Consider the following 55,947-nt stretch of genomic DNA (forward strand, 5'->3'; position numbering starts at 1 on the left):
ACCCGGGCGGAGTTCTGGACACCGCACCTCCTGAACACACGTACGTCATCGGACGACATAGGACATGGGATGTCCTATGAATGGAGGAACCATATGGCGACGTCGGCGGCAGGTCAAGAGCCGGACTCACATCGTTGTCACACAACGGAAACCCGCGCGCCTCGTGTCGAGGAGGGTGCTCCCCTTCAGTACCCGGCTGCGGGCTCGACGACTCGAAGCGGTCGCCGACGGCTCACTCATGGACCCCGACCTGTCGCCGCCATTCAGTCGCGTACGCACCAGTCGCCGTCACGCTGCTCGACGATCATGGGTGCGACGGGCGCGCCGTCGATGGTCAGGCCGACGTAGTAGCGGGCGCGCACGGGAGCACGGTCGAGCCCGGTCATGGTCACCCGTCGGCCGTCGGCGACCATCTGGAGCAGTCCTGGCGCGGCCTTGGCGCAGTTGAGCCGCGCGACGGTCGCGTCATCGCGGGTGTTCACCGCGGCGAGATACCGCTCGGCCAGCTTGCGGACCGCCGTCTCGTCGGCCGGGTCGTTCATCGTGTGGCTGGTCCTGGTGCGGTCGGTGGTCGTGGGGGTGACACGGTCGAGGCGGGTGCTCTCGGGGCTGTACAGGGGAAGCAGCGCCAGCATTGCCGCTCCGGTGGTGATGACGCCGAGAGCCACGCGACGCGACGGTGGCATGCCCGGTTTCACGCACAGTCGCCGAGGTCGTTCGCGACCCGTTCGCGGAGCTGCCGTGCCCCGTCCGCGGCCACCGCCGCCAGCCGGTCCATGCTGTCGACGTCGGCGAAGTCCATGGTGAGGTCCGGGCCGTCGCCCCCGATGTGGATCTCCGCGCCGACTCCGCCGTGACGGTCCATGGTCAGTGTTATCTCCACGTCGGCGTGCATGCCGACGCTCGCGCACACGTGTGCTCGCTCGGTGGTTCGCATGTGTGTGTCCCTCTCGGCTTGGGGTCGCGCCAGAGGTGGCGCTCCTTGATTGGAGCACAAGAAATGGAAGCTTCCAATTAGCTTCACTCGATAAGGGGACGTGCGATACGGCAGGTTCGATGCCAGACTGGACGCTGCCGAACGAGGAGGGTGTGTGAGCAGGTCCAGGTCGATGCGGCGGCGCAGGCTGGCGCGGACGTTGCGGCAGTACCGTGCCGCGAGTGGGCTGTCCGGTGAGGACACGGCGAAGGCGTTGTTGTGCGGTTCCGGGACGATCTCGCGGATGGAGAACGGGGAAAGCTCCGATCCACTGCGCGTACGTGACGCGCTCCGCCTCTACGGCGCGCCGGAAGCGTTGGTCGATGACATGGTGGCCATCGCGCTGGAGACCCGCAAACGTGGCAAGCCCGGCGCGGTCCGCCGCCCCTACCAGGACGTGGTGCCCAAACGCCTCGCCGAGTACTACGAGCTGGAAGACGAGGCCGTGCAGGCGTCGATGCTGGAAGGCGAATGCGTCCCCGGCCTCATCCAGACTGCGGAGTACGCCCGTGCGCTCATCGGAGCTGGTGAGCCGAATGACGAGGTGGACCGTCTGGTGTCGATCCGGATGGATCGGCAGCAAAGGTTGCTCCATGATCACCCGCTGAACCTGCGGGTCGTTCTTGGCGAAGCGGCGCTGCTCACCGCGGTCGGTGGACCGGACGTGTTGCGCGCACAGCTCGACCAGTTGGTCGCCCTCGCCCACGACGCGCCGAGCGTGCGGATCCGGATGCTGCCGTTCTCAGCTGGGGCCCGCCCAGCGCTGGGCCGCAACTTCACCATCCTGAGCTTCCCGGACGACGCCGATCCGGACGTGATCTTCGCTGAGAGCGTGACGTACTTCGTACTGGAGGACGAAACCGCCGAGGTCGAGAAGTTCCAGGCCGCCTACAATCAGTTGTGGGACATGGCCGTCGATGAGACCCGCTCCGCGAAACTGATCGAGGAGGCCGCGTCCCGGATCGCGTGATGACCACCGCGTACGGAGGGCGGCACGATGGCGAACGTCGACTTGGCCGGGGCTTTATGGCGCAAGAGCACCTACACCCAGAGCAACGGCGCCTGCGTCGAGGTCGCCTTTCCGGACGCCGACTGGCGGACGAGCACCCGCAGCCAGGGCGATGGTGCCTGTGTGGAGGTGGCTGTGAAGCCGTCGATCGCCGGTATCCGCGACTCCAAGCAGCCTGACGGCGGGGTGGTGCTGGCCGGGTTCCCGGCGTGGGACGCGTTCCGGCGGGCGATCAAGCGCGCGGAACTCGACCTGCGTTAGTCGTCCTCGTATTCGTCGTCGCCGATGACCTGTGGTGCGGTGAGTACGTCGCTGCCGAAGATGGCTTCGCTGTCGGCTTCGATGAGGACTTTGCGCTGGTGCTCTTCGTCTTCGTCGCCCTTGCCGCGGCCCGCGCCCATCGGTGCGCCCGCCATGCCTCCGGGACCAGCGCCACGGGCACCGGCCGCGGCTGCTGCGGCGCGCCGCGCGGCGGCTTCCTCGGCGGGGATCGCTCCAGCGGCCGGCCCGGGGCCTGCCATGGGGGCTCGTGCGCCGGGGCCGGGGGTGCCCGGACCGTATCCACCGCCACCCCGGGGGCCGTAGCCGCCGCCGTAACCGCCCCGTCCGCCAGGGCCACCACCTGGGTAGCCGCCGACGGGGACACCGGGTCCGTAGCCGGGCTGACCGGGGCCGCCGGGTGTCGGCTGGTACGGGTTCGGCGGGTATGGGCCGGGCGGGTTGACCGCCGGTGGTACGTACGTGCTGGGGGTTGTCTGCTGGGGGAGGGACGGGCTCGGCACGGGCCCGCTGACCGGTGAACCGCCGACCGGGGGCCCGCTGACCGGGCTGCCACCGGGTCCGCCGTACGGCCCGGACTCGCCGCCTGGTCGGGGCTGGTCCCGCACCTCGATGTAGTCACCTGTGTCGGACGGCCGGGCACCGTCGGCGGTCACGCTGATGGTGCCGCCGGAGCCGTTGACGGACGAGTACTGCGCCGGAATGTTCGTTTCGTTGTAGCTGCTGGCGTTGTCGTAACCGCTGAAGACCTCGATGTTGTGGTGTGCGTCCGCCTGGTAGGCCACGATCTGCTTCTCGTAGTCCGAGAACACCACGTTCGGGTCGGTCAGGTCGATACCCGGCGGGTCCGCCGGCACCGGCCGGACCTCGTTCTTCGCCCGGTTGAACGATCCGCTTTGCCGGTCCAGCAGATCCTCTGCACGAGCCAGTTCGTCGACCCGGTTCAGCGCGGACGCGGCAAGTGGCTGAGCGGCCCCGAACGCGCCGTCGCTCGCAGACCCCTGCCACCCGGACCGAATCAACTCACCCTGCCGACGAATCAACTCCGCCCGCTCGTCCTCGTCCTCCCAGAGGATCTTGGCCGTCCTCTGCGCGGCGTCGACCCTCTCGCTGCCGGGCCCTGTCGTCAGGGCTTGATAGATCTCGTGCGGCGTCATGCCAATGAACCAGTTGCCCACGGCTACGCCCCGTCCTTCATCGTCTGCAACGCCATCCCGGCCACGTCGGCGGCAACCTCACAGGGATCCTTCTGCCCCACGTTCGCTTGGGACAGATTCAAGGCGATCCCCATGAGCAGTTGATCGGTCAGGCCAACATCGACGATGCAGATGCCCGTCGATCGGCGATCCTCGACATCGCTCGCAACTGCTGGATGGCCATCAATATCTGCCAACGGGACGAAGTATGCGAGGTCGCCACGTTGGTCTGCGGCATAGACGGCACTAAGTCCTCGGTCATTGTCGGTGAGAAGCGAAATCATCACCTGGCCTCGAGTGTCGGTGTTGCGCCACTTGCAGCCCACCCCGTATGGAATTTCGTCGGGTTCACCGGTTGTTGGAAGGTTGAGTTCCCGGGCTTGCCCTGTAGTGAGCATCGAGCATGGATCCTGCTCGTAACGAGCCGTCTCTTCGAAAGGTTCGTCTACCTTCGGTGCCCCATGGCTCGGCACGTCGCCATCGTCGCCAGTGGAAGTTGATGGTGGGGCTGCGGCGCTGGTCTCGGTCGTCGGAGCTGGAGTTGGTTCACCCCGGCTCATGGTGGTGCAGCCCGTGACTATGAGGCAGAGCATAGCGACTGGTGGCACTAGATGACGGATTCGCATACGTCAGATCCCGGCCTGGGGCCCCTGCGGGCTCTGCTTGTTGATCTCGGTCACGTTCGTGTTCTCAACACCCAGATAGTCGTCCAGTGCGCCTTGAGCCAACCGGGCCTGCTCCTTGCAGTAGTCACGGGCGTTCGTGAAGGAATCGATGAGAGATTGTCCGGACCGGTTGGCTGCGATGGCAAACGCGTCGCTGGCGAAGTCCAACCCGGGGCCTTCGACGATGGTCATTCTTCCGGCTTTGGTGATCGCGTCGTCGTAGCTGTCGGCCAGATCGTGGTAGTTCTTCACGACCGCGCGTATCTGGTCCTCGGTGAAGGCGAAGCTGCCGCCCGTGATGGTGCCCTGTGTGGTGTTGCTGCTGAACCAGCCGGACAGCTCGGCGTTGATGGCGTCGCGGTGCTGTTGACCGTTCATCCTGCTCTGCGCTCCCCCTTGTCGTCGGCGTTCACGACCCGGAACGCTCGGTAGTCGAGGATACGACATGCGTGTTCAGCGCTGTGGAGCTTTGGGGTGCCCGCCGCGAAGACGAATCTTCTTCACGACGGGCATTGACGGTGTGTGGCGTGCGTGCCTAACGTTGCCTGCCCGCCCACCACCTGGGGAGGACGCGATGAGGCGTCGTATCACTGTCGTGGCGACTGTTCTTGCTTGTCTGGTTGCTGGGGCGTCGGTGGCCGACGGCACGCCGGACCGCAACGACCGCGGCCTGCGGATCGAGACCCTCTCCGGCCCGGCCAGGTACGTCAGTGGCGGCGCCGCCAGGTTGCGGGTCGTGGTGCCGCGATCGATACCACTGGACGACGCCACGATCCGGGTCAACGGCGCCGACGTGACCGACGACTTCACGCCCGACGACCAGGCCCCGCACGCTCTCGAGGGCGTGGTGCGCGAGCTGCCGGAAGGACCGAGCACCGTGACCGCCGCCGTGCCGCGGGATCGGGCGTCGACGACGTTGGTCAACCACCCCGTCACCGGGCCCATGTTCTCCGGGCCCCAGCAGCCCGACTTCTTCTGCTCCACCCCCGCGCATCTCGCCGGCTTCGACCTCGCCGGGCCGTTCCTCGACGACGACTGTTCCCTCGCCACCCGTGTCGGGCGCTACTACCGCACGACGGCAGGTGCATGGCGGCCCTACGACGCGACAGCACCCCGTCCCGCCGACATGGCCACCACCCCCAGCGGGCTCGACTTCGTGATCCGCTGGGAGCGCGGGACCATCAACCGGTTCATCTACACGATCGCTGTGCTCGACCCCGGGGGTACCGGGGACCTGCCGCACTGGAACCGCAAGCTCATCTACTACTTCGGTGGCGGGGTCGCGATCGGGCACTACCAGGGCTCCAACAACCAGAGCGAGTCGCGGTACGTGTACGGGCTCGGTGCCGGGTACGCGATCGCCTGGTCCACCGGGACCAAGACCAACACGCACTACAACCTGGTGCTCGGCGGGGAGACCGCGATGATGGTCAAGTCGCGCTTCGTGACCGAGTACGGGGACCCGACGTACACAGTGGGGCTGGGCGGGTCCGGGGGTGGGATCCAGCAGTACGTGTACGGGCAGAACCACCGCGGGCTGCTCGACGCGGCGATCCCGCAGTACTCCTACCCCGACATGGTCACCCAGACCATTCACGTCGGCGACTGTGAGCTCCTCGAACGGTGGATGGACCAGAAGGTCCTCGCCGACCCCACCTCCAAGTGGCGGCAGTGGACCAACCGCACCCTGATCGAGGGGCTCGCCGCCTCGGACACCGTGGCCAACCCGTACGCGCGGCTCACGCCCTGGCTCGCGACGCCAGGGTCGAGCGAGTGTGTCAACGGGTGGCGTGGGCTGTCGCCGCTGGCGCTCAACCCGAAGTACGGCACGGCCCCCGGGATCACGCCCGAGCAGCAGGCCTCGGTCGAGTGGACGCACTGGAACGACGCAGTCAACGTCTACGGCCGCGACCCCGACACCGGCTTCGCGCGCTCCACCTGGGACAACGTCGGCGTCCAGTACGGACTGCGGGCACTGGTCGACGGGAAGATCACGCCCGCCGAGTTCCTCGACCTCAACGCCGACGTCGGTGGGTGGAAGGAACCCCAGGACGCGGTGCAGGAGGGCTGCCCGTTCGTCGCGCAGGCGTGTCCGTCCGATGTGGACGTGTGGAGTGCGCGGAACGTCACGGCTCCGAACGCCGACGGGGTGCGGCCGCGTACCGAGGGCAGCGTCGACGCCATGAGGGCCGCCTACCGGTCCGGTCTCGTGTTCGACGGGAAGATCGACATCCCCGTCATCGACTGGCGGCACTACCTCGACGCCGAGCTGGACATGCACAACGCGCGGCAGTCGTTCGCGTCGCGTCAGCGCATGCTCGACGCGACGGGCAGCGCCGCGAACCACGTCGTGTGGTTCACCGACGCACGACCGGCCCGCGCGTTCGACCAGACGCCGATGGCGCTCGCGGTGATGGACGAGTGGCTGGCCAACCTGCGTGCCCACCCGTCGCGGGGCGTCGTGGGCAACAAACCCGCCGCCGCCGTGGACAGCTGTTTCGCCACCGACGGCACCCCGCTGTACCGCGGCGCGGACGCCTGGCGCGGCATCCTCGACCGCGGCCCGGCGGGGCCGTGCACCCAGCGGTTCCCGATCCACGGCACGTCCCGCACGGTCGCCGGTGGCCCCTTCGACGAACAGCACTACAAGTGCGCGCTGCAACCCGTGCGCAAGGCGATCGCGCGCGGCCTGTACGGGTCGTGGCGGCCGAGCGCGGCGGAACGTGCCCGGTTGGAGCAGATCTTCCCGACCGGGGTCTGCGACTACCGCAGGCCGGACGTGGGCAGGCCGCTTTCCTGGCGATGAAAGCGGTGTGAAAGCGCGCCCGCGAGGATGCCGCGGTGGCATTTCTCCGCTTTCTTCGCGTCTTCTTCGTCGTGGCCGGGCTCGCGCTGGCCGCACTGGGCCTGATCATGGGTGCTGTCTTCGGTGGCACCGGGACGACCGGCGGGCACGTCGTCGCGAAGTGGTGGTGCGAGCCGGACGGCGATCGTGTCGAATGCCAGTCCTCCGACGTCGGCTACGCCGGACCGCGTGGCGTGATCGACGGCCTGACCTGGCTCGGCTACTCGATCGGCGGCGTCGCGCTCATCGGCGCCGCCGTCGCGCTGGGCCAGTTCGACCGGCCCCGGCAGGCGACCGGGCCAGGGCCGCAGCAGCAGTACGCGGCAGCGGCGGCCGGACCCGGCCAGCGGCCGCCCGGCACCTGGTGACGCCTACCCCCGGTGCACCTGGAACGGGCCGGACGACTGCGCGACCGGCATCAGCTCGATCGTGTTCACGTTGACGTGCGGCGGCTGGGCCGCGGCCCAGCGGACGGTCTCGGCGACGTCGTCGGCCGTCAGCGCCCGCATGCCGTCGTACACGGCGGCCGCCCGTTCGGCGTCGCCGCCGAAGCGGACCACGGAGAACTCCGTGCCCTCGCACATGCCCGGCTCGACGCACGTCACGCGCACGCCGGTGCCGTGCAGGTCGCTGCGCAGGTTGAGACTGAACTGCCGCACGAACGCCTTCGTCGCGCCGTAGACGTTGCCGCCCGGGTACGGGTACGTGCCCGCCACCGAACCCAGGTTGATCACGTGGCCGCGGCCGCGCGCCACCATGCCGGGCAGCACGGCACGCGTGCAGTGCACGAGCCCTCGGCAGTTGGTGTCGACCATGTCGTCCCAGTCCGCGAGGTGGGCGCGGTGCGCCGGTTCGAGGCCCTTCGCGAGACCCGCGTTGTTGACGAGCACGTCGATCGGTGGCAGTGCGTCGACCACCGAGCGCACGGCGTCGGCGTCCCGGACGTCGAGCGCGACCGGCCGGATCCGGTCACCGGCGGGGATGCGGTCGACGCGGCGCGCGGCGGCGAGCACCGTCGCGCCCTCGGCGGCGAACCGGCGCGCGATGGCCGCGCCGAATCCGCTGCTGGCGCCGGTGACGAACACGGTCAGGCTCATCGGACCCGCTCCAGCAGCGTCGTGAGCGCCGCACCGAACTCGGCCGGGCGCTCCAGGTTCGGCATGTGCGCGGCGCCGTCGACCACCCGAAGCGTCGAGCCGGCGATGCGTTCGTGCAGGTACTCGGCGTCGGCGACGGGGGTGAACTCGTCGTCGGCGCCCACGACCACCAGCGTCGGCACGGTGATCTCCGCGAGTACGGGGGTGTAGTCGGGGCGCTCGGCCCGGCCCCGCAACGCGGCCGCCGCGCCCTCGGGTGGCGCGGCCAGCATCATCCGGAACACGAACTCGGCCGCGTCGGGGTTGCGGCGGGCCACCATCTTCCACCGCACCTCCTCGGCGTAGCCCGCCATGCCCTCGCGCAGCAGGCGGTCGGCCATGTCGTTGCGGTGCTCGCGGCCTGCGGGCGTCTCGGCCTGCGCGAACGTGTCCGCCAGCACCAGCCCGCGGAGGCGGTCCGGGAACCGGCGCACGCACTCGAGCACGATCTGCCCGCCCATCGACAGGCCGCCGAGCACGAACCGCCCGACGCCGAGGTGGTCGGCCAGGGCGACGACGTCCTCGGCGAACGTCGACAGCGGCGTCACGCCCGGCACCACCGTCGACGCGCCGTAGCCGCGCAGGTCGGCGGCGATCACGCGCCAGCCGAGGTCCCAGGCCTGCGTGAGCTGGGGCCGCCACATGGAACGGTCGAACGGGTGCCCGTGGACGAGGACGAGAACGTCGTCGCCTGTGCCCTCGTCGTCGTAGGTGATGGTGATGCCGTTGACGGCAGCGGTGCTCATGGGTGCTCCTCCCTTGCCGTACCGAGGCTATTCGGTGCAAAATCTCAGTGCAATGAAAACAATGCTCTCGGTGCAATATGGGGAATCGTGGACGACTACCGCCTGATCGCCGACCGCGTCGCCGACGACATCGCCGCGGGCCGCCTGCGCGCGGGGGAGCGGCTCCCGCCGCAACGCCGGTTCGCCCGCCAGCACGGCATCGCGGCGTCGACGGCCGCCCGTGTGTACGGCGAACTGGTGCGCCGCGGCCTCGCCGTGGGCGAGGTGGGGCGCGGCACGTTCGTCCGCGCGGGCGCGCCGGCGCCCGAACCCGCGCTGGCCGAACCCGCGACGGCACGCGTGGACCTGGAGCTCAACTTCCCGCTGCTGCCCGACCAGGCCGAACTGCTGTCGGCGAGCCTCTCCCGCCTGGTCCGCCCGGACGCGCTGGCGGACACCCTGCGCCCGGTGACCGTCGACGGCACCCCGGCGGCACGCGCGGCGGCCGTGAGTTTGCTGAGCCGCACCGACTGGGCGCCGGACCCGGCCCGGATCCTGTTCGCGGGCAACGGAAGGCAGGCCATCGCTGCCGCCATCGCCGCACTGGTACCGGTCGGTGGCCGCCTCGGCGTGGAGGCGATGACGTACCCGGTGGTGAAGGCGGTGGCCGCGCGTCTCGGCGTCACCCTGGTCCCGTTGGAGATGGACGAGCAGGGCGTGCTGCCCTTGGCGGTGCGCGAGGCGAACGTCCGCGCCGTCTACGTCCAGCCGACACTGCACAACCCGCTGGGTGCCACGATGTCCGAGGCCCGTCGCGCCGCGCTGGCCGAGGTCCTGGCCGACCGTGCCCTGCCCGCGATCGAGGACGGCATCTACACCTTCCTGCGCGACGACCGGCCCCCGCTCGCCGCGTACGCACCCGCGCAGGTGACGCTGGTGGACAGCATGTCGAAGCGGATCGCGCCCGGGCTCTCCCTCGGCTACCTGGTACCCCCGCCCGGCACGGTCGACGCCGTCGCGGGCGCGATCCGGTCCGGCGGCTGGGCGGCGACGAGGTTCGCGCTGGCGGCGGCCACGTGGTGCACGGCCGACGGCACCGTCGAGACGATCGTGGCCGCCAAACGCGCGGATGCCGCCGCCCGCCAGCGTCTCGTCGCCGAACACCTGGCGGGGTTCACGGTCCACGCCGACCCTGGCGCGTTCCACTGCTGGTGGGAGCTGCCGGAACCGTGGCGCGCGGAGACGTTCGTGGCGGCCGCCGCCCGGCTGGGCATCGCCGTCACCCCGGCCGCCGCGTTCGCCGTGGGCCAGGGCCGGGCCCCGAACGCCGTGCGGCTCGCGGTGTCCGCCCCGCCGCCCGAGGTCCTGGCGACCACGTTGGACACCCTGGCGAAACTCGCCCGCACCCGCCCGGAGGACACCACGGTGGACTAGTGATCGGGTGGCTGTCGATCCGGGGACGTGTCGTTCGACGCTCAGGCAGGGTTCACGACACGTGAGGAGCTGACGTCATGGCCAAGGTTGTCCTGTACATGTCGATGTCGCTGGACGGGTTCATCGCGGGGCCGGGCGACCGGCCCGGCCAGGAACTCGGCCGGGGCGGCGGGCGGCTGTTCAACTGGCTCGACGACCGGATGGGCGACGGTCCGAGCGGGCAGGTGTACCGCGAGGCGCTCGCGACCGGGGCCGTGATCTCGGGACGGCGGACCTTCGAACTCGCGGGCCGCTGGCAGGGCGACCACCACGACGGTGTGCCGATCAACGTGCTGACCCACCACGTCGACCCCGCCGACGAACCACCGGGCAGCGCCCGGTTCTACACCGACGTGACCGAGTGCGTCGCCGACGCGCGGGCCGCGGCCGGCGACCGGGCGGTGATGGTGCACGGCGCGGCGGCGGCGCAGTCGTTGTTGCGCGCGGGTCTGCTCGACGAGATGGAGATCCACCTCGTACCCGTGCTGCTCGGCGAAGGGCGGCGGCTGTTCGAACCCACCGGTGCCGAGCCGGTCGAGCTGCGGCTGGTGCGGCAGTTGGTGGACCGCGACGTGACGCACCTGCGGTACGTCGTGGGGTGACGCTACGACGGTGACGGTGAGGTCGTCGGCACGGTGCCCGGTTCGACGAGGACCAGCTCGACGTCCCACCGGCCCTCGCAGTCGCTCCTCCGCACCAGCGCCTGTCCCGCCGCGTAGTCACCCGCGGTGAAGAAGACCTCCGCCTCGAAGCCCTCGTTGTCCATCCCCGCCGGACGGTAGCCCGCGGCGGTCACCGCGTCCTGGATCAGCACCGTGACCTCGTCGATGGGCTTGTCCGTGACCGCCTGCACGGTGACGTGCCCGTCCGAGCTGACGACGTGGGTGACCGTGCCGACCTGGTCGAACGCCAGCCCCTCCGGCATGAGCGCGGACTCCGCCGCCGGCGCGGGGCTCGGTGACGGGCACGCGGCGGCGTCGGTCCCCGCCGAGCAACCCACCGTGACCAGCAGCGACGCGACCGCCACGGACAGTGCGAGCCCACGTTCGATCATGGCGCAACCTTAGGCAGGTACTGGGAAAACAGGGAAAACAGCGGCCGTTCGGAGGCAGACTAATCGGACTTCTCCGGTGTTACCTTGTCGCGGGCACGGCTCACCCGAACCAGGAGGAACGCGTGGCACTGCGCAAAAAGAGACCTGGCCCCGTCGTGGCCGCGACACTCGTGGTCCTCCTGGGCGCGAGCGTCGTCGCCGACCGCGAGTACGGCGTCACGGCGGCCCCGGCGGCACCGGCGGGCCAGCCTGCGGAGGACCCGCTGGGCGCCGAGGAGTGGATGTACCTCCAGCGCGCCAACCCCGACGGCACGATCCCGGACGCGGCGATCACCGAGGCGATCGCGCACTCCGCGCAGATGGGCACCGCCGCCATGGGCTCGCCCGCCACCGACCAGGTGTGGCAGGAGCTGGGCCCGAGCAACATCGGCGGCCGCATCCGCGACATCGCCGCGGACCCCACCACCCAGAACCTCGTCTACATCGCCACCGGCACCGGCGGGCTCTGGCGCAGCGACGACGCCGGCGCGACCTTCGAGACCGCGTGGGACGACCAGCTGCCCCAGTCGATGGGCGCGGTCGCCGTGGACTCCCAGGGGGTGGTCTGGGCAGGCACCGGTGAACCCGACCACGGCGGCGGGTCCGCCTACTACGGCAAGGGCGTCTACAAGTCCACCGACGGCGGCGAGACGTGGCAGCACGTCGGGCTGGGGTCCGGCGACACCGTCGGCCAGATCGTGATCGACCCCCGCGACGACGACCGCGTGTTCGTCGCCGTCATGGGCGCGCTGCACGACACCGAGCCGACCCGCGGCCTGTTCATGACCGAGAACGGCGGCCGCACCTGGACCCGCGTCATCGTCCCGGACAGCGCCTCCACCGGCGCGATCGACGTCTCCATCAACAAGTCCGACCCGGACATCATGCTCGCCACCACGTGGGACAAGATCCGGGACGAGAAGTCGCGCATCTACGGCAAGAACTCCTTCCTCTACCGGTCCACCGACGGCGGCCGCACCTGGACCAACATCCACAACCCGCCGCTCCCGCAGAGCGTCGACATCGAGGGGCAACCGGTCACCGCGACCTACGTGGGTCGCATGGGTGTCGACTTCTCCGACAGCGACCCCAACCGCGCGTACCTGATCTCCAGCACGGCGGGCGGCAACTTCAACGGCTTCTTCACCAGCATCGACGCGGGTGCCACGTGGACCCCGGTCGGCCCGACCAGCGGCGGCACGCTGCAGAGCATCAGCGGCGGGTTCGCCTGGTGGTTCGGCCGCGTGTACGTCGACCCGGTGGACCCGATGCACGTGTACGTCGCGGGCGTGAGCCTCGCGGAGAGCCGGGACGGCGGCCTCACCTGGGTCACCTCGCGGACCCCGCACGCCGACCAGCACGGCCTCGAATGGGACCCGTTCACCCCGGACAAGGTGTACCTGGGCAACGACGGCGGCTTCTACTGGTCCAACGAGAACGGCGCGGCGCGTGGCCTGTGGGCGAAGACGGCGCACCTGCCCGTGACGCAGTTCTACGCGATGGACGTCTCCGTCCAGGACGGGGCCCGGGTCAACGCCGGCTCCCAGGACAACGGCTCGCTGAAGTCGTGGGCCGCCGACAACACCGTCACCGGTGACTGGTTCAACTTCGTCGGCGGCGACGGGATGATGAACCGCATCGACCCGACGAACGACCGCAAGTACTACGGCTGCTTCCAGAACGGCGGCTGCCGCGGTTTCGTCGACGGTGCCCAGTTCGTCATGACGATCCCCGGTGCCCGCAAGAACTGGGTGGCGCCGCTCGAGTTCGCGGCGGACCCGCGGATCATGTTCGGCGGCAGCGAGTTCGTGAACCGGATCAACACCGACCCCGGTCAGCGCACCTGGCAGCGGATCAGCCCGGACCTCACCGAGGGCACCGAGCCCCGCGCGCCCGGCTTCGGCACGGTCACGGCGATCGGCACGACTCCGGACGACCCGAACCTCGTCTACGCGGGCACCGACAGCGGCCTGGTGTGGGTCAGCCGCAACGCGATGGCCGAGCCGGACGCGGTGACGTGGGAGAAGCTGCGGAGCCCGGTGTTCCCCGGCCGCTGGGTCACCCGCATCACCGTCGACCCCGACAACTCGAAGGTGGCGTGGGCGAGCTTCTCCGGCTGGCGGTCCGGTGACCCGTACCCGCACCTGGTCATGACCAGCGACGGTGGCCGGACCTGGCAGGACATCACGGGCAGGCGCATCCCGCAGGCGCCGATCAACGACGTCATCCGGCACCCGGAGAAGAAGGACTGGCTGTTCATCGCCACCGACGTCGGCGTCTTCCGCACCACCAACCTCGGCAAGACCTGGGTCAAGGTCGGGGCGAACCTGCCGCTGGTGCCGGTCAACGACATCGACCTGCCGGCGGGCAGCGACAAGCTCTACGCCGCGACCTACGGACGAAGCATCTGGACGACCTCGCTCGCCGACGCGGGCTGACAGGCGCTCCGCTGGCCCGGCACGACACCACGCGACCACCCCGACGGACCACCACCTGGTGGACCGTCGGGGTGGTCGTGCTGACCGGGCTGTTCCTCGCACCGCTCGCCGTCATGGTGCTCGGCGCGTTGCAGCGACCGTTGCAGCCGCCGCCCAACGGGCTCGACCTGTGGCCGGACCCCGTCGAGTGGACGAACTTCGCGACCGTGCCGCGGTTCATGCCGCTCGGCAGGCTGCTGCTGAACTCGGTGCTGCTGCTCGTGGTCGCGGTCCCGGTCACCGTCGTCGTCACGTCGATGGCCGGGCTCGCGATCGTCACCGCACGGGGTGCGCTGCGCCGGTGGCTCGTGGGCGTGTCGGTGCTGATGCTGCTGGTGCCCGCCGCCGCGTTGTGGGTGCCGCGTGTGGTGCTGCTGCGCGGGATCGGCCTCGCGGACACCCCGTTCACGGTCGCGCTGCTCGCGCTCGCGGGCACGACACCGTTCTACGTGCTGCTGTTCGCGCTGGCCTACTCGCGCATCCCCGCGGCTCTGCTCGAGGCGGCCGCGCTGGAGGGCCTGAGCCCGTTCGCCGTGTGGCGCCGTGTCGCGTTGCCGCTGGCCAGACCCGCCGCGGTGGCGGTGGCCGCGCTGTCCGGGCTGTACTACTGGTCCACGTTCATGGATCCGCTGACCCTCGTGTCGTCACCCGGCAACTGGCCGGTGGCGCTGGGGCTGCGGAACCTCAGTGAGATGGAGGCCGCGCTGTACCCGATCTACCTGTCCGCAGCGGTGCTCGTGACAGCGCCCGCGCTGCTCGCGTTCGGCATCGCCCAACGGTCGTTCTTCTCCTCGGTGGAACGCTCATGAGGCGCACACTGCTGGCGATTCCCGTGCTTCTGGTGTTGAGCGCGTGCTCGAACGGCGCCGGTGCCGACGAGGGGAACCCGAGCGCGTCGATCACCGTGCAGGTCGGGGCCGACCCGGAGGAGGCGGCGGTGTACCGCAGCCTCGTGTCCGCCTACCGGGAGGCCGGTGGCGGCGAGGTCGACCTCGTGACGGTGACCCGCGACGACCACCTCACCCGGCTCTCCACCGCGTTCACGTCCGGGGACGCGCCGGACGTCTTCCTGATCAACTACCGCCAGTACGCGCCGTTCGTGCAACGCGGTGCCGTGCGGCCGATCGGACCGTTGCTCGCCGACGCCGGCGTCGACACGGCGGACTACTACGAGGAACCGTTGCGGGCGTTCACCTACGACGGTGACCTGCAGTGCATGCCGCAGAACATCTCCTCGCTCGTCGTCTACTGGAACCGCGCGCTGTTCGCGGAGGCGGGTGTCCCGGCGCCGAAGGCGGGCTGGTCGTGGGACGAGTTCACCGCGACGGCCAAGGCGCTGACCGGCGGCGGGGTGAAGGGTGTCGGCATCGACCCGTCGATCGTGCGCATGGCGCCGTTCATCTGGAGCGACGGCGGCACGATCGTCGACGACAACGCGTCGCCGACCCGCACGACCCTCCACGAGCCCGCCGCCCGCGGGGCACTGCAGAAGGTCCTGGACCTGATCGGCAGCGGCGCGACCCCGGACAAGGAGCAGCTCGCCGCACAGGGCGTGCCGGAACAGTTCATGACCGGCAAGGTGGCGATGTTCCTCAGCTCGCGTGTCGAGGTGCCCGGACTGCGCGAACAGCGCGGCCTGGACTTCGACGTCGCGGGCCTGCCGGTGATGGGGGAACCCGCGTCGGTGCTCCACTCGGACGCCTACTGCGTCGCCAGTGGCTCGCCGAACGCCGCGGCCGCCGCGAAGTTCGTCGCCTACGCCGTCGGGCAGCAGGGGCAGACGCTGACCGCGCTCGGCGGTCGGACGGTGCCGTCGCTGCGGTCGGTCGCGACGTCGCCCGCGTTCCTCAGCCCGGCCCGCGCCCCCGTGTCGTCACAGGTGTTCCTCGACGCGATCCCGCACCTGCGGCACACGCCGGTGGCGCCGTCGTGGCCGGAGGTGGAGGACGTGATCGGCACCCAGCTGGAACGGGCCTTCCTGGACGGGGTGCCGTTGGACGAGGTCCTGGCGGAGATCCGGAAACAGGCGGATCCGTTGCTGCGCCCATGAGTGTCGTGGTCGAAGGCGCGCGGAAGGTGTACCGGGCACGCCGAGGCGCCCGGGTGGTGGCCCTGGACGGGGTCGACCTGGCGGCGAAGCCCGGTGAGCTGCTCGTCGTCGTCGGGCCGTCCGGTTCGGGGAAGTCGACGCTGCTGCGGGCGATCGCCGGGCTGGAACCACTCGACGCGGGCCGCGTGGTCATCGACGACCGGGACGTCACCGGGGTGCCCGCCGGGCGGCGGGACGTGGCGCTGGTGTTCCAGGAGGCGGCGCTGTTCCCGCATCTGGGGGTGGCCGCGAACATCGGGATCGGGGAGCGGGCGCGAGGCACCCGGCGCGGGGACGTCGAGTCCCGGGTCCGTGAGGTGGCGCGGACGCTGGACATCGAGCCGCTCCTGAGCCGGATGCCGGGCGAGCTGAGCGGCGGCGAGCGGCAACGGGTGGCCCTGGCCCGTGCCATGATCCGCGCACCCCGGGTGTGCCTGCTCGACGAGCCGCTCGCGTCGGTCGACACGGAACTGCGCCTGCGCATGCGCGGCGAGATCCGTGCGGTGCAACGGTCCCTGGGCGTGCCGATGGTGCACGTGACCCACGACCAGGCCGAGGCGATGGCGATGGCCGACCGGGTGGCGGTCATGGCCGAGGGCAAGGTGCTCCAGTGCGACACCCCGGCCTCGGTCTACGCCCGGCCCGCGACGACCGCGGTGGCCAGGGTCTTCGGTCCGCTGCCGATGAACCTGCTGCCCGCGGTCGACGGCGTGGTCACCGGGGTGCGCCCGGACCGGGTACGGGTGCACCGGTCCGGCTCCGGCCGGCGGGCGACCGTGGTCGCGGTCGAACCGGCGGGCGAGGAGTGCCTGGTCACCGTGGACGATCTGCTGGCACGACTGCCGTGGGCGGACGCACCACAGGTCGGCGAGCACGTGGTGGTCACGTGGCGGCCGGAGGACGAACACCACTTCGACGCGGCCACCGGTGCCCGCCGATGAGAAGGTGGCCACTGGCGGCGCCCTACCTCGCAGGCTCGGCACTCCTGGTGCTCGCGCCACTCGGGCTGGCCGCGGCGCTGGCGTTCACCGACTACTTCGGGTTCCGGCCGCCGTCGTTCACCGGGACGGACAACCTCACCCGCCTCGCCTCCGACGAGACCTTCTGGGACGCGGTGGGCATCAGCGCGCTCGTCGCGGCGGTGGTCGTGCCGCTGCGGCTGCTCCTGGCCGTGGGCGCGGCGTTGCTGCTGGCCCGCCGCCGAGGCGCGCGCACCGCGATCGGCCGGGCGGCGGCGTACCTGCCGTCGGTCGTCCCGGATGCGGCGTGGGCGTTGTTGTGGTTGTGGATCCTCAACCCGTTGTACGGGCCGCTGCCCGCGCTGCTCGACGTGTTCGGGGTGCCGGACCCGGGTTTCCTGACGACGCCGTGGGGAGCGCGGGCCGGGTTGGTGCTGGTCATGGCGTTCCAGGTGGGCGAGGCGTTCGTCGTGGCACTGGCCGCCCGCCTGGCCATCCCGTCATGCCTGCACGAGGCGATCGAGGTGGAGGGCGGCTCACCGTGGTTCGCCATGACGCGGGTGACCCTGCCGCTGATGGCGCCGATCGTGCTCGTACTGGCCGTGCGGGACATGGTGGTCGTGGTCCAGAACGCGTTCGTGCCCGCGTTGCTGGTGACCGACGGCGGGCCGGCGAACGCGACCCTGACCGCGCCGCTGCTGATCTACCGCCGCGCCTTCGAGTACGGCGAACTCGGCTACGCGAGCACGTTGTCGGTGGCGTTGCTCGTGCTGACCGCGATCGCGGCCGCCTTCCCGCTGTGGCTCGCCGCCCGCCTGGCCGCACACCAGCGCACCCGGTCCTGAAAGTCGTAACAGCCGGGAAGCGGCCGTCGACTGTGTTCGCATGGGAATCTTCGAGCGGCTGCGATCCGGAGTGGGCCCGGCTGTTTCGTGGCAGCTGTACGGCGGTGACGAGGACCTCGAGGTGGTCGGCGAGTCCGCCTACCAGGACGCGCTCTGGTCGCTCTGCGGCGGATCACGGGGAGATCGGGTCCGGCACGACGTCGTCGCGGTCCTGGTGCCCGAACCGCGGAACCCGTACGACAGCAACGCGATCTGTGTGCGCGTCGACGCCCACGTCGTCGGGTACCTGCCCCGCGAGGTGGCCGCGCGGTACCTCTCCGGGCTTCAGGCGTTGATGTCCACCTCCGGCACGGCGGTCGCGCTCCGCGGCGTGATCGTCGGCGGCGGATACCGCAACGACGGTCCGGGCCGGCTCGGGGTGTGGCTCTCCCATGAGCCCGCGGACTTCGGGATCGCCGTCGTCCGGCGCGTGCCCGGACGCCCACCCACCGCGGGTGGCGAGATGCGGACCGGGTTCAGCGAGGCCTGGCAGAGCGACATCGAGGACGACTCCTACGACCTGTCCTGGTTCGACGGCCTGCCCACCGCGGACCGGCCCGCCATCGCGGCGCTGCGGGCTCTGCTCGTGGACGAACGTGACCCGATCGACCGGCACTTCCAGTTCGCCGAGCTGGAGAAGCGCCTCTACCACGCACGGGACCTCTACGAGACCGCGCTCGACGAGTTCGACGACGCCTGCACGCGGCACGACGCGGACATGGACGTCATCCGAGGTGCCTTCATGCGCAAGTGGGGCAAGGTGCCGCTGCTCGAGACCTACCGGCAGATGGCCATCCGCAAGCAGAAACAGAAGGACTGGCAGGCCTGTCTGTGGTGGGCGGACCGAGGGCTCGCCCTCTACGGCGACGACGCCGCCCGCGACGAGGCCGTCGAGGACCTCCTCAAGCGGCGCAACCGTGCGCTGCTCAAGCTCGAGGGCCGGCAGCGGTAGCGGCCCGCCCGGTTCGGGGCGAACGACTACTGCTCCAGCAGTTCCTTCTCCTTCGCGGCCCGCTCGTCGTAGGCAGCCCGCGCCTCGGCGATGGCCAGCTGGTGCTCCTCGGTCCACGTGACCAGCGCCTTGATCGTCTCGTGGAGCGTGCAGCCCATGTCGGTCAGCTCGTAGTCGACGCGCGGCGGCACCACCGGGTAGACCTTGCGGTTCACGAGCCCGTCGCGTTCCAGCTGGCGCAGCGTGACCGTCAGCATGCGCTGGCTGATGCCGTCGATCTCCTTGCGCAGCTCCGAGAACCGCAGCGACCGGCGTTCCAGCAGCGCGATCACCAGCAGCGACCACTTGTCGGCGATGCGGTCGAGGATCTGCCGCACCTCGCAGTCCGCCCGGGAGTGCCACTGCCAGACGTCGAACTCCTCTGTTCCCTCGCAGTAACCAGGTTCTCCTGAAGTGCCTTCTTCCACAGTTCCCCATGGTGACTCAGGATGAGGTTCATAACAAGAGAGAACCCAGTTCTGTTTGGTAACCAAGGAGTGGTGGATGGCGAAGATGAGCGGCCGCGCACGTGCCGTGCTGTTCGTGCTGTGCGGCTCGATCTTCCTGGAGGGCGTCGACGTCTCCATGCTGGGCATGGCGCTGCCCGCGATCCGGGCGGACCTCGGCATGTCGACGGCCGAACTGCAGTGGGTGGTGTCCGCCTACGTGCTGAGCTACGGCGGGTTCATGCCGCTCGGCGGGCGGGCCGCCGACCTGCTTGGCCGCCGCCGGATGTTCGTGTTCTGGCTCGCCGTCTTCCTCGCGTTCTCGGGGCTCGGCGGGCTCGCGGGCGACGGCTGGGTGCTGATCCTCTCCCGGTTCGTCACCGGGGTCGCCGCCGCGTTCATGACGCCCGCCGGGCTGTCGCTGATCACGACCAGCTTCCCCGAGGGACCGCCGCGCAACCGGGCGGTGCTCTGGTACGCGGCGGCCGGGGCGGCCGGGTTCTCGCTCGGGCTCGTCGTCGGCGGGCTGCTCACCGCGCTCGGCTGGCGGTGGGTGTTCTTCGCGCCGGTGCTGCTCGCGGCCCTCATCCTCGTCATGGCGGTGCGGCTCGTGCCCACCGACGTCCCCGCCGACGGCCCGCGCCGGTTCGACGTCGCCGGTGCGGTCACGCTGACGACCGGCATGGTCACGCTCGTCTACACGGTCGTGCGGGTGCCCGAGGTACCCGCCGTCGTCAGCGTGGCGACGGGTGCGCTGGCGGTCGCGCTGCTGGTCGCGTTCGTCGTGGTCGAGTCGCGGTCCCCGGTTCCGTTGGTGCGGCTGGGCATCCTGCGCGGCGTGGCGCTGGTGCGGGCCAACGTCGCGACCGTGCTGTTCGCGGGCGCGTTCGTCAGCTTCCAGTTCATCACCGTGCTGTACCTGCAGGAGGTGCGTGGCTGGTCGGCCATCGAGACCGGGCTCGCGCTGGTGGTGGTGGCGATCGACGCGGTGCTGGCGCCCACGGTGACACCGCGGCTCGTGGACCGTTTCGGCAACCCGCCGGTGATCGTCGCCGGGGTGGCCGCCGCCGTGCTGGGCTACGCGCTGTTCCTGTCCATCCCCGCCGACGCCGCCTACTGGACGGCCATGTTCCCGACGATGGTGTTGCTGGGCATCGCGTTCACCCTGGTCTACGGCCCGCTGACGATCGTCGCGACCGACGGCGTCGCCGACCACGAGCAGGGGCTCGCGAGCGGGCTGTGGAACACCTCGTTCCAGTTCGGTGCCGCGCTCGGCCTCGCGGTCGCGACGACTCTGTCGGTCACCGCGCACGGCCTGCCCGGCCTGCACGCCGCGTTCGCCGTGCCGGTGACCGCCGCGGCGCTCGCGCTGGTGGTGGCGGCGACCGGGCTGCGCAGGCGCCGGGTGGCGGTCCCCATCCCGGCGTGACCTCGTGGGGACCCGGCGGTCATGACCTGTCCGGCCGGGTCCCACGGTTCCTCCCGTGATGTTCAGGCCGTCTGGAGCCGGTCGGCGATCCCAGCCGCGGTGAAGGCGGCCACCACGTCGTCGCGGCTCTCCGTGAAATGGCCCCAGCTGTCGCAGTGCGCGGGGACGACCCGGCGCGCGTCCAGTATGCGGGCGGCCTCGGCGGCGCCGGCCCCGTCGAGCGTGACCAGCGCGCCGTCGAAGAACGGCGTGCGGGCCGCGCCCGCGAACAGGACCGCGGTGTCCACCGGCCCGACGCGCCGGGCGATGTCGCGGACGACGTCCAGGGACGCGTTGTCGCCACTGACGTAGACGGTGGGCAGGTCGGGGGCGCTCAGGAGAAAGCCGACGACCTCGCCGGTGAGGGGTTCGCAGCCCTCGGGTCCGTGCCGGGCCGGTGTCGCGGTCACGGTCACGCGACCACCGCCGGGGCGTGCCAGGTCGACGTTCTCCCAGGGGGCAAGCCCGCGGGCGGTGCCGCCGAGGCGCCGGGCTCCGCCGGCGGTGGTGAGGACGAGCGGGACGTCGTCGAGCAGCGCCCGGCCCGTGGTGTCGAGGTTGTCCGGGTGCTGGTCGTGGGAGAGCAACACCGCGTCGACGGCGCCGAGGTCGGCCGGTCCGACGGGGGAGGCGGCCGTCTTGGTCACGACCAGGCCGGGCCCGAGGGGGTAGTCGCCGGGAGCGTCGAAGGTCGGGTCGGTCAGCAACCGGAGACCTCCGTACTCGATGAGGGTGGTCGGCCCACCGATGACGCGCACGTGGACCTGCTGGATGTCGGTCATCCTGGTTCCTCACGGAAGTGGATTGAGTTTGCCGTGAGTAACCGTAGGGTGCTCTCACGGATAAGCGCAAGGAGTACCATGAGGCGTGTGATGGAGGTCTTGCCGCCGGCGCCTGGGGCTGACGAGCACGTCGCGCTGGACTTCGCCGACAGCGCCATCGCCCTGCCCGGCGGGCAGTACCTCGACCTGCTCGGTGACCCCGAGGGCGCCGGCCGGTGGCTGGCCGACCGCGAACTCGCCCCCGAGAACGCCGGGTTGCGGGCGGTGTGTGCCGCGCAGCTCCGCGCGCTACGGGAACAGGTGCGGGCGTTGCTGGCCGCCCGGATCGAGGGGCACCCCGCTCCCCGCGGTGCACTGCAGGCCGTCAACGACGCCATGACCCGCGTGCCGAGCGCGTCGCTGTTGCGCTGGGACGACGGTCGTGGTTTCCACCGTGCCCCCGAGCATCCGACGACCCAGATCCTCGAACACGCCCTCGCGGTCCTCGCGGCCGACGCGGCCGACCTGCTCACCGGCTCCGATGCCGACCGCTTGGCCGCCTGCGGCTCCCCGCCGTGCAACCGCCTGCTGCTCCGCACCCACGGTCGCCGCCAGTGGTGCTCCACGCGCTGCGGCGACCGCGTGCGCGCCGCCCGCGCGTATGCCCGGCGTGGCCGCTCCGCGTAGCTCCCACCGGGTTCTTTCAGGCCTGTCACACGGTTCCCTCAGGTTCGCGGTCGAGGATCTCCCTTGTCGGGAGGTCGGAGAACCAGGGGGAGGTGGATGCGGCGGGGAGTGCCGCGGCGCGGCTGGGGGATGTCGCGGGCCGCGGTGCTCCTCGGCCGCATCGTCGTGTTTGCGCCGTTCGGCGGTAGGTCGGTTGCAGGATCGTGTCTACGTTCATCGATATTGCAACCGGACTTGCAAAGTGGGGTCTCGTGGCCGTCGACAGTGGGAACAACCAGTCCGTGGAGCGGGCCGCGCAGCTGCTGCGGGCGCTGGCCGACGCCGGGCACACGCGCGTTCGTGCCTCCGACCTCGCCGCCGCCGCCGGGCTGGGGCTGTCCACCGCCACCCGGCTGCTCGCCACGCTCGAGTCGCTCGCCTTCGTGGAGCGCGATCCCGTCACCTCGCTCTACCGGCTCGGCCCGCTCGCCTTGCGGGTCGGGGGAGCGGCCGCCAACCAGCAGCCCGTCCACCGCGAGGCCCGGCAGGTCGTGCAGAACCTCGCCGCACGGCTGGGGCTCGGGGTGAACGTGGCCCGGCGCCACCGGGACCGGCTCGTCTACCTGATCAACGCCGAGGGTGAGCTGGCGCCGCGCTCGTTCACGTTGCTCGGGCAGACCAACCCGCTGCACGCCACCGGCCTCGGGAAGTGCCTGCTGCTCGGCTGCACCGCCCACGAGCGACGGGAGATCCTCGGGGAGCTGACCGCGTTCACCGCGAAGACCGTCACCGACCCCGGTGTGCTCGAGGCCGAACTGGACGAGGTCCGCGCCCGGGGCTACGCCATGGAGGTCGAGGAACTGGCGCTCGGCCGCGCCTGCGTCGCCGCGCCCATCCGGGACCGCGAGGGCGCGGTCGTCGCCGCGGTCTCCGTTTCCGGGTCGCTGTCCGCGCTCGACCTCGGGCACCGGCGGGACGAACTGGCGCAGGTCGTCATCGAGACCGCCGACACCGTCAGCACCGCCCTCGGTTACACCGCGACCGCTCTCACCAACTGAACCCCCGCCCGTCTGCACCGGACAAAGGAGTCCCGATGAGACGTGTCATTCTCGCCTGCCTCGCGTTGCTGCTGGTGCTGCCGGCCACGGCGGCCGCCGAACAGGTGCCCTACCGCGTGGACGCCTCCAACCAGGCCGGGTGGTGGCGGCCGCTCGACGAGCTGAACGGCTCGCTCTACGTCGCCTACAACGCGTGGGGCGGGCCCGGCCCCACCAACGGCGGCGCGAACGACACCCACACCGTCTACATCGGACGTAAGGCGCCGGACGGCACCTGGACCCGGGGCTGTCTCAAGGCCGCCGACGGCACCTGTGCCGTCTACCCGGACGACATCGGGCACAAGCAGCCCTCGATCGCGGTCGACGGGCACGGGCACATCCACGCGTTCGTCTCCATGCACAGCGACAACTGGATCTACTACCGGTCGACCGCACCCGGCGACGTCACCACCATGGTCAACCGGTCGGCCGACATGCCGGACCAGGGGGACCGGTACACCTACCCGAACCTCACGCGGGTCGACGACGGCGACGTCTACCTGGTGATCCGCGCCTACCCCGAGGGCAGGCTCTACCGGTGGGACAACGCGGCCAACCGGTGGACCCGGGTCGCGGTGTTCGCCCGGTCGTCCGGGTACGTCGCCTACCCCGACGACGTCGCCGGGGACGGGAGCGGTAACCTCCACATCACGTGGGAATGGGCCTACGGCGGCACGAACGCCCTGCGGCACCTCGGTTCCTACCTGCGGTACGACATCGCGGCCGGGCGGTTCCACAACGCCGCGGGCACCGTCGTCACCGCGCCCGCGACCGTCACCAGTCCCGTCGTGTACCAGCCGGTCGAGGGCGCCGAGGACCAGACGGACCGGGACGACGCCTCCGCGCCGCCCGGGGTGCAGAGCGCGAAGTTCGCGCTGTCCAACGGGAAACCCGTCGTCGCCTACCGGTACCGGACCGTCCATGGTGGACGCTGGCACGTGCGGGTCGCCGAGTGGAACGGCACAGCCTGGCAGCGGAGGACCGTCTACGCCGGTGCCTACGACACGCACGCCGCGATCGACGTCACCGCCTGGGGTGGCGGTCTGCGCGTCTACTACGCCAAGAAGGCCACCGCGAGCGGCGACCAGGCGTTCGCCGCCGTCCCGTCGGGGAGCGCCTGGGCCGAGACCGCCCTGCTGCCCGGCGTGAACGTGCAGCGCCTCGCCGTCATCCGGCGTGCCGGTACCGATCACCTGTACCTCACCGCACCGACCGACCACCAGCTCCACGTCCGCACCTCGCCCTGGTAACGGAGGCCCCCCATGCGCAGGAGCGCCCTGCTCACCGCCCTCGCACTCACCCTCACCACGGTCGCCGCCGCCCCCGCGACGGCGGACCCGCCGGCGTCCGGCTACACGCTCGTGTTCAGCGACGAGTTCAACGGCACCGCGCCCGACACGTCCGTGTGGAACTTCCGCACCGACGTCAAGGCGGGCAGTGCGCAACGGCCACAGAACGTGACCGTCGGCGGCGGGCTCATGACCATCGACCTGAAGGCCGAGTCGCCGCAGTACCTCGGCAAGGACTGGAGTGGTGGCGGTCTCGTCAGCAAGCGGGCCCTGCGGTACGGCTACTACGAGACCCGCGCCAAGCTGCCGTCCGTCGGCGGGTGGCACACGTCGTTCTGGATGATGGCCGGCGACGGCAGCACCACGTTCGGCCCCGAACGCCGCACCGAGATCGACGTCCTGGAGAACGACTCCGTCAACCCGCGCACCATCCACAGCGGCGTGCACGCCTGGAACGGCACCGGCGACGGCGGCTACCACCCCGGCTCCACGTACGACTCGGGACTGGACCTGAGGCAGTGGCACACCTACGGCGCAGACTGGTCGGAGACGTCCGTGAGGTTCTACGTGGACGGCCAACTGCGCTACACCGCGCCCTACACGCCGGACCAGTGGACCCACGACTACCTCAACATCTGGCTCACCAGCATCGCCTACCCGGTGACGGCGAACGGGCCGTCGACCGCGCAGTTCGACTACGTCCGGTACTGGCAGAAGGACTACTACCTCGACAACGACGGGCCCGCCGCCTACGGATACCGCGAGTCCGGCGGCTGGCACGACTCCACGCTCGACGGCTGGAACCACACCTCGCCCAGCCGCTATGCCACCTGCCACACCGCGGGCAACACCGCGACCTGGCGGCCCACGCTGCGTGCCGCGGGCAGGTACCAGGTGTACGTGTGGAGGATCGCGCACTCCGGCAGCGACCGGAACACGCGCTACGACGTCGGCCACAGCGGCGGCGCGGCCGCGCGGCACGTGGACGGCACCGCCGGGACCAGCGGATGGGTGTCGCTCGGCACCTACTCCTTCGCCGCCGGACAGACCGGGTACGTGAAGCTCACGTCCAGTGGCGTCGGCTGCGCACGGGCCGACGCGGTGAAGTTCGTCCGCGCCTGAGGCGGCGCGCGGCGGGAGTGTCCTCCGTTTGGTGGCCGCTCCCGCCGCGAAACCCGGTAGCCTCCCGTTGAGTGAGAAGGGTCGGAACCGACGAACTCGACGCGCGGCGCGACATCCACGGTGCTCGCGCGATCGTGCTCGGTTTCCTTGTCGCGCTTCTGGCGGGCCGGGCCGTGGACGCCGTCAACCACGGTGAGTTCTGGTACGTGCTGTTCGTGGTGGCGCTGTTCGTGCTGCCGATGTGGTTCGCGAGCGGCGTCGCCCGCCCACTGTGGACCCGGCTGCGCTGGTGGCTGCTCAGCGCACAGGCGGTGCTGACCTACGTTCCGTTCGCCCTGTTCGGCAGCGGCTGGGTCGGCGGGATCTCCGGGTTGCTCGCCGGGTTGGTGCTGCTCACGGTGTCGGCGCCGGCGTCGTGGGCGGTGTTCGTCGTGCTGATGGGCGTGGAGGAACTGATCTGGCTCGGCGTGGTCGGGCCGCCGTACACGCCCGTCGTGCACGCCGCGATCTGGCTGCTGATCGCGTTCGCGGACAACGGCCTCGCGCTGTTCGGCCTGACCTGGATCGCCGAGCTGGTGCGGGAGGTGGCGTCGACCCGCGACGAACTGGCCGTCGCCGCGATCACCCGGCAGCGGCTGGCGGTCGCCGAACGGCTGCGGTCGATGATCGGGGACCGGGTGCGGACCGTCACGGCCAGGGCCACCGCGGCGCGGGACGCGCTCGCCGACCGGCCCGACGTGGCTCGTACCGAGATCGCGTCGGCCGGGGTGACCGCCCGGGAGATGCTGGCCGAGGCCCGCGCGATGACCGGGGACCCCGACGAGCGGATCACCACGACGCCCCAGCCGGGGGTCCGGCTGGCGCCGAAGGTCGCGACCGGTGTGTTGCTGGTCGTGCTGGTGCTGTTCGCCGCCCAGAACCTCGCCAACGTCGTGCTGTCCGGGGTCGGCTACCCGCCGTCCGCTGTCGCGGTCGCGCTGGTCGCCGGGATCGCCATCCCGGTGCTGCAACTCCGGCACTCCGGGCTGCGGGGCAGGCCGAAGGCGTGGCCGTGGACGTTCGTGGCACAGGCCGTGCTGACCTACGTCCAGTTCCTGTTCGTCGGGTCGGTCGGGCTGGCGTTCGTCGGCTTCCTGGCCGGGTCCGCGCTGCTGCTGTTCCGCGGCCGGTCGCGGTGGGTGTGGTTCGGGGTGATCGTCGCGAGCGTGCCGGGGCTCGTCCTGCTGGCGCCGGGGGAGCCGTGGACGGTGGCGCTGGTGCGGTGGACCGGGTACGCGACCGCGACCGCCGTGGCGTTCGGCCTGCTCGTGTACGGGCTGGCGCGGTTGACGAACCTCGCGGTGCGGCTGGCCGCGCTGCGGGAGGAGCTGGCGGAACTGGCCGCGGTGCGGGAGCGGTTGCGGCTCGCGCGCGACACCCACGACCTGCTCGGCCTCGGGCTGTCCGCGATCGCGCTGAAGACCGACCTGATCGCCGCGCTGATCGGCCGTGACGACGACCGTGTCCGGCACGAGCTGGACGAGCTGCTGTGGCTGTGCCACAAGGCGGGCAACGACGCCCGGCTCGTCGCGGCGGAGAGCCTGCGGCTGTCGTTCGCCAGCGAGCTGGGCCTGGCGTTCGACATCCTGACGTCGTCGGGGATCTCGGTGCTGCTGCCCGACCGGCCACCGCCGACACAACAGGAGATCGACCGCGAGGTCGACGTGGTGCTGGCGACCGTCGTGCGGGAGGCGGTCACGAACATCCTGCGCCACAGCGAGGCCGAGCAGTGCACGATCGCGCTGGCGGTCGACGACGACGTGCTGCGGCTGCGCATCGGCAACGACGGGGTGCTCGCCGGGGACGGGTGCCCCGGCAAGGGGCTGGCCAACCTGCGCGCCCGCGTCGAGGTGGTCGAAGGCCGGTTCACCGCGCGCCGGACACTGTCGGAGTTCGAGATCGTGGCCGAGCTGCCGTACCGCCGTTAGAGCCAGCGCGCCCGCAGGTCGGGGCGCAGCCAGGCGGCGGGGGAGGCGATGGAGAGCCCTCCGTCGACGGGAAGGACCGCGCCGGTGACGAACCCGGCGCCCGCCAGGAACACCACGGCCGCGGCCACCTCGTCCGGCCTGCCGACCCGGCGCAGCGGGTAGCCCTCGGCCACGGCGGGCAGGTCGGCGTTGCCGATCATCCCGGGTGCGACGGCGTTCACCCGCACGCCCGCGGGGCCGTACTCGAGCGCGAGCTGGCGGACGAGCCCCTCGACCCCGGCCTTGGCGGCGGCGTAACCGGGCAGGCCGGGTGCGGCGAGCGTGGCGTTGACCGAGGAGACGGCCACGATCGACCCGCCGGCGGGGAGCCGCCTGAGCGCGGCCCGCGCCACGTAGAAGGCGGAGTCCAACGTGGCCCCGATGGCGGCGCGCCACTGCTCGTCGGTGGTGTCGGCGGCCGCCGCGACGGGCTGCGTCGCGGCCGCGAGCACGACGGTGTCCAGCCGTCCGAGCAGGTGGTGGGCCGACTCGACGGCGACGGCAGCGGCGGCCGGGTCCGCGCAGTCGGCGGCGATGGTCTCGGCGAAGGCGGGGTCCTCGTGCCGTTCGAGGGAGACACCGACGACGCGGTCACCACGCACGGTGAACGCGCGTCCGATCGCGAGCCCGATGTCGGAGCTGCTGCCGACGACGAGCACGCCGAGGCCGGTCACCGCGCACCGCCGTGGGTGGGGCGGCCTCCGGCCCCCGGGATCCAGCGTAGATCCGGCCACCGACAGTCCTGAGCGCTGCGACCGGGTTGTCCACAGGCCGCCGCGTGCCGAAGGGGTCCTTCAGGGCACGGAGCGTGGGGATGGGGTCCTTCGGTGCGCAGTGTGAGGACCGTGCGTGACGGCGGCCGGGTTGTCGGTGCCTTGTGGGACAATAGAAACCGGGGGCCGGAGGCCGCGGCCCTCATCGGGTCACCTCGGGTGTGGGCGGTAGCGCCAGGTCCGCCAGCACCGCGTCCAGCTCCGCCAACGTCGCCCGCCCGGGCGTTCCGGCGGGTGACCGCACCGTCGCGTGCGCGATGATCCCGCGTCGCACCAGTACCTCCTTGTGGATGGCCCACGCGATGCCCTGTTGCAACCCGCACAGGATGAGCGGCAGCAGGCTCGTGAACGCGGCACGGGCCGACGTGCTCCGCCAGTCCGCCAGTACCGGCGCGAGGAGGTCCGGGAACTCGCACGCGGGCATCGTGCCGACCGCGCCGCCCGCGTACTCCGCCAGGCAGAACTGCGCGTTCTGCCCGCCCAGCACCGCGAACTCCGCGTCCGCCACCGCGTCCACCACGGCCGCCACCTTCGGCGCGGTCGGCGGGGACTCCACCTTCACCGACGTCACGCCGGGCAGCTTCGCCAGCTCCACGATCAGCGGCACCGGCATCGCGACGCCCGTGGCGCCCGGCGCGTCCTGCACCATCACCTCCGGCCCGGCGGCCGCGACCGACGCGTAGAAGTCCACGAGCTGCGCGGGGCCCGGCTTCACCATGAACGGCGGCAGCACCATCAGTGCCGACGCGTCCGCGAACGCCTCGACCTGTTCCAGCGCGGTGACCGTCGACGTCGCGGCCACCCCGGCGACGACCGGCACCGCGCCCGCGACCACCTCGATCACCTCCCGCAGGATCACGGCACGTTCGGCGGCGGTGAGGGCGAAGTTCTCGCTCGCCATGCCGAACACCGCCACACCTTCCACTCCGGACGCGAGCTGGAACTCCACCAGCCCGCGCAGGCTGGGCAGGTCGAGTGACCCGTCGGGCAGGAACGGCGTGGCGAGGATGGGAACGAGACCGTGCACGGTGTGCGGCACTGGGCAGAACTCCTTCTAACCGGCTAGCGCGGCCACCGCGTCGGCGTCGACCTCGACGCCGAGCCCGGGGCCATCGGGGAGGGACATGGTGTGTGCGCCGACCGGTACCGGGGCGCGGAGGATCCGGGTGCCGACCTCGTACGACGTCGGCTGGTACTCGAACGACGGCAGGTCCTCGACCGCCGCCGACACCGCCAGGCCCGCGGCCAGCGCCACGCCCAGCCCGACGGAATGGTGCGGCGCCACCGGCACGTGCCTGGCCGCGCACACCTCGGTGATCGCCATCGCCTCCGTGATGCCCGTGCGGGCCACGTCCGGTTGCGCGATCCGCAGCGCGCGCCGCGTCACCCAGTCGTCGAACTCGTACCGCGTCCGCAGTGCCTCGCCCACCGCGATCGGCACCGCCGACCGCGCGACGAGTTCCGCGTGCCCGGCCACGTCCTCGGGGGCGAGTGGCGCCTCCAGGAACCAGACGTCACGGGAAGCCAACCCTGCTGCCAGGCGCAGCGCGTCCGTCACCGAGTACGCCCAGTGCGCGTCCACCGCGATCCGCAGCGACGGTGCCGCGGCCCGCACCGCGTCCACCGTGGCCAGGTCCGCCGCGACCCCGTTGCCCAGGTGCAGCTTCACCCGCCGTGCGCCGCGGGCCACCCACTCCTCGGCCAGTGCCGCGCGTTCCGCGTCGGTCGGCTTCGGCAGGCCGGAGACGTAGACGGGGATCTCCTCGCGGAACGCGCCACCCAGCAGGTCGGCCACGCGCCGGCCCGTCACCCGGCCCGCCAGGTCCCACAGCGCGATGTCCACCGCCGCCAGTGCGTCCGCCTGGTGGCCGACCAGGTGGCCGCGTTCCCGCATGAGGTCACGCAGCCGCGACCACGCCGGGCGCGGCGCGGTCGCCGACATGCCGACGAGCACCGGCGCGAGCAGCAGGTCGACGATCGCCGCGGGCACCTCGGGTGCGACCGGCGCGAGGGCCTCGCCCCAGCCGGTGGTCCCGTCCGCCGCGGTGACGCGGACCAGCAGCGTCTCGTAGCGGTCCGAGTAGATGCTCCGCCACGGCGGCCGGACGGCGTAGCCCGCGTCCGGCGCGGACCCGTCGGCAAGCGCCCCGAGATAGGCACTGTCAGCCCGCAGTTTCAGGATGTAGGTATCGACACCCACTATCTGCATATCGATCCCAACATGTGCTTGACGATCGTCAACATGTGCGCAAGAGTCGCACATGTTGCGAGGCTGTTCAACCAAGGGAGTGCGGAACGTGGCCGCGGAAGCAGGCACCAACCAGAGCGTCGAACGTGCGGCCACCGTGCTCGGCGCGTTCCTGGAGGGTCGCGCGGAGCTGCGGGTGTCCGACGTGGCGAAGCACTCCGGTCTCGGCCAGTCGACCGCCTCCCGCCTCCTCGCCACGCTGGAGCAGATCGACTACGTCGAGCGCGACCCGGTGAGCGGGCTGTACCGCCTCGGCCCCGCGCTGATCACCCTCGCGGGCGTGGCCGTGAACCAGCACCCGGTGCACCGCGAGGCCCGGCAGCGCGCGCAGGACCTGGCGCACGACCTCGGCCTCGGCGCCAACGTGGCGGAACGCCGTGGCGACACGATGTTCTACCTGTGCAACTTCGAGGGGAAGCTCGCGCCGAAGTCGTTCGTCCTGATGGGACAGCGCAATCCCCTGCACGCCACCGGCATCGGCAAGTGCCTGCTGCTCGGGGTGCCCGACCGCCGCGCCCTGCTGGGTGACGACCTGCGCCGCTACACCCCGAACACCCCGGCCACGCACGCCGAGCTGGACCGGATCGTCGGCCAGGTGCGCACGCAGGGCTACGCCACCGAGGTCGAGGAGCTGGCGCTGGGCAGAGCGTGCATCGCCGCGCCGATCCTGGACCGCGCCGGTGAGGTCGTCGCGGGCATCTCCATCTCCGGGCCGCTGTCCGCCATGGACCTCGAGCGCCGCGAGGAGGAGCTGGCCCGCCGCGTGATCGAGGTGGCCGACTCCATCAGCATCGGCCTGGGCTACCTCGGCCCGGTACACACACCGGCGGGCCGGCCGTGACCACCGCGGTCCGCAAGGGAACACCGGGCAAGGCGCTCTCCGGTGGCGCGTTCGCGATCCTGCTGGTGCTGCCCGGGCTCGCGCTGCTCGTCGCCGTCGTCCTCTACCCGCTGATCTCCTCGCTGGTCACGGCGTTCTTCGAGCAGAGCCTCGTCGAGCCGGGCCGCCGCTTCGTGGGCCTCGCGAACATCCAGGCGGTGCTCGGCTCCGACTTCCTGCCGCTGCTGCGCCAGACGCTCGTGTTCACGGTCGGCACCACGCTCGTGCCGTTCGTGATCGGGTTCGCGCTCGCGCTGGCGCTCAACACCCGCATCAAGGGCCGCGGGTTCCTGCGCGGCGCGTTCCTGCTGCCGTGGCTCGTGCCCGCCGTCGTCACGTCCTTCCTCTGGATGTGGATCTTCAACGCGAACTACGGCGTCGCGAACGGCGTGCTGGAGGCGCTCGGGATCGTCGACGAGCCGGAGGCGTGGCTCTCCAGTCCCGGCACGGCGATGGCCGCGGTGATCATCGCGAAGACGTGGGCCAGCTTCCCGTGGATGATGGTCATGCTCCTGGCGGGCCTGCAGACCGTGCCGCCCGAGCTGCACGAGGCTGCCCAGGTCGACGGCGCGGGCACGATCCGCCGGTTCCGGTCGGTCACCGTGCCCCACCTGCGCGGGATCATCGGGCTGGTGCTCCTGCTGGAGCTGATCTGGAACTTCCAGCACTTCGACACGATCTACGTGATGACCGGCGGCGGCCCGGCCGGGACCACCGAGACCTTCGCCGTCGCCGTGTACGACACCTTCTACAAAGGACACGACCTCGGCAAGGCGGGCGCCATCGGTCTGCTGTGGATGGTGCTGCTGCTCGTGCTCGTCGTCGGTTACCTCCGCGTCGTGGACCGGGAGGAGAAGGCGTGACGACCACCATGGACGCTCCGGTGCGCACGCGGGAGGAGACCGCGCCGCGATCACGCAGGCGCTCGCCGCTGGACCGGGACCGGCCCGCCGTGCGGATCGCCGCGTGGGTGACGATCGTCGTGTTCGGGGCGTTCGCACTGCTGCCGGTGTACTGGATGCTCGCGACCGCGCTCACGCCGGACGACAGGGTGTTCGCCTACCCGCCGTCGCTCTTCCCGGCTGACGTCACGTTCGAGCACTTCGCGTCGCTCGCCGGGAACTCGCAGCTGTTCGACTACCTCGTCAACAGCGCGATCGTCTCCGGCGTCACGGCCGTGCTGTCGGTGATCGTGTCCGCGTACATGGCGTACTCGTTCGCCAAGTACCGCTACCGCGGGCGCCGGTCGCTGATGTACCTGGTGCTGTCGTCGCAGATGTTCCCGCAGGCGCTGCTGCTGGTGACGCTGTACGCGGTGTTCGACGCCTACGACCTGCTCAACACCTACACCGCGCTGGTGCTGTCGTTCACGACGTTCACGCTGCCGCTGTGCGTGTGGATGCTGAAGGGCTTCTTCGACACCATCCCCGACTCGCTGATCGAGGCCGCCCGCATCGACGGCGCCTCCCAGCTGCGGATCATCCACTCGGTGATCGTGCCGCTGTCCGGGCCGGGTCTCGTGGCCGCCGGGCTGTTCGCGTTCGTCCGGGGCTGGAACGACTTCATCTTCGCGCTCACCCTCGCGGGCCCGGACAAGCAGACCCTGCCACCCGGGCTCGCCAACACCTACCTCGGCGAGGCGCAGACGGCGTGGCCGGAGCTGATGGCCGCCTCGCTCGTCGTCTCACTGCCCGTCGTGATCGCGTTCATCGCCCTGCAGCGCTTCCTGGTCGGCGGCATCACCGCCGGCGCCGTCAAGGGCTGACTCCCCACCCCTTCCTTCCCCGGAGGTCACCGATGACTACCGCCTACAGCCGTCGCCGCATGCTCCAGTTCCTCGGCGCGGCCGGGCTCGGCGCGGCGGGACTCGCCGCGTGCGCGCCCGCGCCGGAGGAGACCGCGCCACTCGCCGCCGACGACCCGAAGGCCAACGTGAAGACGTTCTCCTTCGCGTCGTGGACGTTGAACGAGGAGGCGGGCAAGCCCGTGGTGCAGGGCCTGCTCGACACGATCACCAGGAAGGACGGGCTGACCGTCAACCCGGTGTCCTACCCGTACAACGAATACCTCAACCAGCTGACGCTGCAGGTGCGCGGCGACAAGCTCGTCGGTGCCGCGCAACTCGACATCGCGTGGCTCGGGGCCCTGGCGGCGCTGGGCAAGCTGCGTGACCTCGGCGACGCCGCGAAGGACGGCGGCTACACCGACACCGCGCTCAAGTCCGGCCAGTACGAGGGCAAGCAGCTCGGCCTGCCGTGGACCACCGGCGCCATCGGCCTGGTGACCAACAAGGATCTGCTCGCCAAGAAGGGCATCACGACGTTCCCGGAGACGATCGAGGACTTCGAGGCGGCGCTCGTCGAGCTGAAGGGCCTCGGCGGCGGGGTCGTGCCCTACGCCGCGTCGACGAAGGTCGCGCAGCTCAAGGACATCCTGTTCTGGATGAAGACGTTCGGCTGCACACTGCTCGACGGCGACACGGTCACGATCGGCGACGAGGCGTCCGTCGACGCGGTCACCTGGTACAAGAAGCTGTACGACCAGAAGCTGATCGCCCCGGACGTGGACCGCTTCGACGCCCGCGCCCTGTTCAGCCAGGGCCGCGCCGCGATCTACGACGACGCGATCGTCGGCAAGGGCGCGGTGCTCAAGGACTCGCCGGACAAGGAGCTGGCCGACAAGCTCGACCCGGTCGCCCGCCCGGTGCTCAAGTCCGGCGACGACCCGCAGGCGCAGCTGTGGGGCCACGTCATCGTCGTGGTCGAAGGCGAGGCCGCGAACACGGCGTCGTCGTTCGCGAAGTGGATGACCTCCGACCCGGCGGCCACCGACGAGTTCTTCGCGAAGCTCTCGCTGCCGCCCACCACGGAGAAGGGCCTCGCGTCGGACGCGGTCGCGAACGACCCGTTCACGACCGCGTTCAGTGAGCGGATCACGAAGACCGCGTCGCAGAACCCGTTCTGGCGCTTCCCGGAGTACGCGCAGATGGAGACGGTGATCGCGGAGCAGGTGCAGGCCGTCCTGATCGGCAGCGCGACTCCCGCCGACGCGATGAAGACCGCGGGGGAGCAGGTCCAGGCGCTGGTGAAATAGCGAGCCCGCGTTCGGAGAAACAGGCCAGAGCCCTCGCACATGGCCAACGCCTGTTCCCAGTCGTACAGTGGGCGCAAGTCCGTCGAACGGGGACGGTGGTGAACGAGGAGCCGGACCTGCTGAGCCAGGCGCGGCAGGCGCACGGAGCACAGGACTGGGCAGCCGCCGCGGCGCACTTCGACGCCGTCGGCGCCGAGAGCCTCACCGCGGACGACCTCGCCGCATACGCCGATGCCGTGTGGTGGCTCGGTCGCGTCGAGGACACCATGCGGCTCCAGGCCGGCGCGTGTGAGGCCTTTCTGGCCGACTCGCGGCCGGCCGACGCCGCCTGGGCCGCCGTCCTCATGGGACTCTCCCTGCTGGGGCGGGGCGACGAGCCGCAGGGCATCGGCTGGATCAGCAAGGCCGGGCGGCTGCTGGTGGGTGCCCCGGAGTGCCGCGCGCACGGGTACCTGCTGCACCTGACCGAACTGGAGCCGAGCCTTCAGGCCGGGCGGCCGGCGCAGGCAGTGGCGGCGGCACGCCGGATCCGGGATCTCGGCCAACGGCTGGGCCAACCCGACGTGGTGGCCATCGGCCTCAACGGCGAAGGCCGCGCCCTGATCCGGTCCGGTCACCTGGTCGACGGGCTGAACCTGCTCGACGAGGCGATGGTCGACGCGCTGGGCGGCCGGCTCTCCCCGTTCGCGACCGGCAGCCTCTACTGCCACACCATCGCGACCTGTCACGAGATCGTGGACATCCGCCGGATGACGCGCTGGGTCGACCTCACCGAGCGGTGGCTGGCCGGCGTCTCCTCGGCGGTGTTGTTCGACGGCCTGTGTGCGGTGCACCGGGCCCAGCTCCACCTGATCCGCGGCGAATGGCACGACGCCGAGCGGACGGCGCTGCGGGTGGCCGCCGCCCTCGACGCCAACCGGGTCGACTACGCCGCGGCGGCCTGGTACGTGGTCGCCGAAGCGCGCCGGTTGCGGGGCGACCCGAGCGCGGCCGACGCGTACGACGAGGCGCACGCCCGCGGCCGTGACCCGCAGCCGGGCCGGGCGCTGCTGGCGCTGCGGGCGGGTGATCACGAGGGTGCCGCCGCGTCCGTGCGGGTGGCTGTGGCGGCGGCGGGCACCGACCCGCTGCGCCGCGCCCCGTTGTGTGCCGCGGCGGTGGAGATCGCGATCGCCGCGGGGCACGTCGAGGACGCCGCTGTCGCAGCCGCCGAACTGGAGGAGACGGCGTCGACGTTCACCACCTCGGGACTCGAGGCGATGGCGGCCACGGCACGTGGCGCGCTGCTGCTGGCCGAGGACCGCGCCGAGGAGGCCCTCCCGGTGCTCCGCGACGCCTGCAGGCGCTGGCGGGAGCTCGGCGCGGCGTACGACGCCGCGGGTGTGTGCGCCCGCCTCGCCGGGGCGTACCGGGCGCTCGGCGACGAGGCGTCCGCGAACGCGGAGGCAGCGCAGGCGAAGGCGACCTACGAACGGCTGGGCGCGCACCGTCCGGCGCCGAAGTCGCCGGACGGGCTGACCCCGCGCGAGTGCGAAGTGCTGGCCCTGGTCGCCGACGGCCGCTCCAACCGGGAGATTGGCGAGGCGCTCTTCATCAGCGACCGCACGGTCGCCCGGCACCTGACCAACATCTTCCACAAGATCGGTGTCACCTCCCGTGCCCAGGCGATGCGCTCCGCCATCGACCACAGGCGGGCACCCATCGGCTGAGACAGCTACGCACAACCGCGTAGACCCGGCCGCTGCGGACTGGTCAATCGCACCGATGCCCGGGTGCCGCACCGCGACCTAGCGTCCCGGTAGACGCGCCGGACAGCGGCGCGGTGATCGATCAGGAGAGATCACCATGACCGAGGAACGCATCCACCGAGCGGTGTCCGCCGACGGCACCGAGATCGTCGGCCGAGTACGAGGCGAAGGGCCGCCGCTGGTCCTGGTCCACGGCGGGATCGGGGACGGCGAGGTCGCCTGGGAGGCACTGCTGCCCCAGCTCACCGACCGGTTCACCTGCTACCTGCCGAGCACGCGGGGCCGCGGGCGGTCGGCGGACAACCCGGACCATTCGCCGCCGCGCCTGCAAGAGGACGTGACGGCGTTCGTCGAGAGCATCGGCGAGCCGGTCCACCTGGTCGGCTGGTCGGGCAGCGGGGCGTGGGTGCTCGGTGCCGCGGCACGGAGCAACCTCGTCGCCGCGGTGGCCGCGTACGAGCCGGGCCTGATCCCGGTCATGGGGGAGGACGACCTCGCCAGGACCTTCGCCACCGTGGAGCGGATGGGCGCGGCAGCCGCCGAGGGCCGGCTCGTCGACGCGGTGCGCGCGTTCGCCCCGTGGATCTGCACCGACGAGGAGGTCGCGGCCCTGGAGCGGATGGACTTCTACGGACGCTGGGCTGCCCAGGTACCGGCGATGCTCCGGTTCGTCCAGCACGACGCGGCATACCAGGGGCCACGATCGACCGATCCCGAGGCGCTGGCGCTGGTCACCGCTCCGGTCCTGCTCCTGCTGGGCCGCAAGTCCCGGCTCGGCACGTTCTTCACCGCGTCTGCGCGGGCCATCGCCGAGCACCTCACCGACCCGCAGGTGTGGGAGCTGCCGGGCGTCGGGCACTTCGCGCCGGTGCTCGCGCCGCAGTCCGTCGCCGAGGAGTTGACCACCTTCTTCGAGACGGCCAGGCAACCGGCCAGCCTCCCGTCCAGGAGGAACACCTGACCGGCGCCGACGGCCTCGATGCCACCTTGCTGGAGATCCGGTGGTTACGCGCCGGTGACGCCGTCGATGCCCTCGCGCAGGAAGTCGGCGTGGCCGTTGTGGCGGGCGTACTCGTGGATCAGGTGCAGCATCACCAACCGGAGTGACACGTCCTTCTGCCAGCGCGGGTTGTAGACGATCACGTCCAGCGACTCCGCCTCGCGCTCGATGCGCCGCGAGTGCTCGACCTCCGCCTCCCAGGCGGCGAACGCCTCCGCGCGTGTGCTGTTCGAGGCGTCGTAGGCCACCTGGTAGTCGCCATCTGCGGACCACACCAGCGGAACGTCTTCGCCGTTGATGACCTTGCGGAACCACGTCCGCTCGACCTCGGCCATGTGCCGCACCAGACCCAGGAGGGTCAAAGTGGACGGTGGCATGGACCGTGTCCGCAGGTCCTCATCGGACAGATCCGCGCACTTCATCGCCAGCGTGGCGCGGTGGAAGTCGAGGAAGCCGCGCAGCGTCTCGCGTTCGTCGCCGGTCAACGGTGGTTCAGGACGGGTCACGTCCAGGCATGCTACGGGGGCCGGTGCGCGCACCGGCCCCCGCATCAACCCCTGGTCAGCCCGCCGGGGTGAACTCCACCCAGTTCAGGTTGACCAACCCTGTGGCGGGTCCGCCCGTGACGGAGCGGAACACGAGGTACAGCGCGTGCCCGCCCGCCGGTTGCGACACCGGCACCGACTGGCTCGCCCACGCGTTGTTCCCGCTCGTCGCGGCCAACGTCGCCGTCGTGACCAGCGGCCCGGTCGGCGAGTCGAGCCGCAGCTCCACCGCCGCCCTCGGCTGGCCGACCGTCGCGGCCGAACCACCCGAGTGCCGGAACGTCACCGCCGTCGCGTCGCCCAGGTTGATCGGGTCGAACGCGATGTGGTCACCGTTGTCGATGGAGCCGAGCTGCTGCCCACCGCCGACGTCGGAGGTGTTGGCGATCGTGACGCCCTGCCGCACCTGGGCGAACTCCGCCTGCTGGCGCGGAGTCTGGATCACCGTCTGCCCGATCGTCGTCAGCGGCGGTTGCCCGCCACCACCGAGGTCGGAGTACTGCGCGCTGATCCCGCCGTACAGGTAGCCGCCCGCGTGGTCGGCGCCGTCCTCCGGGCTCGGCAGCACGCCGGTGCAGCCCGTGGTCGACGCGTCACCGTGGCCGTGGCTGTCGTGCCCGAGCACGAACGTCACGGTCACCCGCGAGCAGTCGATCGTGCCGTCCTCCGGGTCGGTGACCGTCACCTCGAACGGGATGTCGTCACCCCAGTCGAAGAACGACCCCGCCACCGGCGAGGTGACCGTGACCGTCGGTGCGGTGTTGCCGACCGTGATCACCCTGGTCAGCACCGCGGTCTTGCCGCTCGAGTCCGTCACCGTCAGCTTCGCGGTGTAGGTCCCGTTGGCCGTGTACGTGTGGGACGTGATCGGGTCCGCCGAGTCGACGGTCCCGTCGCTCGTGAAGTCCCACGCGTACGAGATGGACTCACCCGGGTCCGGCTCGTAGGAGCCCGTGCTGTCGAACGTCACGGTCAACGGCGCCTGGCCCGAGGTCGGCGTGGCGTTCAGGACCGCGACCGGCGACCGCGTGCCCTTCACGTACCGGATCACCGACAGCTGCGCGTCCGGGTTGGGACGGAAGAACCCGTCGCCGTACTCCAGCACGTACAGGCTGCCGTCCGGCCCGAACTCCATCTCCATCGGGTTGTCGAACACGAACCCGGGCAGGAACTGCTCCACGCCGGTCAGGTTGCCCTTCCCGTCGGTGCGCATCATGAACAGCTTGTCCCGCGTGAACTCCCCGAACACCACCGAGTCGTGGTAGTACTCCGGGAACTTCGTCTCCGACGCGTTCTCACTGTCATATCCGTAGATCGGCCCGCCGTGCGGACCGACACCACCGGTGCCGATGACCGGCCACCTGAAGTCGCACGTCGTCGGCGGGTTGTCCAGGTACGTGCCGGGGCACGGCGTCCGCGCCTCGTACGTGTACCAGAACTGCGCCTGCTGCACCGCCGGCAGCACCCGCAGACCCGTGTTGTGCCGCGAGTCGTTCACCGGTGCGCCGCAGTCGAACGCTGACCCCGACGTGCGCGTGTCGAAGTCGTAGTCGAAGTACGGCAGGCTCGGCGAGACGCACAGGGGCCAGCCCCAGTTGCCCGCGGTTTTCGTGCTGAACCAGCGGCCCGTGCCCTCCGGTCCCCGCGTGGGGTTGGAGCGGCGCGAGTCGGGGGAGTAGTCCGCGACGTACACCCGGCCGGACGCGTCCACGTCGAACCGGAACGGGTTGCGCAGGCCCATCAGGAAGATCTCCGGACGGGTCCTGTCCTCGTAGTCCTCCGACTCCGGGAACAGGTTGCCGTTCGGGATCGTGTAGGTCCCGTTGTCCCGCACCTTGATCCGCAGCAGCTTGCCCCGCAGGTCGTTGGTGTTGGCCGACGAACGGCGCGCGTCCAGCCCCGGTGCCGCGTTCGGGCCGTCGTTGATCGGCGTGAAGCCGTCCGACCCACCCGCGTTGGTGTCGTCGCCGGTGATCAGGTACAGGTTGCCCTTGCCGTCGAACTTGACCTTGCCCGCGACGTGGCAGCAGATGCCGCGGTCGACGGGCACGCGCAGGATCTGCTGCTCGGAGGCCATGTCCAGGTGCGGCGTCGGCGACTCGACGAACTTCACCCGCGACAGCTGGTTGTAGCCCTCGAACTTGTCCCACACGGTCGGGTCGGTGCTGGACAGCGGCGCGTCACCCTCGTTGACGCCCGGCGTCGACGGGTCGTCGACCGGGGTGTTCAACCGGGGTGAGTAGTAGATGTAGACCCATTTGTTGGTCGCGAAGTCCGGGTCGATCGAGATGGTCTGCAGACCGTCCTCGTCGTGGCTGTAGACGGGGACCGTGTTGATGACCGGGCTCGCGCCGGTGGCGGGGTCGTAGAGCCGGACCTCGCCGCCGCGGGTGTTGTGCAGCACCCGCCCGTCCGGCAGTACCGCGAGCGACATCGGCTCGCCGGGCTCGTCGTTGAGCGTGACCTTCTCGTAGTTGCCGAGGACGGTCGCGCCGCAGTCACCCTCGACGACACCCGCTGCCCACTCGATGCCCCCGAGGAGGTGCTTGCGGACGTTGCCGTTGCGGTACGACTCGGGCGAGTGGCCCAGGCCGGTGTACCAGGAGCGGCCGCCGACGTGGTCCTGGCACCAGGCGACCGGGTGGTCGAAGCCCATGGTGCCGCCGGTGAACGACTTCTCGTCGGCCGTGGCGAGCACGTGCTGCTTGCCGCGCACGTTGGCCGCGAAGTTGTACCACTCCTCGGCCAGCGTGAGCGTCCTCGCGACGGTCTCGGTCGACGGGTGCACACGGTCGGCCACCGCCACGGTGCCGTGGCCGACGCTCGCCACACCGGCGACCTTGGTGCCGACGAGGTTCTGGTAGAACGGCCAGTCCGGCTCGGTCTCGGCGGCCGCGTGCACGCCGACGTACCCGCCGCCCGCCCGGATGTAGCCCTCGAACGCGCTCTCCTGGGCGGAGTTCAGGACGTTGCCGGTGGTGTTGAGGAAGACGACCGCACGGAAGCGGGCCAGGTTCTCCTCGGTGAAGGCACCCGCGTCCTCGGTGGCGGTGGCCTGGAAACCGTTGGCCCGGGCCAGCGTCTTGATGGTGGCGACGCCGTCCTCGATCGAGGCGCGGCGTTCGCCGTCCGTCCTGGTGAACACCAGCACCCGGTAGCTCTCGGGGGCGCGGGCGTCGGAGCGGAGCGCGGCGGGGCCGTTCTCCGCGCCGGTCGAGGTGGGGACGTCCCCGGCCGCGGGCTCCGCCGCGACCGGGGTCGTGCCGGGCACGGCGACTGCCGCGGCGGCGATGAGGCTGGTCGCACCGGCGAGCCACCGGTGTCTTCGGGAAGCTGCCATGGTTCCCTCCACGCGTCTACTCGGGGATCAGTGCTTCTTGTAGATCGTCAGCTCGGACATGTTGGTGTAGCTGAGATCCGCGAAGCTCAGCGACTGGCCGGGGTTGGCGGCGCCCCCGGGCGCGGAGTCCTGCTCCCAGTTGGCGTGGTGGAAGTCCTGCTCGCCGATGGTCTGGAAGAACTGCTGGAAGTTGATGTCGCCCTCGCCGAGCGGCACCATGTCGTACCCGTTGCCCACCGCCGGGTTCTTGTTGCCGTCCTTGGCGTGGAACAGCGGGAACCGGGTGGTGCGCGGCGCGACGGTCAGGATCGGGTCGAACAGGTCGGTCTGCTGGTTGCCGTGGCGGTCGGTGTACGTGTGGTGCTTGAACCGTGCGACGTACGCCCAGAACACGTCCATCTCGAAGAACACGTAGCGCGGGTCGGTCTTCTCGAAGAAGTACTCGAGCCTGCGCGTGCCGGAGGACCGGGTGGGCCTGCCGTTCGCGTCGAGCGGACCGGAGTCCAGCAGGAAGCTGTAGGCCGCGTCGTGGTTGTGGGTGTAGAGGCGCAGGCCGCGCTCGCGGGCCCTGGCGCCCAACTCGTTCCACGTGTCGGCCGCGGCGTCCCAGTCCGAGGTGTAGGAGCTGTTGGTCGGGTCGCTGCCCGTGCCGATGTTGCGCATGCCCAGCTCTTCGGCGATGTCCATCTGCTGGGTGAAGGTGGCCGGGTCGATCCTGGTGTGCGTGCCGTTGGCGACCAGGCCGTTGTCGTCGAGGATCTTGCGGATCTCGCGCGGGGTGATCTGGCGGCCGAGGATCGAGGTGTGCTGGTTGTAGCCGGCGAACTCGATCTCCTTGTAACCGATCTCGGCGAGACGGGCGAGAACGCGCTCGAAGCCGTACGGGACTCCGCTGGCGTCGGGGGCAGCGGAGATCCGGTCGCGGACGCTGTAGAGGATGATGCCCCGGTTGCGGCTCGGGATGAGCGGCTCGACGTGCAGTCCCTTGCGGTGCCCGTTCTTGTGGCCCTCGTCGGCGAGGGCGGGCGTGCCGGTCGCGAGGACCGGGAGTCCGGCGGCACCCAGGACGGCGGCCGCACCGGCCGAGGCCTTGAACACGTCACGCCGGGTGAACCGGGACGTACGTCTCTCGTGCTTGTCGCTCATGGGGAGGATCACCTTTCTGCGGGCAGGGCTCAGCCAGGGCAAAAGGAGGAAGGGGGCGCTGAGCCCGCGTGAACGGACATCCTGTGGAGGCCTGTGCCAGCTGCTTGTGACAGCTGTGTGAAGACTTCGGCGTGAAGTATCGCACGCTTTCTGCGAATACGTGCATACTTTCGTTGATCAACAGCAAAAGTGCGCGTCTTGATCAAACAAGAACACGTTCTTGTGCTCGCGAGTGCTCCGGCGGAAGCTTGATGGCATGGACCTCGTCGTGCTGGAAGAGATCAAGCGCCTCAAGTACCGCTACCTCCGTTGTGTCGACACCAAGGACTGGTCCGGGCTCGCCGACACGCTGACCGTGGACGCCACCGCCGACTACGGCACGCCGACCTACGGTGGCCCGCTCCACTTCGAGGGCAGGGAACCCCTCGTCGCGTTTCTGGGTGAGAACCTCGGCCCGGGCATGGTGACCACGCACTTCGCCACTCATCCTGAGATCGAAGTGGACGGTGGGGAGGCGGCGGGCAGGTGGGCCTTCCAGGACACCGTGATCGCCGTGCGGCACCGCGTGGTGATCACCGGCGCGGCATTCTACGAGGACCGCTACCGGCTCGACGACGACGGCCGCTGGCGCATCGCGCACACCGGCTACGAGCGGACCTACGAGGCGGTGTTCTCCCTCGACGACATGCCGAGCTTCCGCCTGACCGCGAACCGCTGGCCCGTGGAACAGGTTCCAAATCGAGAAGGTTGACCATTGAACGACCGCCTCGACCGGTAGTCGATCAACCACGACTGGTGGCAGTTTCGCGACGTTCGCGCGTGGTAGCCCAGCCTCGATGACCCGCGTGGCGGAGGAGGGGCGATGCCGGATCCGAAACTGGACGAGGTGGACCGCAAGATCAAGGAAGCCAAGGAGTACGCCCGCGAGGTGCGGCAGCCGGAGACGGAGGCCGACGAGACCGCGCCGCCGGAGCCGGTCCACGAGAACACCGAGGAAGGCTTCGCGCCGTCCTGATCGCGGGGCATTTGGCTACCCGTCGGACTATTGCGTCCGTTTGACGTAACTTTGCATGTCCTCGACCGACTTTCGTTGACCACGTACAAAAGTGGTTCTACGGTACGTGACACGGCTGTGACCCCCTGCATCCAGCCTTTCGGGAGAAGACATGCGCCGGTCCATCGGTGGGCTTTGTGCTGCCCTCGTCAGTCTCGTTGTCCTACCCGCCACCGCTTCGGCGGCCGACGTGCCGCCCCAGGAACCGGGCGTCACGCTCCGGGTCTACGACCTCCAGACAGAGCTGTCCAAGCTCTGCACCCTGAAAGCGGGCCAGACGCCCAACGTCGACAAGCTCATGCCGGCCATCGACTGGAGCGGCACCGAGTTCGGCGTCGCCGACTTCTTCCAGTCCGAGGTCATCGCCAACCTCAACGTCGGCACCGCGGGCACGCATGCCTTCCGCATCACGAGCGACGACGGTTCGCGGTTGCGGATCGACGGTTCGACCGTGATCAACCACGACGGGCTGCACTCGCCGACCCCGGCCGAGGGCTCGGTCGACCTCACCACCGGTTACCACGCGCTGCGCATCGACCACTTCGACAACGCGGGCGGTCAGCAGATCACCCTCGAATGGCGCCCGCCCGGCGCGTCCGCGTTCACGGTCGTGCCGAACAGCGTGCTGTCCACCGACGCCGACGTGGTGCGGGTGACCGCGCCGGGGCGCAAGGAGTGCGAGGCCAGCGGCGACTCGCCGGGCGACGGCCTCCCGCTCACCGGCGTCCACCCGAACTACACGCTGACCAACCTGCGGCCCGCCGGGTTCGAGCCGCAGGTGTCGGCCATGGACTGGCTGCCGGACGGCAGGCTCGCGATCGCGACCTGGGGCCGTTCGGACAACGAACTCGGTGAGGTGTACCTGCTGAGCGGCGTCACCGGCAGCACCGACCCGTCCCGCGTCACGACCCAGCGCATCGCGTCGGGCCTCAAGGAGCCGATGGGCATCAAGTACGTCGACGGCAAGCTGTACGTCTCGGAGAAGGACGGGCTCACCGAGCTGAACGACACCAACGGCGACTGGGTCACCGACAACTTCCGCACGGTCGCGACCTGGCCGTTCGGCGGGAACTTCCACGAGTTCGCGTTCGGGCTGCTGTACCGCGACGGCTTCTTCTACCTGAACCTGTCCGTCGCGATCAACCTCGGCGGTGCCACCACCGACCCGCAGCCAGCGCCGAACCGCGGCACCACCATCAAGGTGAACAAGGCCACCGGCGCGGTGTCCTATGTGGCCGGTGGGCTGCGCACCCCGCACGGGATCGGCTGGGGACCGGACGGCGACGTGTTCGTCACCGACAACCAGGGCGGCTGGCTGCCGTCGTCGAAGCTGCTGCACATCAAGCAGGACCGGTTCTTCAACCACTACATGAACCCCGACGGCCCGTTCGACAACCGGCCGGTCACCCAGCCGGTGCTGTGGTTGCCGCAGAACGAGATCGCGAACTCACCGGTCAACCCCGTCCAGCTCACCACGGGCCCCTTCGCCGGGCAGATGGTGTTCGGTGACGTCACCTACGGCGGCCTGCAGCGCGGTTACCTGGAGAAGGTCAACGGCGAGTACCAGGGCGCGGTGTTCCGCATGACGCAGGGGCTCGAGGCCGGGGTGAGCCGCATCAGCCTCGGTCCCGACGGCGCCATCTACACCGGCGGGATCGGCGCGGGCGGCAACTGGGGCCAGCCCGGCAAGCTGTCCCACGGTCTGCAGAAGCTCACGCCGAGCGGCACCAGCGCGTTCGACATCCTCGCGATGCGTGCCGTCGAGGGCGGCTTCGAACTGGAGTACACACAACCGTTGTCGACCACGACCGTGCAGGACCTGGCGGCGAAGTACCAGGTTCAGCAGTGGCGGTACGTCCCGACCGCCGACTACGGCGGGCCGAAGGTCGACCAGCGGACCCTGACCGTCACCTCGGCGACCCCGTCCGCGGACCGGCGGAAGGTGACGTTGAAGATGTCCGGTCTGCAGGCCGGGCACGTGGTGCACGTCCGGTCCCCGAGGCCGTTCGCGGCCGAGTCCGGCGCCTCGCTCTGGAGCACCGAGGCCTGGTACACGCTGAACGCGCTGGTCGGCACGGCCGGGCGGGCCACCGACTACGAGGCCGAGACCGCGGGCCTGTCCGGTGGCGCGTCGGTCAACACCGACCACGCCGGCTACTCCGGCACCGGTTTCGTCGACGGGTACTGGAACGCGGGCGCCACCACGTCGTTCACCGTCAGCGCCTCGGCCGCGGGCACGCACACTCTCGCGTTGCGGTACTCCAACGGCCCGAACCCGTTCGCGGGCACCAAGACCGTGAGCCTCTACGTCAACGGCACCAAGGTCAAACAGGTGTCGCTGACGAGCACCGGCAACTGGGACACGTGGGCCACCCACACGGAGACGGTGCCGCTGAACGCGGGCAACAACACGGTGGTGTACCGCTACGACACGGGCGACAGTGGCAACGTGAACCTCGACAAGCTCACCGTCGCGCCGGGCCAGCGGATCGTGCTGTTCGACGGCACGAACCTCAACGCGTGGGAGGCCCGCTCGGGCGGCGCGGCGACGTGGCCGATCTCGGGCGGCTCGATGGAGTCCCTCGGCGGCGACATCCGCACCCGCCAGAAGTTCGGCGACTTCCGGTTGCACGTCGAGTGGTACGAACCGCAGTACCCGCCGGAGGTGACCGGCCAGGCACGCGGCAACAGCGGCGTGTTCCTGCAGGAACGCTACGAGGTGCAGGTGCTGGAGTCGTTCGGCAAGCCACCCGCGATCAACGAGGCGGGCTCGATCTACAACAAGCGCGCCCCGAACACCAACGCCGCCACCGCGTCCGGCACGTGGCAGACCTACGACATCACGTTCCGCGCCGCCCGGTTCGACAGCGCGGGCAACAAGATCGCGAACGCACGGGTGACCGTGGTGTGGAACGGCGTGACCGTCCACAACGACGTCGAGGTCAACGGCGGCACCGGCGACAGCCTGCCGGAGGACGCGACCCCGCAGTCGATCCGCCTCCAGGACCACGGCGACCCAGGCGCGAACCCACGGTTCCGCAACATCTGGATAGAACCACTGCCTTGACACCACATGCCCGGGGCGGCTCACCGGAACAGCGCGGGATTGATCACAGAAGGCGGCTGACGCACGCGAGCAGCCAGCTCAAAAGCATGGGCGTAGCCGATCAACGTAGGCTCACTCCACGCCGTACCGAGCAACGCGATCGCGAACGGCCTCCGATTCGCGGCCAGGTACCCGGCAGGCACACTGACCGACGGATAACCAGCCTTCGCACCGATGCTCGCGCTGCCCACACCCGCGAACAACAGCGCCGTGAGGTCGTGCTCGACCATGACCCCGTCGAGCCGGTCCCGGCTCTCAACCAGATCACGGGCACGGTCGCGATCGTGCCGAGCGGTGTCAGCGCTACCGGCGGAAAGGTCCATGTCCTGCGCCGCGACCGCCCGCGCCTGCCCGAACTTCAGCGCGACATCCGCACGAGCCTCGTTCTGAGCGATGACATCGGCCAGCGTACGAACCGGCGCGTCCGCGGGCAGCCGAGCGAGATAGGCGTTCAGGTCACGCTTGAACTCGTAGTTCAGCACAGCCGAGTCGAACCCCTCGCCGGTGTCGAGGTCGACCTCGACCAACGTGGCACCCCGCTCCCGCAACACCGCGACGGCGACGTCCCACAGCGCACGCGTGTCGGTGGTGTCGGGCGGAACCTGGTCCCGCACCACGCCGATCCGCGCCCCGCGCAGCGCATCCGCGCGGAGATCACCGGTGAAGTCGTGGTCCGCCAGAGGATTGGCCGCCGTCGCCGCGTCGTGCGGGTCGACGCCGGCGAGCGCGGTCAGCAGGACGGCCGCGTCGGCCACGGTCCTCGTCATCGGCCCGGCCGTGTCCTGGCTCGCGGCGATCGGCACGACACCCGTGCGGCTGACGAGCCCGACGGTCGGCTTGATGCCGACGACCGAGTTCGCGGCCGCCGGGGACAGGATCGAGCCGGACGTCTCCGTGCCGACCGTGAGCGGCGCGTAGCCCATGGCGGCGGCCACCGCGGACCCGGCGCTGGAGCCGCTCGGCGACTCGGACGTGTCGTAGGGGTTGAGGACCTGGCCGCCGAGCGAGCTGTACCCGCCGGGCATCCCGTCGGCCAGGAAGTTCGCGAACTCGGTCAGGTTCGTCTTGCCGAGGATCACCGCACCCGCCGCCCGCAGCCCGGTGACGAGCGCGGCGTCGCCCACCGGGTAGGACGCCGCCAGTACCACCGAACCCGCCGTGGTCGGCATGCCGGACACGTCGATGTTGTCCTTGACCAGCACCGGAACACCGAGCAGTGGTTTGTCCCGCTCACCGCGTGCGCGGGCCTCGTCGGCGGCCCGCGCCTCGTCCGCGGCGGCCGGGTTCAGCGCGCGGACCGCGCGCAGGGACGTGTCGTGCGCCGCGATGCGGTCGGCGCAGGCCTGGACGAGGTCCGCGCTCGTGACGTGCCCGTCGTCGAGCAGCCGCAGCAGCCGGGCGACGGTCATGGTCTCGAGGTCGATGGCGTGGGTGGTCAGCACCTCGACGAGGGTGGTCAAGTTTCCGCCGCGTGACAAGGACGTTCGGCGGAGTTGTAACGAGGGGCCCGGCCGGTGCGATGACCTGAGTGACCCTGCGGTGCTGGCGGACCCCCGACCTGGCAGCACCGCAGGGTTTTCCGTTGCACCACCGTGCCGACGGCTGGCTGGTGGTCGCGGACCGTCTCACATTCGGACTGACCGATGTCGTGCCCGGCGCTGATGCTGCCACCGGACGCCGTACGGCGACGAGCGCACCGAAGCCGACCGGTACGGAGCTCACGCCGTGACGGTCACCTTGTCCACGGTCCACGCGCGGGCCTGCTCGGACAGGGTGATGCCCAGCCCTGGCCTGCCCGACAGGTGCATGCGACCGTCCCTGGTCTCCAGGCGCTCGTTGAACAGCGGGTACAGCCAGTCGAAGTGCTCCACCCAAGGCTCGGCCGGGTACGCGGCCGCCAGGTGCACGTGGATCTCCATCGCGAAGTGCGGCGCCAGGCCCACGCCTGCGTGCTCGGCCAGGGTGGCGAGCTTGAGGAACTGGGTGATGCCGCCGATGCGGGGCGCGTCCGGCTGCAGGATGTCCACGGCACGGTGGCGCAGCAGCTCGTTGTGCTCGGCGACGCTCGTCAGCATCTCGCCGGTCGCGACGGCGGTGGCCAGTGCGCGGGCCAGTTCGGCGTGGCCCTCCGCGTCGTAGGCGTCGAGGGGCTCCTCGATCCACACCAGGTCGTACTCCTCCAGCGCCGTGCTCACGCGCATGGCCGTCGGGCGGTCCCACTGCTGGTTCGCGTCCACCATCAGCGGCACGTCCGGGCCGAGGTGCTCGCGGACCGCGGCGACGCGGCGCAGATCCTCCCGCCAGTCCGGCTGCCCGACCTTGATCTTGATGCCGCCGACGCCGGACGCCAGTGTGCGGGTCGCGTTCTCCTTGACCTGCTCGACCGTCTCGTGGAGGAAGCCGCCGGAGGTGTTGTAGCAGCGCACGGAGTCGCGGTGCGCGCCGAGCAGCTTCGCGAGTGGCAGGCCCGCGCGCTTGGCCTTCAGATCCCAGAGGGCCACGTCGATCGCGGCCAGTGCCTGGGTCGACGCGCCGCTGCGGCCCACCGACGCGCCCGCCCACACGAGCTTGGTCCACAGCCTGCCGATGTCGCTCGGGTCCTCGCCGACCAGGTCCGGCGCGACCTCGCGGGCGTGCGCGAACTGGGCGGGGCCGCCCGCGCGCTTCGAGTAGCTGAACCCGACGCCGTGGTGCCCTTCCTCGGTGCCGATCTCGGCGAACAGGAACGCGACCTCCGTCATCGGGCGCTGCCTGCCGGTCAGCACCTTCGCGTCGCTGATGCCGGTCGGCAGGGGCAGGGTGACCGACGAGAGCGTCACCGAGGAGATCCGGTCGAGAACAGCGGCAGGGACGTCGAGGGTCATGGATCCATGCAACAACGACGCATGATGCCTGTCCAACGCTCGTTGCGCATGGCGTCATACCTGGACGGCTTTGATGCGGCGGGCGTGGCGGCGCACGAAGGAGAAGGTGTCCTCAGCGTGACAGGAGCTGCTTGAGCGGCAGCGACTCGTCACGCAGCTCGTCGGCCGTCACGCGGTGCGGGAGGTGCAGCGCGCGGCGCACGGCGAGCACGTCACCGGGCCGGCCGAGCGAGATCACGCCGTCGACGCGGCCGTCCGTGAGCGAGAACGCCGAGAACACGCCCTCCTCGACCGAGCCGCGCAGCACCAGGTCGTCGAGGTCGCGGACGTGCCCGACGGACTGCAGCTTGTGCTCGTAGTGATCCGACCAGAACCAGTGCGGATCGGTGTGCGGCTTCTGCTCGCCGGTGAGGTTCGCGGCGACGGTCTGGCCCTGCCGCAGCGCGTTGTCGTGGTGCTCGACCCGGACCCGTCTGCCGTGGTGGAGCTGGGCGGCGACGTCGCCGAGCGCCCACACGTCCGGCGCGGAGGTGCGGCCGTACTCGTCGACGTGGATGCCGTTCCCGGTCGCGATGCCCGCCTCGGCGGCGAGTTCGACGTTCGGCAGCGCGCCGACGCCGACCAGCACGAGGTCCGCCTCGACGCGGTCGCCGAGGTTCGACTCGAGGACCAGCCCGTGCGCCGACGGCGTGCAGGACTCGACGTACTCGCCGGTCCGCACGTCCACACCGCGGGCTCGGTGGATGTCCAGCACCGCGGTGCCGATCTTCACGCCGAGCACGCGGGCGAGCGGTGTCGGCTCCGGCTCGAAGATCGTGACCTGCTTGCCGAGGCCGACCGCGGACGCGGCCACCTCGCAGCCGACGAACCCGGCCCCGAGCACCACGACCCGCTCGGCCGCGGCCAACTCGGCGCGCAACGCGCGGGCGTCGGCGGCCGTGCGCAGGTAGTGGACCCGGTCGCCCTCGAAACCGGTGAGCCTGCGGGCCCGCACCCCGGTCGCGAGGACGAGCGCGTCGTAGCGGAGGTCGTCACCGTCGCCGAGACGGACCGTGCGCGCCGCGGTGTCGACGGCGGTGGCCCGGGTGGACAGCCGCAGCCGCACGTCGTTGTCGGCGTACCACTCCGGCGTGCGCGCGGGCACCACGTCACCGCCTGCGAGGACGTCCTTCGACAGCGGCGGCCGCTCGTACGGTGCGTCCGGTTCGTCGGACACGAGCACGATCTCGCCGTCGAACCCGCGCCTGCGCAGCGCGGCGGCGGTCGCCGTGGCCGCCACGCCACCACCGACGAGCACATATCGCATGACCGGTACCTCCGTCTCCCCACCGCACAGGATGACGACTCACGCTGGACTCCCGCACGATATTCGGTCGCCGCGTGGCTCGGCGTGCGGCAGCATGGTTGATCGGCGTAATTCCGGGGGAACTCTGTGGGAAGGGGCGCCGTGTCCACTCGCAAGACCGCGGTGTTGCTCGCGCTGCGCTACTACCGGCGGGAGCTGGGCCGCCGAAAACGGATCGCGATCCCCGCGTTGCTGTTGCCCGCGCTGGGAAACACGTGCGTGCTGTACGTGGCGCCGCTGGTCGTCGCGAACCTGGCGGGGAGGATCGCGGACGGCGCACCGGCCACCGTCGGCACGGTGCTGCCGTCGGTGCTCGGGTTCGCCGCCGCGTTGCTGGCCACCGAGGTGTTCTGGCGCGTCGGCATCCACTGTCTCAACAGGACAGACGGTCGCGGGATCGAGAACCTTTACGTGCTCGGCATGAACGAGCTGCTCGCGAAGGACGCCGCGTTCTTCCACGACAACTTCGCGGGCTCGCTCACCAAACGGGTGCTGGGCTTCGCGTCGCGGTTCGAGGAGTTCGTCGACACCATGACGTTCTCGGTGATCGCGACGCTCGTGCCGCTGGGGTTCGCGTCGGTGGTGCTGTGGCGCTACCACCCGGTGCTGGTGTTCGTGCTGGTGCTGCTGATCGTGGTCACCGGGTGCGTGATCGCGCCGCTGGTGCGCCGCAGGCAGGCGCTCGTGGACCAGCGGGAGGCCGCGATCGCCCGCGTGGCCGGGCACGTCGCGGACAGCCTCGCGAACATGGCGACGGTCCGCGCCTTCGCCGCGGAACAGCGGGAGGCGGCCGAACACCGCGACCGTGTCGGTGAGCTGCGCAGGCTCGCCATCCGGTCGTGGGACTACGCGAACCTGCGCATCGACACGGTGGTCGCGCCGCTGTCGGTGCTGACCAACGTGGCGGGGCTGGTGCTCGCGATCACCCTGTCCGGTGGCAGCCTCGGCGTCGAGGCGATCATCGTGACCTTCTCCTACTTCAGCAGCGCAACACGGATCATGTTCGAGTTCAACCAGATCTACCGCAGGCTGGAAAGCTCGCTGACGGAGGCGGCGCAGTTCACCGAGTTGCTGCTCGAACCACCGACGGTGCTCGACCCGCCGTCACCCGAGCCGCTGCGGCAGGGCCCCGTGGACGTCCGGTTCGCCGACGTGCGGTTCGCCCACAAGGGTGCGCCGGTGCTGTTCGACGGGCTGGACCTGACGGTGCCCGCCGGTACGAAGGTCGGCCTGGTCGGCCGTTCCGGTGGCGGGAAGAGCACGCTGACCCAGCTGCTGCTGCGCCTGATGGACGTCCAGGGCGGCAGGATCTCCATCGGTGGCCAGGACATCGCTGCGCTGCGGCAGGCGGACCTGCGGAGTCTGATCGCGTACGTGCCGCAGGAGCCGGCGATGTTCCACCGCACGTTGCGGGAGAACATCGCGTTCGCCCGCCCGGCGGCCACCGACGCGGAGATCATGGCGGCGGCGCGGGCCGCGCACGTGACGGAGTTCGCGGAGACGCTGCCGTCCGGTTTCGAGACGCTGGTCGGGGAGCGCGGGGTGAAGCTGTCGGGCGGACAGCGCCAGCGTGTCGCCCTGGCACGGGCGATCCTGCGGGACGCGCCGATCCTGCTGCTGGACGAGGCGACGAGTGCGCTGGACTCGGAAAGCGAGGTGCTGATCCAGCAGGCGCTGTGGCGGATCATGGAGGGCCGCACCGCGCTCGTGGTCGCGCACCGGCTGAGCACGGTCGCCAGGATGGACCAGCTGATCGTGATGGACCGGGGGCAGATCCTGGAACAGGGCAGCCACGAGGAACTGCTGGCCGCGGACGGCGTGTACGCCCGCCTGTGGCAGCACCAGTCCGGTGGTTTCCTGGACGACGTGGACGACTCAGGTGCCCGCGTGACCGCCCGCACCTGACGCCGTCAGCCGATCATGCGCCCCTGCTCGCCCGGCCTCGCCTCCCTGGCGTGGCGGGCGTGCTCGAAGCCCGCGCGTACGCGGCCGGTGCGCAGGGGTTTGCCGTACGTCATCCTGCCTCCGATGAGGGCGTACGGCCGCAACGGCACGTCGGGTGGGCAGCCTGCGCCGTCGAGCCAGCGGTCGATGTCCTGCCACTCGCAGGTGAGCCTCAGCTGGCCGCCGGGTTCGAGGCGGGTGGGCAGCGTCTTGTCGACGTCGATGTTGTAACTGCTGTGCACACAGCCGTCGGGGAGCTGCTTGTCGGGCAGCGCGAACCCGAGTTCCTGCACGGAGGTCGCGAGGCGCCCCTGGTTGGTCACCGACACGTAGAGGAGGTGCTGCTCGGGGCGGGTGCCGAGCCGCTCGATGGTGGTGCCGCACGCGGGCCGGGCCCTGGCGCCCGAGCGCTGCCAGCTCACCACCTGCCAGGTCAGCGACAACAGCGACACACCGAGCGCCAGCCACGCCACGGCCGCGGTCATGGCGTGTCCTTGCGGGCCCGGCTCGGGGCGACACGCGGGGGTTCGTTCGGCATCTTCGGGTAGACCGGCGGCCACGGCGCGTCCATGAGACCCGCCGCCAAGTCGCGTTCCGACAGGGCGAGCAGCGGTTCGAGCGACTGCGGTGCCATCGCCGCCCACGGGTCGCCCTGTTCGCGGACCCGCGTGGGCACGGTCGCCAGCGTCAGCTCGCGCGGCTCGATCGTCGCCAGCTCGTCCCAGCCGAACGGGGCCGACACCTGCGCGTGCGGGTTGGCGCGCACCGACCACGCGCCGAACACCGTCTTGTGCGGGGCGTTCTGGTTGAAGTCGATGAACACCCGGCTGCCGCGTTCTTCCTTCCACCACGCGGCCGTCACCAGCTCGGGACGGCGGCGTTCCAGCTCCCGCGCCGCCGCGACCGCGGCCGCCCGCACCTGGTAGCCGTCCCAGCGCGGTTCGAGGCGGACGTACACGTGGATGCCCCGGCTGCCGGTGGTCTTCGGGTGGCTCGCGATGCCGAGCGAGTCGAGCAGCGCCTTCGTCTCCGCCGCGGCCTCGCGGATCATCGGGAACGTGACGCCGGGGCTCGGGTCGAGGTCGATGCGCAGCTCGTCCGCGTGGCCGGGGTCGGCGGCGGTGTTCGGCCACACGTGGAAGCCGAGACAGCCCATGTTGACCGCCCACAGCACGTGGGCCAGGTCGACGGCGACGAGGGCGTCCGAGACCGTGCCGTTGGGGGTCGACACGCGCGTGGTCGTCAGCCACGGGTCGGCCTTCGTCGGCGACACCCGTTTCTGGAAGAACGACGAACCCGTCGCCCCGTTCGGGAACCGCTGCAGCAGAACCGGCCGCCCGCCCATGGCGGCCATCAGCGGCTCGGCCACCGCCAGGTAGTACCGGGCGAGATCCAGCTTCGTCTCGCCCCGCTCCGGGAAGAACACCTTGCCCGGGCTGGTGATCCGCACCTCGTGGCCCGCGACGTCGAGGACCTCCGCGTCACCGCCTGCCACGGGACACCTTCCGCAACGGGTGGGCCTCGACCAGCTCCTCCGGCGCCGACAGCCGCCACGCCTCGTAGACCAGCTCGGTCAGCTCGTCCGCATCGATGCCCTGCAGGTACACCACCACCCAGCCGAACCCCCCGGCCGTGAACTGCACCTCGAACACGTCCGGCCGTTCCGCGACCAGCGCCTCCTGTTCCGACAGCGTCTGCTTCAACCCGACCGTCTTCGTGCGCGGCCAGTAGTAGCCGAACCGCTTGCCGCGCACGCTGAAGGAGGTGTAGTCACGCGCCTCCGCCCGCTCGACGTCGGCGAGCCGGTCCACCATCCGCAGGAACTGACTGTCTGGAACTGTCACGCACACATTCTGGCGCACACCCCCGACAGAATCGCTCCACTCGGCGAGGGCGAGCCCGATCTCCGCGTGCGGCCGGGTTGCATCAGCGGCGAGAATGGCTGTGAGGTGACCCACCTCCGGGTAAGGACGCCCCGGTCGTCCGCGCTGAGAGGGGTAGGGCCAGAGAAAGGGAAGGTGACCGATGACGACCGAACGCGCCATTCTCGCCGGCGGGTGCTTCTGGGGTATGGAGGACCTGTTCCGCCAGGAGCCCGGGGTGGTCTCCACCCGCGTCGGCTACACCGGTGGCGAGGTCCTCAACCCGACCTACCGCAACCACCGGGGGCACGCCGAGGCCATCGAGGTGGTCTACGACCCGGAGAAGACCAACTACCGGGCGCTGCTGGAGTTCTTCTTCCAGGTGCACGACCCGACCACCAAGAACCGCCAGGGCAACGACATCGGCGACAGCTACCGGTCGGCGATCTTCTACCTCGACGACGACCAGAAGCGCGTCGCGGAGTCGACGATCGCGGAGGTCGACGCCTCCGGCAAGTGGCCGGGCAAGGTCGTGACCGAGGTGACGGCCGCCGACACCTTCTGGGACGCCGAGGAGGAGCACCAGGACTACCTGGTCAAGCACCCGGGTGGCTACACCTGCCACTACGTGCGCCCCGAATGGACACTGTCGGAGAACGCCAAGGCCTGACCCCCGGGCAGGGAGTGACGTGGAACGAAGGACCCCTTCGGAACGCCGAGCGGCGCCGAAGGGGTCCTTCAGTGCGTTGAACGCACCGAAGGGCCGCTTCAGCACACAGCCATCACCGCAAAGCCGGGCGCGAGCCCACGAAGAGGGCAGCCCATCCATGCCAAACCACAACACGCCCGAATCGTGAGCCCCTCCCCGAGCCTTGCCCGTCCGGCGAGGCCCCGGAGGGAAAGCAAACCCCTACTGGCCCTGACGAAACTTGTCGAGCACCCGACGGTCCCGCTTGGTAGGCCGCCCAGCACCCCGGTCACGCCGTGCGACCGGCACCAGCGCCTCCGGCGGCGGCTTGGGCGTCCGGTCGATGAAGCACATCGCCGCCTCCGGCGCCCCCACCCGCTTCTGGATGACCCGCGTGACCTCGACGACCTTGGTGATCCCATGCGCCCGCAACCGCACCTCGTCACCCGCCGACACACTGGTAGCGGCCTTGGCCGGCCGGTCGTTGACGCGCACGTGCCCACCGCGGCAGGCGGCGGCCGCGTCGGAGCGGGTCTTGGTCAGCCGGACCGCCCACAGCCAGCGGTCCACTCGGGTGGACTCCACAGTCGTACATGATGACTGACGAGGTTCACCGGTCCTACACCTCGGGTGAGAACACCTGAGTCGTCCAATCCCCG

At 70.7% G+C, this 55,947-nt stretch carries 53 protein-coding genes (1 of these 53 running past the window's edge); 29 read left to right on the forward strand and 24 right to left on the reverse strand.

The window, feature by feature from the left end; genetic code table 11:
- The 3 genes from ACIBVP_RS03495 to ACIBVP_RS03505 all read right to left on the reverse strand — a co-directional run.
- On the reverse strand, nucleotides 1–22 hold the 5' portion of the coding sequence (locus ACIBVP_RS03495) for an ABC transporter substrate-binding protein (protein ID WP_396104353.1). Its footprint begins 1,598 nt before the window's first position; only the first 22 of its 1,620 coding nucleotides appear in the window; the start codon lies at nucleotides 20–22; its stop codon lies beyond the left edge, outside the window.
- Between the two features lie 241 nt (nucleotides 23–263).
- Nucleotides 264–668, reverse strand: coding sequence for a hypothetical protein (locus ACIBVP_RS03500; RefSeq protein ID WP_396104354.1), 405 nt, complete (start codon nucleotides 666–668; stop codon nucleotides 264–266).
- Between the two features lie 26 nt (nucleotides 669–694).
- A complete protein-coding gene (locus ACIBVP_RS03505; RefSeq protein WP_396104355.1) occupies nucleotides 695–937 on the reverse strand; it encodes a hypothetical protein in 243 nt (80 codons plus the stop codon).
- A gap of 154 nt (nucleotides 938–1,091) precedes the next feature.
- On the opposite strand from ACIBVP_RS03505, the gene ACIBVP_RS03510 reads away from it, so the two are divergent.
- Together ACIBVP_RS03510 and ACIBVP_RS03515 are read left to right on the forward strand one after the other, a co-directional pair.
- A complete protein-coding gene (locus ACIBVP_RS03510) occupies nucleotides 1,092–1,946 on the forward strand; it encodes a helix-turn-helix domain-containing protein (RefSeq protein WP_396104356.1) in 855 nt (284 codons plus the stop codon).
- 27 nt (nucleotides 1,947–1,973) lie between these two features.
- On the forward strand, nucleotides 1,974–2,246 hold the full coding sequence (locus ACIBVP_RS03515; RefSeq protein WP_396104357.1) for a DUF397 domain-containing protein: 273 nt from the start codon (nucleotides 1,974–1,976) through the stop codon (nucleotides 2,244–2,246).
- On the opposite strand, the gene ACIBVP_RS03520 is transcribed toward ACIBVP_RS03515, so the two are convergent.
- Genes ACIBVP_RS03520 through ACIBVP_RS03530 form a run of 3 tightly spaced genes read right to left on the reverse strand, consistent with a single transcriptional unit; the run spans nucleotide 2,243 to nucleotide 4,503 of the window.
- Nucleotides 2,243–3,421, reverse strand: coding sequence for a hypothetical protein (locus ACIBVP_RS03520; protein ID WP_396104358.1), 1,179 nt, complete (start codon nucleotides 3,419–3,421; stop codon nucleotides 2,243–2,245). The two genes, ACIBVP_RS03515 and ACIBVP_RS03520, sit on opposite strands and share 4 nt — an antisense overlap.
- Before the next feature lie 23 nt (nucleotides 3,422–3,444).
- Nucleotides 3,445–4,086 carry a DUF3558 domain-containing protein gene (locus ACIBVP_RS03525; RefSeq protein ID WP_396104359.1) on the reverse strand — a complete coding sequence of 214 codons (642 nt, stop codon included), beginning with the start codon at nucleotides 4,084–4,086 and terminating at the stop codon, nucleotides 3,445–3,447.
- Between the two features lie 3 nt (nucleotides 4,087–4,089).
- Nucleotides 4,090–4,503 (reverse strand): hypothetical protein, encoded by a 414-nt coding sequence (locus tag ACIBVP_RS03530; RefSeq protein ID WP_396104360.1) that lies wholly within the window; start codon nucleotides 4,501–4,503, stop codon nucleotides 4,090–4,092.
- A 256-nt stretch (nucleotides 4,504–4,759) separates the two neighbouring features.
- Between ACIBVP_RS03530 and ACIBVP_RS03535 the strand changes: the two genes are divergently transcribed.
- On the forward strand, nucleotides 4,760–6,931 hold the full coding sequence (locus ACIBVP_RS03535) for a DUF6351 family protein (RefSeq protein ID WP_396104361.1): 2,172 nt from the start codon (nucleotides 4,760–4,762) through the stop codon (nucleotides 6,929–6,931).
- A 35-nt stretch (nucleotides 6,932–6,966) separates the two neighbouring features.
- Nucleotides 6,967–7,338 carry a hypothetical protein gene (locus tag ACIBVP_RS03540; protein ID WP_396104362.1) on the forward strand — a complete coding sequence of 124 codons (372 nt, stop codon included), beginning with the start codon at nucleotides 6,967–6,969 and terminating at the stop codon, nucleotides 7,336–7,338.
- A gap of 3 nt (nucleotides 7,339–7,341) precedes the next feature.
- Here ACIBVP_RS03540 and ACIBVP_RS03545 read toward each other — a convergent pair whose 3' ends face one another.
- Nucleotides 7,342–8,067, reverse strand: a complete 726-nt coding sequence (locus ACIBVP_RS03545; RefSeq protein ID WP_396104363.1) for an SDR family NAD(P)-dependent oxidoreductase — start codon at nucleotides 8,065–8,067, stop codon at nucleotides 7,342–7,344.
- Nucleotides 8,064–8,852 (reverse strand): alpha/beta fold hydrolase, encoded by a 789-nt coding sequence (locus ACIBVP_RS03550; RefSeq protein WP_396104364.1) that lies wholly within the window; start codon nucleotides 8,850–8,852, stop codon nucleotides 8,064–8,066. Before ACIBVP_RS03550 ends, ACIBVP_RS03545 begins: the two co-directional genes overlap by 4 nt.
- Before the next feature lie 87 nt (nucleotides 8,853–8,939).
- Between ACIBVP_RS03550 and ACIBVP_RS03555 the strand changes: the two genes are divergently transcribed.
- Together ACIBVP_RS03555 and ACIBVP_RS03560 are read left to right on the forward strand one after the other, a co-directional pair.
- A complete protein-coding gene (locus ACIBVP_RS03555; protein ID WP_396104365.1) occupies nucleotides 8,940–10,265 on the forward strand; it encodes a PLP-dependent aminotransferase family protein in 1,326 nt (441 codons plus the stop codon).
- A 77-nt stretch (nucleotides 10,266–10,342) separates the two neighbouring features.
- Nucleotides 10,343–10,906, forward strand: a complete 564-nt coding sequence (locus ACIBVP_RS03560) for a dihydrofolate reductase family protein (protein ID WP_396104366.1) — start codon at nucleotides 10,343–10,345, stop codon at nucleotides 10,904–10,906.
- A 2-nt stretch (nucleotides 10,907–10,908) separates the two neighbouring features.
- Here ACIBVP_RS03560 and ACIBVP_RS03565 read toward each other — a convergent pair whose 3' ends face one another.
- Nucleotides 10,909–11,358: a hypothetical protein gene (locus tag ACIBVP_RS03565; RefSeq protein ID WP_396104367.1), complete on the reverse strand. Its 450-nt coding sequence runs from the start codon at nucleotides 11,356–11,358 to the stop codon at nucleotides 10,909–10,911.
- 122 nt (nucleotides 11,359–11,480) lie between these two features.
- Here ACIBVP_RS03565 and ACIBVP_RS03570 point away from each other — a divergent pair, with 122 nt between their 5' ends.
- The 6 genes from ACIBVP_RS03570 to ACIBVP_RS03595 all read left to right on the forward strand — a co-directional run bounded on the left by ACIBVP_RS03570 (nucleotide 11,481) and on the right by ACIBVP_RS03595 (nucleotide 18,758).
- Complete coding sequence (locus ACIBVP_RS03570) at nucleotides 11,481–13,835, forward strand: WD40/YVTN/BNR-like repeat-containing protein (RefSeq protein ID WP_396104368.1); 2,355 nt, start codon at nucleotides 11,481–11,483, stop codon at nucleotides 13,833–13,835.
- A 71-nt stretch (nucleotides 13,836–13,906) separates the two neighbouring features.
- A complete protein-coding gene (locus tag ACIBVP_RS03575; RefSeq protein WP_396104369.1) occupies nucleotides 13,907–14,683 on the forward strand; it encodes an ABC transporter permease subunit in 777 nt (258 codons plus the stop codon).
- Entirely contained in the window at nucleotides 14,680–15,924 is a 1,245-nt protein-coding gene (locus tag ACIBVP_RS03580; RefSeq protein ID WP_396104370.1) for an ABC transporter substrate-binding protein, read from the forward strand. The genes ACIBVP_RS03575 and ACIBVP_RS03580 overlap by 4 nt, the downstream gene beginning before the upstream one ends.
- Nucleotides 15,921–16,904, forward strand: coding sequence for an ABC transporter ATP-binding protein (locus ACIBVP_RS03585; RefSeq protein WP_396104371.1), 984 nt, complete (start codon nucleotides 15,921–15,923; stop codon nucleotides 16,902–16,904). The genes ACIBVP_RS03580 and ACIBVP_RS03585 overlap by 4 nt, the downstream gene beginning before the upstream one ends.
- Entirely contained in the window at nucleotides 16,901–17,767 is an 867-nt protein-coding gene (locus ACIBVP_RS03590) for a carbohydrate ABC transporter permease (RefSeq protein ID WP_396104372.1), read from the forward strand. Before ACIBVP_RS03585 ends, ACIBVP_RS03590 begins: the two co-directional genes overlap by 4 nt.
- A gap of 40 nt (nucleotides 17,768–17,807) precedes the next feature.
- Nucleotides 17,808–18,758, forward strand: a complete 951-nt coding sequence (locus tag ACIBVP_RS03595) for an HIRAN domain-containing protein (RefSeq protein ID WP_396104373.1) — start codon at nucleotides 17,808–17,810, stop codon at nucleotides 18,756–18,758.
- Between the two features lie 26 nt (nucleotides 18,759–18,784).
- Here ACIBVP_RS03595 and ACIBVP_RS03600 read toward each other — a convergent pair whose 3' ends face one another.
- Nucleotides 18,785–19,225, reverse strand: coding sequence for a winged helix-turn-helix transcriptional regulator (locus tag ACIBVP_RS03600; RefSeq protein WP_396104374.1), 441 nt, complete (start codon nucleotides 19,223–19,225; stop codon nucleotides 18,785–18,787).
- Nucleotides 19,226–19,301: 76 nt separating this feature from the next.
- Here ACIBVP_RS03600 and ACIBVP_RS03605 point away from each other — a divergent pair, with 76 nt between their 5' ends.
- Complete coding sequence (locus ACIBVP_RS03605; RefSeq protein WP_396104375.1) at nucleotides 19,302–20,672, forward strand: MFS transporter; 1,371 nt, start codon at nucleotides 19,302–19,304, stop codon at nucleotides 20,670–20,672.
- A 62-nt stretch (nucleotides 20,673–20,734) separates the two neighbouring features.
- On the opposite strand, the gene ACIBVP_RS03610 is transcribed toward ACIBVP_RS03605, so the two are convergent.
- Nucleotides 20,735–21,493 (reverse strand): MBL fold metallo-hydrolase, encoded by a 759-nt coding sequence (locus ACIBVP_RS03610; protein WP_396104376.1) that lies wholly within the window; start codon nucleotides 21,491–21,493, stop codon nucleotides 20,735–20,737.
- A 90-nt stretch (nucleotides 21,494–21,583) separates the two neighbouring features.
- Between ACIBVP_RS03610 and ACIBVP_RS03615 the strand changes: the two genes are divergently transcribed.
- From ACIBVP_RS03615 to ACIBVP_RS03635, 5 genes are all read left to right on the forward strand, one after another.
- Complete coding sequence (locus ACIBVP_RS03615) at nucleotides 21,584–22,159, forward strand: CGNR zinc finger domain-containing protein (RefSeq protein ID WP_396104927.1); 576 nt, start codon at nucleotides 21,584–21,586, stop codon at nucleotides 22,157–22,159.
- 251 nt (nucleotides 22,160–22,410) lie between these two features.
- Nucleotides 22,411–23,196 carry an IclR family transcriptional regulator gene (locus ACIBVP_RS03620; protein WP_396104377.1) on the forward strand — a complete coding sequence of 262 codons (786 nt, stop codon included), beginning with the start codon at nucleotides 22,411–22,413 and terminating at the stop codon, nucleotides 23,194–23,196.
- Between the two features lie 35 nt (nucleotides 23,197–23,231).
- The gene (locus ACIBVP_RS03625; RefSeq protein WP_396104378.1) at nucleotides 23,232–24,485 is read left to right on the forward strand and encodes a BNR-4 repeat-containing protein; all 1,254 of its coding nucleotides are present in this window, start codon (nucleotides 23,232–23,234) and stop codon (nucleotides 24,483–24,485) included.
- Nucleotides 24,486–24,497: 12 nt separating this feature from the next.
- On the forward strand, nucleotides 24,498–25,646 hold the full coding sequence (locus ACIBVP_RS03630; protein WP_396104379.1) for a family 16 glycosylhydrolase: 1,149 nt from the start codon (nucleotides 24,498–24,500) through the stop codon (nucleotides 25,644–25,646).
- Between the two features lie 71 nt (nucleotides 25,647–25,717).
- Nucleotides 25,718–27,613, forward strand: coding sequence for a sensor histidine kinase (locus ACIBVP_RS03635; protein WP_396104380.1), 1,896 nt, complete (start codon nucleotides 25,718–25,720; stop codon nucleotides 27,611–27,613).
- Here the strand turns inward: ACIBVP_RS03635 and ACIBVP_RS03640 are convergent.
- The 3 genes from ACIBVP_RS03640 to ACIBVP_RS03650 form a co-directional block, all read right to left on the reverse strand.
- A complete protein-coding gene (locus ACIBVP_RS03640; RefSeq protein ID WP_396104381.1) occupies nucleotides 27,610–28,326 on the reverse strand; it encodes an SDR family NAD(P)-dependent oxidoreductase in 717 nt (238 codons plus the stop codon). The two genes, ACIBVP_RS03635 and ACIBVP_RS03640, sit on opposite strands and share 4 nt — an antisense overlap.
- A 241-nt stretch (nucleotides 28,327–28,567) precedes the next feature.
- Nucleotides 28,568–29,464, reverse strand: a complete 897-nt coding sequence (locus tag ACIBVP_RS03645; RefSeq protein ID WP_396104382.1) for a dihydrodipicolinate synthase family protein — start codon at nucleotides 29,462–29,464, stop codon at nucleotides 28,568–28,570.
- Nucleotides 29,465–29,479: 15 nt separating this feature from the next.
- Nucleotides 29,480–30,634 (reverse strand): mandelate racemase/muconate lactonizing enzyme family protein, encoded by a 1,155-nt coding sequence (locus tag ACIBVP_RS03650; RefSeq protein ID WP_396104383.1) that lies wholly within the window; start codon nucleotides 30,632–30,634, stop codon nucleotides 29,480–29,482.
- Nucleotides 30,635–30,722: 88 nt separating this feature from the next.
- Between ACIBVP_RS03650 and ACIBVP_RS03655 the strand changes: the two genes are divergently transcribed.
- From ACIBVP_RS03655 to ACIBVP_RS03680, 6 genes are all read left to right on the forward strand, one after another.
- Nucleotides 30,723–31,514 carry an IclR family transcriptional regulator gene (locus ACIBVP_RS03655; protein WP_396104384.1) on the forward strand — a complete coding sequence of 264 codons (792 nt, stop codon included), beginning with the start codon at nucleotides 30,723–30,725 and terminating at the stop codon, nucleotides 31,512–31,514.
- Nucleotides 31,511–32,416, forward strand: a complete 906-nt coding sequence (locus ACIBVP_RS03660) for a carbohydrate ABC transporter permease (protein WP_396104385.1) — start codon at nucleotides 31,511–31,513, stop codon at nucleotides 32,414–32,416. Before ACIBVP_RS03655 ends, ACIBVP_RS03660 begins: the two co-directional genes overlap by 4 nt.
- Complete coding sequence (locus ACIBVP_RS03665; protein ID WP_396104386.1) at nucleotides 32,413–33,318, forward strand: carbohydrate ABC transporter permease; 906 nt, start codon at nucleotides 32,413–32,415, stop codon at nucleotides 33,316–33,318. The genes ACIBVP_RS03660 and ACIBVP_RS03665 overlap by 4 nt, the downstream gene beginning before the upstream one ends.
- A 32-nt stretch (nucleotides 33,319–33,350) precedes the next feature.
- On the forward strand, nucleotides 33,351–34,646 hold the full coding sequence (locus ACIBVP_RS03670; protein ID WP_396104387.1) for an extracellular solute-binding protein: 1,296 nt from the start codon (nucleotides 33,351–33,353) through the stop codon (nucleotides 34,644–34,646).
- Between the two features lie 98 nt (nucleotides 34,647–34,744).
- A complete protein-coding gene (locus tag ACIBVP_RS03675) occupies nucleotides 34,745–36,355 on the forward strand; it encodes a LuxR C-terminal-related transcriptional regulator (RefSeq protein ID WP_396104388.1) in 1,611 nt (536 codons plus the stop codon).
- A 136-nt stretch (nucleotides 36,356–36,491) separates the two neighbouring features.
- Nucleotides 36,492–37,355, forward strand: a complete 864-nt coding sequence (locus ACIBVP_RS03680) for an alpha/beta fold hydrolase (RefSeq protein WP_396104389.1) — start codon at nucleotides 36,492–36,494, stop codon at nucleotides 37,353–37,355.
- Between the two features lie 44 nt (nucleotides 37,356–37,399).
- On the opposite strand, the gene ACIBVP_RS03685 is transcribed toward ACIBVP_RS03680, so the two are convergent.
- From ACIBVP_RS03685 to ACIBVP_RS03695, 3 genes are read right to left on the reverse strand one after another with little or no spacing between them, the layout of a single operon-like run.
- Complete coding sequence (locus ACIBVP_RS03685) at nucleotides 37,400–37,906, reverse strand: DinB family protein (RefSeq protein ID WP_396104928.1); 507 nt, start codon at nucleotides 37,904–37,906, stop codon at nucleotides 37,400–37,402.
- A 49-nt stretch (nucleotides 37,907–37,955) separates the two neighbouring features.
- Nucleotides 37,956–41,279, reverse strand: coding sequence for a ThuA domain-containing protein (locus tag ACIBVP_RS03690; protein WP_396104390.1), 3,324 nt, complete (start codon nucleotides 41,277–41,279; stop codon nucleotides 37,956–37,958).
- A 27-nt stretch (nucleotides 41,280–41,306) separates the two neighbouring features.
- Complete coding sequence (locus tag ACIBVP_RS03695; protein WP_396104391.1) at nucleotides 41,307–42,425, reverse strand: sugar phosphate isomerase/epimerase family protein; 1,119 nt, start codon at nucleotides 42,423–42,425, stop codon at nucleotides 41,307–41,309.
- Between the two features lie 256 nt (nucleotides 42,426–42,681).
- Here ACIBVP_RS03695 and ACIBVP_RS03700 point away from each other — a divergent pair, with 256 nt between their 5' ends.
- From ACIBVP_RS03700 to ACIBVP_RS03710, 3 genes are all read left to right on the forward strand, one after another.
- Complete coding sequence (locus tag ACIBVP_RS03700) at nucleotides 42,682–43,176, forward strand: nuclear transport factor 2 family protein (RefSeq protein ID WP_396104392.1); 495 nt, start codon at nucleotides 42,682–42,684, stop codon at nucleotides 43,174–43,176.
- A 111-nt stretch (nucleotides 43,177–43,287) separates the two neighbouring features.
- Nucleotides 43,288–43,440 carry a hypothetical protein gene (locus tag ACIBVP_RS03705; RefSeq protein WP_396104393.1) on the forward strand — a complete coding sequence of 51 codons (153 nt, stop codon included), beginning with the start codon at nucleotides 43,288–43,290 and terminating at the stop codon, nucleotides 43,438–43,440.
- A gap of 151 nt (nucleotides 43,441–43,591) precedes the next feature.
- Entirely contained in the window at nucleotides 43,592–46,546 is a 2,955-nt protein-coding gene (locus ACIBVP_RS03710) for a family 16 glycoside hydrolase (RefSeq protein WP_396104394.1), read from the forward strand.
- A gap of 20 nt (nucleotides 46,547–46,566) precedes the next feature.
- Here ACIBVP_RS03710 and ACIBVP_RS03715 read toward each other — a convergent pair whose 3' ends face one another.
- From ACIBVP_RS03715 to ACIBVP_RS03725, 3 genes are all read right to left on the reverse strand, one after another.
- A complete protein-coding gene (locus ACIBVP_RS03715) occupies nucleotides 46,567–48,045 on the reverse strand; it encodes an amidase family protein (protein ID WP_396104395.1) in 1,479 nt (492 codons plus the stop codon).
- A 258-nt stretch (nucleotides 48,046–48,303) separates the two neighbouring features.
- The gene (locus tag ACIBVP_RS03720) at nucleotides 48,304–49,449 is read right to left on the reverse strand and encodes a mandelate racemase/muconate lactonizing enzyme family protein (protein WP_396104396.1); all 1,146 of its coding nucleotides are present in this window, start codon (nucleotides 49,447–49,449) and stop codon (nucleotides 48,304–48,306) included.
- Nucleotides 49,450–49,561: 112 nt separating this feature from the next.
- A complete protein-coding gene (locus ACIBVP_RS03725) occupies nucleotides 49,562–50,755 on the reverse strand; it encodes an NAD(P)/FAD-dependent oxidoreductase (RefSeq protein WP_396104397.1) in 1,194 nt (397 codons plus the stop codon).
- A gap of 141 nt (nucleotides 50,756–50,896) precedes the next feature.
- Between ACIBVP_RS03725 and ACIBVP_RS03730 the strand changes: the two genes are divergently transcribed.
- Nucleotides 50,897–52,699, forward strand: coding sequence for an ABC transporter ATP-binding protein (locus ACIBVP_RS03730; RefSeq protein WP_396104398.1), 1,803 nt, complete (start codon nucleotides 50,897–50,899; stop codon nucleotides 52,697–52,699).
- A gap of 5 nt (nucleotides 52,700–52,704) precedes the next feature.
- Here ACIBVP_RS03730 and ACIBVP_RS03735 read toward each other — a convergent pair whose 3' ends face one another.
- Genes ACIBVP_RS03735 through ACIBVP_RS03745 form a run of 3 tightly spaced genes read right to left on the reverse strand, consistent with a single transcriptional unit; the run spans nucleotide 52,705 to nucleotide 54,552 of the window.
- A complete protein-coding gene (locus tag ACIBVP_RS03735) occupies nucleotides 52,705–53,223 on the reverse strand; it encodes a hypothetical protein (protein WP_396104399.1) in 519 nt (172 codons plus the stop codon).
- Nucleotides 53,220–54,233, reverse strand: coding sequence for a non-homologous end-joining DNA ligase (gene ligD, locus ACIBVP_RS03740; RefSeq protein ID WP_396104400.1), 1,014 nt, complete (start codon nucleotides 54,231–54,233; stop codon nucleotides 53,220–53,222). The genes ACIBVP_RS03735 and ligD overlap by 4 nt, the downstream gene beginning before the upstream one ends.
- The gene (locus ACIBVP_RS03745; RefSeq protein ID WP_396104929.1) at nucleotides 54,220–54,552 is read right to left on the reverse strand and encodes an MmcQ/YjbR family DNA-binding protein; all 333 of its coding nucleotides are present in this window, start codon (nucleotides 54,550–54,552) and stop codon (nucleotides 54,220–54,222) included. The genes ligD and ACIBVP_RS03745 overlap by 14 nt, the downstream gene beginning before the upstream one ends.
- A gap of 211 nt (nucleotides 54,553–54,763) precedes the next feature.
- On the opposite strand from ACIBVP_RS03745, the gene msrA reads away from it, so the two are divergent.
- Nucleotides 54,764–55,270: a peptide-methionine (S)-S-oxide reductase MsrA gene (gene msrA, locus ACIBVP_RS03750; RefSeq protein ID WP_396104401.1), complete on the forward strand. Its 507-nt coding sequence runs from the start codon at nucleotides 54,764–54,766 to the stop codon at nucleotides 55,268–55,270.
- A gap of 240 nt (nucleotides 55,271–55,510) precedes the next feature.
- Here the strand turns inward: msrA and ACIBVP_RS03755 are convergent, their stop codons facing one another.
- Nucleotides 55,511–55,873 carry an RNA-binding S4 domain-containing protein gene (locus tag ACIBVP_RS03755; RefSeq protein ID WP_396104402.1) on the reverse strand — a complete coding sequence of 121 codons (363 nt, stop codon included), beginning with the start codon at nucleotides 55,871–55,873 and terminating at the stop codon, nucleotides 55,511–55,513.
- Nucleotides 55,874–55,947 lie beyond the last annotated feature (74 nt).

Source organism: Actinophytocola sp. NPDC049390 (assembly GCF_044466355.1).
Classification (GTDB): Bacteria; Actinomycetota; Actinomycetes; order Mycobacteriales; family Pseudonocardiaceae; genus Actinophytocola.

What these genes read in the sequence shown, in the direction of transcription:
- ACIBVP_RS03580 (WP_396104370.1), top strand. Translation starts at nt 14,680, where the DNA reads ATGAGGCGCACACTGCTGGCGATTCCCGTGCTTCTGGTGTTGAGCGCG.
- ACIBVP_RS03720 (WP_396104396.1), bottom strand. Translation starts at nt 49,449, where the DNA reads ATGACCCTCGACGTCCCTGCCGCTGTTCTCGACCGGATCTCCTCGGTG.
- ACIBVP_RS03595 (WP_396104373.1), top strand. Translation starts at nt 17,808, where the DNA reads ATGGGAATCTTCGAGCGGCTGCGATCCGGAGTGGGCCCGGCTGTTTCG.
- ACIBVP_RS03695 (WP_396104391.1), bottom strand. Translation starts at nt 42,425, where the DNA reads ATGAGCGACAAGCACGAGAGACGTACGTCCCGGTTCACCCGGCGTGAC.
- ACIBVP_RS03520 (WP_396104358.1), bottom strand. Translation starts at nt 3,421, where the DNA reads ATGACGCCGCACGAGATCTATCAAGCCCTGACGACAGGGCCCGGCAGC.
- ACIBVP_RS03530 (WP_396104360.1), bottom strand. Translation starts at nt 4,503, where the DNA reads ATGAACGGTCAACAGCACCGCGACGCCATCAACGCCGAGCTGTCCGGC.
- ACIBVP_RS03670 (WP_396104387.1), top strand. Translation starts at nt 33,351, where the DNA reads ATGACTACCGCCTACAGCCGTCGCCGCATGCTCCAGTTCCTCGGCGCG.
- ACIBVP_RS03605 (WP_396104375.1), top strand. Translation starts at nt 19,302, where the DNA reads ATGGCGAAGATGAGCGGCCGCGCACGTGCCGTGCTGTTCGTGCTGTGC.
- ACIBVP_RS03585 (WP_396104371.1), top strand. Translation starts at nt 15,921, where the DNA reads ATGAGTGTCGTGGTCGAAGGCGCGCGGAAGGTGTACCGGGCACGCCGA.
- ACIBVP_RS03550 (WP_396104364.1), bottom strand. Translation starts at nt 8,852, where the DNA reads ATGAGCACCGCTGCCGTCAACGGCATCACCATCACCTACGACGACGAG.
- ACIBVP_RS03650 (WP_396104383.1), bottom strand. Translation starts at nt 30,634, where the DNA reads ATGCAGATAGTGGGTGTCGATACCTACATCCTGAAACTGCGGGCTGAC.
- ACIBVP_RS03505 (WP_396104355.1), bottom strand. Translation starts at nt 937, where the DNA reads ATGCGAACCACCGAGCGAGCACACGTGTGCGCGAGCGTCGGCATGCAC.
- ACIBVP_RS03710 (WP_396104394.1), top strand. Translation starts at nt 43,592, where the DNA reads ATGCGCCGGTCCATCGGTGGGCTTTGTGCTGCCCTCGTCAGTCTCGTT.
- ACIBVP_RS03725 (WP_396104397.1), bottom strand. Translation starts at nt 50,755, where the DNA reads ATGCGATATGTGCTCGTCGGTGGTGGCGTGGCGGCCACGGCGACCGCC.
- ACIBVP_RS03700 (WP_396104392.1), top strand. Translation starts at nt 42,682, where the DNA reads ATGGACCTCGTCGTGCTGGAAGAGATCAAGCGCCTCAAGTACCGCTAC.
- ACIBVP_RS03545 (WP_396104363.1), bottom strand. Translation starts at nt 8,067, where the DNA reads ATGAGCCTGACCGTGTTCGTCACCGGCGCCAGCAGCGGATTCGGCGCG.
- ACIBVP_RS03515 (WP_396104357.1), top strand. Translation starts at nt 1,974, where the DNA reads ATGGCGAACGTCGACTTGGCCGGGGCTTTATGGCGCAAGAGCACCTAC.
- ACIBVP_RS03690 (WP_396104390.1), bottom strand. Translation starts at nt 41,279, where the DNA reads ATGGCAGCTTCCCGAAGACACCGGTGGCTCGCCGGTGCGACCAGCCTC.
- ACIBVP_RS03560 (WP_396104366.1), top strand. Translation starts at nt 10,343, where the DNA reads ATGGCCAAGGTTGTCCTGTACATGTCGATGTCGCTGGACGGGTTCATC.
- ACIBVP_RS03565 (WP_396104367.1), bottom strand. Translation starts at nt 11,358, where the DNA reads ATGATCGAACGTGGGCTCGCACTGTCCGTGGCGGTCGCGTCGCTGCTG.
- ACIBVP_RS03625 (WP_396104378.1), top strand. Translation starts at nt 23,232, where the DNA reads ATGAGACGTGTCATTCTCGCCTGCCTCGCGTTGCTGCTGGTGCTGCCG.
- ACIBVP_RS03680 (WP_396104389.1), top strand. Translation starts at nt 36,492, where the DNA reads ATGACCGAGGAACGCATCCACCGAGCGGTGTCCGCCGACGGCACCGAG.
- ACIBVP_RS03630 (WP_396104379.1), top strand. Translation starts at nt 24,498, where the DNA reads ATGCGCAGGAGCGCCCTGCTCACCGCCCTCGCACTCACCCTCACCACG.
- ACIBVP_RS03525 (WP_396104359.1), bottom strand. Translation starts at nt 4,086, where the DNA reads ATGCGAATCCGTCATCTAGTGCCACCAGTCGCTATGCTCTGCCTCATA.
- ACIBVP_RS03610 (WP_396104376.1), bottom strand. Translation starts at nt 21,493, where the DNA reads ATGACCGACATCCAGCAGGTCCACGTGCGCGTCATCGGTGGGCCGACC.
- ACIBVP_RS03745 (WP_396104929.1), bottom strand. Translation starts at nt 54,552, where the DNA reads ATGGTGGACCGGCTCGCCGACGTCGAGCGGGCGGAGGCGCGTGACTAC.
- ACIBVP_RS03705 (WP_396104393.1), top strand. Translation starts at nt 43,288, where the DNA reads ATGCCGGATCCGAAACTGGACGAGGTGGACCGCAAGATCAAGGAAGCC.
- ACIBVP_RS03735 (WP_396104399.1), bottom strand. Translation starts at nt 53,223, where the DNA reads ATGACCGCGGCCGTGGCGTGGCTGGCGCTCGGTGTGTCGCTGTTGTCG.
- msrA (WP_396104401.1), top strand. Translation starts at nt 54,764, where the DNA reads ATGACGACCGAACGCGCCATTCTCGCCGGCGGGTGCTTCTGGGGTATG.
- ACIBVP_RS03615 (WP_396104927.1), top strand. Translation starts at nt 21,584, where the DNA reads ATGGAGGTCTTGCCGCCGGCGCCTGGGGCTGACGAGCACGTCGCGCTG.
- ACIBVP_RS03590 (WP_396104372.1), top strand. Translation starts at nt 16,901, where the DNA reads ATGAGAAGGTGGCCACTGGCGGCGCCCTACCTCGCAGGCTCGGCACTC.